This is a genomic window from Vibrio sp. V12_P9A6T4, assembly GCF_963874835.1.
Lineage (GTDB): Bacteria > Pseudomonadota > Gammaproteobacteria > Enterobacterales > Vibrionaceae > Vibrio > Vibrio anguillarum.
Genome location: NZ_CAWNJO010000040.1, coordinates 1 through 57,671, shown reverse-complemented (window position 1 = coordinate 57,671; position 57,671 = coordinate 1). Strand labels below are relative to the sequence as shown.

The window sequence follows — 57,671 nt, the reverse complement described above, 5'->3', positions numbered from 1 at the left end:
GCGCGTTTGCGTGCGTAGCCTAGCGCTCCGTTCCAATGCATCGGGAAAAGTAGCAACAAGGTTGTGGCTTGCGCGGACATTGAATCTTGCAGATCGAATATTTGAAACACAACGAAAGAGAGTGTGGCAATGGTTGCGCCCATGAGCGCTTCATGACGCATACGGTGTGACTCTTTGGCCACGCTTGCATGAGCGGGAGGTTGCCTTTTCTGTGCGTCGGGAATACAGAATGTCACCAGATAAGCGACCATTACCGAAAGCAAATTCGCGATAAAGTTGCTGGTAATCAGATCGTTAAGATCAGTTGTGGGGTAGCTTGCAAAGTGCAGCATGATGCTCAAGCTCAATACGCTGTTCGCTCCAAATAAGAATAAGCTGCCTTTCGACATACAAGCAAATTTGTAGAGAAACAGTACAAAAGCCATCATCGTCATCAGTGCCGGATGAGCGCCAAACAGCCCCCCGAGAATGGCTACTTCTAAGCCACAAACGACGGCGGAAGCAAGCAGTTGCTTTGCGGCGTGCGCATTCATGACGGGCACCATGCCCAGTAACAGCATCGGTGTTACGGTAAAAAATACCCCGTAGTTCCAACCCAGTAGTTTACAAAAGGTAAAACCAAGCGTCGCACCTGTTGCTATTCTGACGCATTGGCGAAAGTCATTTTCAGATAATGGATGATCCCAAAGTCGCATTTTTTACTCCGCTTAATAGACGTAGTGCAGAGTGCTCAGAAACTGAATTTGCATTTTTGCCAGCCAAGCAAACGGGCCACTTTCTGGTAGCAACTGTACCGTCGCACGAGCACCGGAAGGCAATGTTGACATCGTTTCATCGAGCGAAAGGTGCACACGCATGCGTTGTGCATCACGCACCCAGCGATTAGATTCTGTTGGAGTGGCTAAACGCCCATTCGCATCAAACTGACCAGTGCTTACCCCAGCATCCAGGCTACGAATACGCGCGGTAAAGACTTCGCCGGGTTTGCTATCAAAAGCAACTAGGGCGAGGCTATTGTCTGGGAAATGGCGTAAGCTTTTTTCTCTAAAATCAGCAATCACGTCTACATCCGTCGCTACCAACGCAACTAACGGCGTACCTGCTGCGGCGTAGGTGCCCGTTTCAAGCTGTAAGTTGGTAATGACACCATCTTGCTCTGCTAGCGTTTGTGTGTAGGCAAGGTTTAGCTTGGCCTGCGCCAATTGGTTCAAAGCGGCGCGAATGCTGACGTTACTCTCGTCACTATTACCTCGACTGACGTGCAATTCTTGCAGGTGAGCTTGCGCTGCAACCAAATTGGCTTTCGCGGCGGTAGCGCCACTTTGTGCATCGTCTTTAAGTTGTTGAGAAGTCCCATTGCGTGCAAACAGAGTGTTTAATCGGTTAGCTTCGCGCAACTTTTGATCGGCAACGATACGGCTTGCCGTGACATTAGCTTCTGCGGCTGCAATCGATGCATCCAATTGAGCGTTACCTTGTACCGCACGTTCATAATTGAGTTGGGCCTGCTCTACCGCCAGTTGATAGGGTTGTGGGTCGATGGTGAAAAGTACTTCACCCTTGTGTACGGTTTGATTATTAGTGACAAAAACATCACTGATTTGACCATTAACTCGGGGAGATATTTTGGTCACAGTCCGCGTTGCCATGGCTTGCGGTGTTAAAGGCATAGCCAAATCGGCCACCAAAAAATAGGCAAAGAGCGCCACAAAAGCGACGATGGAATATTTGATCCAAAGTGCAAATTTTTGATCAGGTGTCATAAGTAATTATTGTTCCTTTGAAGGTGTTGCTATCGGTTTGCTGAGCGTATCTAGAGCGTTGTGTGAGATTTGTTCGAGCGTAAGAGTCAGTTGGTGCAATTGTTGATCGTCAATATTACCCAGTAAGTTTTGGCGAACTTGCAAAATACGGGTTTCCATCTGCTTGATAAGAGCACGCCCGTTACTCGTCAAACTGACGATTCGAGCGCGCTTATCGTTGTGACAGCAGTGACGTTCGATCAGCGATTGTTCTTCGAGCTGCTTTAAAGTTCGCATTAAAGAAGCCAGTTCTATTTCTAACGCTTCGGCTAAGGTTTTTTGACTGACGTTGTCACCGAGACGCTGTAATTTCCACAATGCGGTCCAACGAGGATGGGTAAGGCCCAAGGGTGAGAGTTCTCGGTCCGCCACCATTTTCCATAAGCGTGAGAGACGAGCAAACTGCTCAGCGAGTGATAATTCTTTCAGGGTGTGCGTATTTTCAATCATAACGAGTCACATATTACTTAGCGTGCTAAGTAATATAATTTAGTTAGCGCGCTAAGTAAATAGCTAATGACGAAGGCTGACATTTTCATACAAACTCAGGACAGCACCCCTCAATGAAACACTGTACATTATTTTCAATGAGCGACTCCCCAATGTTTGAGGCTGTCCTAGCTGCTGAAATTCTGGTCCATACTATGATAATTGAAAATAAACTCGACTACCTGTTTAGCCTGTCTGAACTCTCCGAAACGATTTACCCCAATACCAAAGGCTGGTCTAAAATCAGGAAGAATATCCGTTTTTGTTTATGGGGAGTGACCAATGCCTATGCTCTAAAAAGTATGCTGAGGCTGTTTTCGTGCTCCGAGTTAGCGGAGGTATTGAAGCAATGTCCACAGTTTTTGGAAAAACCATTAAAACCTTATCTCTGCGTCAATTGGTCTGCCAAAGAGCGTACATGGCACATTAATCAACATTTTATCTACTTAGTTGAACAGTTTGGCTTTAATGCTGCGAAGTTTTTCTCAGAATCAGGCTTCTCTATTTTTGATTTTTACGACAAAAATGGGGCGAGTTATTCATTAAGCCTGTGCAGTGGAGAGATAAGAGAAGGTTCGTTGGGGCTGCAACTGACGGATGAAAAAGGGCAGAAAATTTACTCGATCAGTTTCAATGTTTCTGATCAAGGGCGCAGTATTTACATTGGTTCACTACAAGGTCCAAGCAGTGGTGTGACCGATCGTAATCAAATCATTAAAGATTTGACGCGCACGACTCACGGTTTAAGAACCAAAGCACTGATGGTTGAAATGATCATGACGCTAGCGCGTATTTTAGGGGTTGAGAACCTGTATGCGATTTCTAACCGCGGCCATATGTATCAAGCGTTGCGTTATATTGGCTCAAAGCGCAAATCAGTAAGCTTTGATTACGATGAACTGTGGACAGAGTACGAAGCAGAGAAAATGAGCAAATATTTGTACCGTTTGCCAACCACGCCAAACCGCAAAGGTGTTGAGACGCTAAATCGCAATAAACGCCGTCTATATACTAAACGTTATGAGTGGTTAGCCGAGGTGGAAACAGCCATGTCGGGCCGTATTGAACAGTTGAAACTTATGCCCAAGCATTTCGTGGTTTGATGGATCCACAAAATTAGAGGCTGATGTTATGGTTCAAAACGTCACTGTAGGCAACGCTTCAAACTCAGGTTTCGCAAAATAGTAGCCTTGCATGAGTTCAATGCCGAGTCGTTTTAGCCATAACATTTCTTGTTGAGTTTCAATACCTTCAGCGAGTGGACAAATCCCTAGCTCAATGAGCATTGCGACAGTATGACGGACGATTGCTTGCTTTGTGATGTCTTGATCGATATTACGCAGCAGTGACATATCTAATTTTACTATTTTAGTTTGGAAGTTAACCAATAGCCCAAGCCCGGCGTAGCCTGCACCGAAATCATCAATCGCGGTAGTAAATCCTAGGTTGGAGTAATAAGCGACGATCCGTTTTATGTGCGCTGTGTCTACGATTTTTTCCACCTCAGTAAATTCAAACATGATCCGTTCTGTCGGGAAACCGAACTGCTTTGCTGCCTCTAATGTGGTGCGGATACAACGTTCTGGTTGGTAAACGGCATTAGGTAAAAAATTAATGCTCAAAATACCTGACAGTTTTAGTTTAGCCGCGAGTTTAATCGCTTTGATTCGACAAAGTTGGTCAAAGCGGTATCGGTTATCATCACTGACTTGTTCAATGATGGAGTAAGCCGATTCATTATTCAGACCTCGTACGAGTGCTTCGTAGCCAAAGATGGTGTTATCTGCAACGTTAACTATGGGTTGGAAAGCCATGGTGAAGTCAAAAGGCAAGCTTTGTTTTTCTGAGCATTGCTGGCAAATACGTTGGTCCATATGGACTTGCTGTTGTTGCATAATCACTCACTGATATTTAATCGAATAGCATGATTATAGTTACTTGCAGCGTGCTCACCAAATTGCATAAATCAAAACGTGACCAGTAAACCGACGAACTACAGCTCTTCAATATGGTGTAGATAGTATTGAGCTTGAGCTAAGATTGCTTGTTGAGTGGCGTTTTCTGTGTTGTCCCAATTTTTATAAATCATGCCTATCCTTGGATTTTTGGCTAACCGTTCACGATGAATGAGCATGAACTGCCAATATAAACTATTGAATGGACATGAATTTAGACCACTACGGCTCTTTACTTGGTAGTGACAATCTTTGCAGTAATCACTCATTTTATTGATGTAAGAGCCGCTTGCGGCATAAGGCTTGGTGGCAACAATTCCTCCATCAGCAAACAGAGCCATACCTCGGGTATTGGGCATTTCTACCCATTGCAATGCATCAATATAAATACCTAAGTACCAGTCATCCACCTCATCCGGCTCGCAACCTGATAGGAGTGCAAAATTACCCGTGATCATCAAACGTTGGATATGATGTGCGTAGGAAAACTCCAGTGATTGAGTTACGGCTTGTTTAACACAATGCATACGAGTATCCCCTGTCCAATAATAGTGAGGAAGAGGTCGTTGAGCGTCAAGGGCGTTGTGCTTGGCGTATTGGGGCATGTTCGCCCAATAAATGCCTCGAATGTACTCACGCCAGCCCAAAATTTGCCTAATGAATCCTTCGATTTGTGCTAAATCCATCGTATTGTCATTCTCAAATCGCATGAGTGCACTTTGAATGACTTCTGCAGGCGATAGTAGTTTGCAGTTGAGTGCAAAAGAGAGCCGGCTATGGTAGAGGCTCCAACGATGTGGGCTCTTTGCCGTCATTGCATCTTGAAAGCGACCAAACAGCGGCAAGCCGTACTGACAAAAGTGGGCCAATAATGACAGCGCTTGTGAGCGGTTAATCGGCCATAACAATGAAGGAGTATACAGGCCGAAAACGTGAATATTATGGTGCTGTAAACGGTTATAAATTGCACTGACATCGTTTTGAAAGCTAAGTGGTTTGGGTAGGTTTTCTATGTCTTGCGCGCTGAGCTTATTGCGATTTTGGTGATCAAAATTCCAACGCCCACCCAAAGGCGTTTGATGATCATCTTGCAGAAGAATACCGAATCGCTTACGCATTTTGCGATAAAACGGCTCCATAATAGTGGTTTTGTTGGTGTTAAAATGCTGAGTGATCTCGTCAAAAGGCAATAAAAAGTGTTCAGTATCAAAACAAGTCACTTGTGTATGAGAGAGGTTTAGCTCCTGCAACTGTTGCCAAACTCGGTATTCATCAGGTCGCTGATAGTGAAAGTATTCTGCGTTGATCTGATGACACAGATCGCTAATCAATGGTGGTAGCTGCAAATAATCGGCAGTTTCATCAAGGGTCAAGTAGAGAACCTGGTGTCCCTCACTTTGCAATAATTCGGCAAAAGCTTCCATCGCGGCAAAAAAGGCGCAGATTTTTTGAATGTGATGTTTTACATAGCCTGTTTCTTGTTTAAGTTCAGCTATCACGTACAGTACGGAGTCATCCGTTTTGTTAAACCAAGAGTGCTTGATGTTGAGCTGATCGCCTAGGATCAAGCGTAAGGTTTTGTACGTTTGCATGCTGTATACCGTTGAGATTGGTTATCGAACATCTTCTACGTTCCAATCAAAAAATCGATCATTGTTGCCGAATAACAAGCGGTGTCTTTCTGTTGCGCTTTGAGAGCCAATTAAGAACAAACAAGAGCGATAACGTGAATGTGAGTAGGCTAACATCAATTGAGCGGCTTTATTGCCGAAGGATGAATGATCATTTCCTCTAAACCGCCGCCGTTATGTACTTGAGTAAACCCTTGCTCGAGTAAATAGGCCATGGCTTGGCCCGATCGATTGCCGCTGCGGCAGTAAACCACAATCGGTTGTTGTTTATCGATGTGAGAAAAAGCACTGCTAACAGTATCAAGTGGGTAGTTTAGCGCACCTTCAATATGGCCAGCTGCAAATTCTGCTGCGGTTCGAACATCGACTAAAAGCGCGCCATTTTCAATCCATTGCCATGCTATCGTTGAGCGCTCCGATGCCAATGCATCTGAGGTATTGGAGATCAGGCCTACACACAATAACGCTTTGGTCATCAGTGACTTTAACATGTTAGTTTCCTTCTTTTGGCTTAAAAATTAGCCTTCAAATGTGAATGGCGTTAATCAAGAGATTTCTTAAATCTCAAAGACGCGACGATAATCCCACCGACGGTAAAGCTCAACATCCATAACGCATCTTGCCATAGATCCATGAGGTTAGCACCGCGCAACACAATCCCGCGGATCATGCGCATAAAGTGGGTCGCGGGCAACGCTTCAGAAATCCACTGCGCTGCTACTGGCATGCCTTCGTAGGGAAACATAAATCCAGAAAGTAAAATCGAAGGCAGTAAGATAAAAACAGTCATTTGCATGGCTTGCAGTTGAGTGGAAGCAATGGTTGAAATCACCAAACCTAAGGTCAAACTGGCGGCGATAAACAGCAGCGTACCGAAGAGAATTTGGCTGATCGCACCATTAATGGGCACGTCAAAAATAAAATGCCCTAAGCCCAAGATGATGAAGACCTGAATTAATCCGACAAAAATATAGGGTACAATTTTGGCGACCATAAGCTCAATAGAGTGAATTGGCGTTGTGATCAGCAGTTCTAAATTGCCGCGCTCTTTTTCTCGCACAATCGCGGCACTGGTGAAGAGGATCATCGTCATGGTTAAAATGACCCCCAGTAAACCGGGTACGATATTGACCGCAGAGCGGCGAGTGGGGTTATAAAACAGCGTGACTTCAAAGGTTTTGACGGTAGCTGGACGAATGTCAAAATCAAAATCGGTCAGCGGCATGGATTGCAGACCTAAAATGGAGGCACTGATCATCGTATCGGAGCCATCAACAATCCACTGGCCTAACACGCGATTTTGCACCGCGCGCTGGGTGAGATCTTTTGGCAGGATCAGCGCTGCTCTCACGTTACCTTGTTCAATTGCATGTTCAGCTTGCTCTGCTGTGGCAAAAGTGTGTTTGACGCTCACAACTTGTGTGGCTTTGACTGACTCCACAATTAACCGTCCGAGGGTACTTTCACTTTGATCAACGATGGCGATCGGAATATTGCGTACGTCAGTATTGATGGCAAAGCCAAACAGCAACAACTGGATCAGTGGGATCATCACTACCATGCCAAACGTAATTCTGTCTCGCGAGAGTTGGCGTATCTCTTTCACCATCACCGCTTTCATTCGAAACAGTGCTTTCATTGACGCCCCTTGCCAGTCACAGTGACAAAGACATCTTCCAAACTTGGGCGAGCTAGATTCATCTCAGCTTCAGCCAGTTCAGGGAAGGTTGTTTTTAGCCACGCGATAGGTTGTGTGACTTGTTGATGAATAAGGATCCGCAAGCGGATGCCAAGTTGTGCAGCAGAGCGAACCTCCGCCCGAGCCATGACTTTTTCTTTTAATTGGCGCAAATTATGGGCTCGGACTTCGACAATGTTAACGCCCATCGTGTTCATTAAGGTTTCTGGCTCACCATCTGCACGAATTAAACCCGATTCCATGATGGCTAAACGGTGGCAGCGTTCCGCTTCATCCATGTAGTGAGTGGTGATCAAAATGGTGGTGCCTTGGTCTGAAAGATCGAACAATTGTTCCCAAAATTCCCGTCTATTTTCAGGATCGACCGCCGACGTTGGTTCATCCAAAAACAGCAGTTCAGGTTTATGCATCGTGGCTGCTGCTAGTGACAAGCGCTGCTTTTGGCCGCCACTCATCCCACTTACGCGTTGTTTTCGGCGCTGATCAAGCCCATAAGTGCACAACTGTTCATTGAGTCGTTGTGCCAATGCTTTGCGCGGCATACCAAAAATTTGTCCAATAAATTGTAGGTTTTCCTCGACGGTTAAATCATCGTATAACGAAAATTTTTGTGTCATATAACCAATTTTTAGGCGCAATTGCTCGGATTGTTTTGGGATCGCTAACCCCAGCACATCAACACTGCCAGAGGTAGGGCTTAATAAACCCGTGAGTACGCGAATTGTGGTCGATTTGCCACAACCATTTGGGCCGAGAAAACCGTAAATGGTTCCTTTGGGGACACTCAGATTGATGCCTTCAATCGCAGTGAAATCACCAAATTTTTTGACCACATTACGGGCGTGAATGGCGAGTTCAGTCACTATTTTTGCCTCGCTAAATCGACTTGCGCCGGAATGCCAGAAGGGAGCGATTGCGCGGATCCGGGCAGATCCACTTCGGCTAGATACATTAAGCGGGCGCGTTCATTTTCGGTCAGTGCGTAGTAAGGCGTGAAAGAGGGTTCCGTTGCCACCCAACGCACAGTGCCTTGCAGCGGCTCTTTTATACCGTCGATATGCACTGGAAACTGTGCGCCCGGCACGACCGCTAAACGATGTGGTGCGGGAACGTAGACACGAGCATAAGGGATGCGGCTGGCTTGGATGATAGCGACAATGCCGTTGTTTGGGACGCGCTCACCCAAGTTGTATGGGAGGTTATCCAAAATTCCATCGCGTGTGGCGACAATGGTTAACTCGTCGAGCTTTTGCTGTTGCAGTGAGATGTCGGCTTTGGCGGCGGTCAGCGCCGCTTGCGCTTGTTCGATATCTTCAGGGCGAGTGCCAGCGGTGAGCTTAGCAAACTCTTCTTTTGCAGAATCGAGTTCGGCGCGAGCGGCATCACGCGTGGCGGTGGCGCTGTCTTTTTCTGATTGGCTGAGGAGCTTTTTACCGACCAGTTCTTCCACACGTTTGAAGTTTTGCAACGCCTCTGTCAGTGTGGCTTGCGCGCGATTGACTTTGGCTTGTGCGGCCGCCGTGTCTTCTTGGCGTTCACCATTGCTCAGTTTGAGCAAATACGCTTGCGCTTTGGTCGCCTCTGCGAGTGCATGGGCCAGCACCGCCTGCTGATTTCTGGTATCCAGTCGAACCAATACTTCGCCAGCATGCACTGCGCTGCCTTCCGCGACAGGAAGCGCGCGAATGATCTCATTGGCGGTGGCGGAAAAAGTGATGCGGTCTCGCTCTAAAGTGCCCAATGCTTGCGCGCTATTTTCCGGCGAGCAAGCATTGAGAGTTGACAGTAAAAGAGAGATAAAGGCAATGCGATGTTTCATGCTCATGGCGAGAGGCTCGGTTAACTTATTGTCTTCATACTAGAAGTTTACCGCCAGCGCCTCAAGCTACATGGTTCATCAAAAGTAGAGGATGTGATTAGCCCCACTTTAATATCGGCCATTGTTGGGGCTGCGCGTATTGGATGAGGCGCGTGCATGGGTTGACCAAATAGGTGAAATCGGCGTGTAGACACAAAGGTAAATCATTGATCGAGTCAGTGAAAAAATGCACTTGACCCACGTATTGTGGGCGCTCAGCTAGCCATTCGTTTAAGCGAGTGACTTTACCGTCTCGGTAGGTGGGTGTTCCCAAAATATGCGTGGTGTAATGGTTGTTCTCTATGACCATATCGATACCCATCGCCTCTGCAACGCCGATTTTACGGGCGACAGCTTTAACCAAAAAACTGACCGACGCCGAAATAATGAGCATTTGGATACGCTCATCCGTTAACTGTTTAATGAGTGCTTTGGCTTGAGGAAATAGCCTAGGTACGATGCGTGTAGCGACACAATCGTCCGCCAAGCGCTGGACTTGCTCTGTGGGCAGGGTGAGCAAAGGTTGCATCGCAAAATCGAGGTAATCTTCCATGTCCATTTCACCGCTGGCATAGCGTGACATGATCAGCCTATCCTGCGCGACAAAATCAGGGTCGCTCGCTATGCCCTTATCGGCCAAATATTCGCTCCAAATCATTGCGCAGTCGCCGTCAATCAATGTGTCGTCCATATCAAAAACGTATAGAGGTGTCGGCATCTATTTAGGCTCTCACAGGTTGTATTTCGTTAAGGTTAAACAGTAATTCTAGCTGACTGCCAGTGGCAAATAATCGCTCTGATGAACGATTGAGTAAATCGACCGTGAGCTCGCAGCCTCGCACATCCACATGGTAGCGAATGACATTACCCAGTAATTGGTGATGCTTGATGGTGCCATGTTGCGGCGCAGAAACATGGGCACCATAGCTCCGCCCAGCTTCTTTGACGTAGATGGATTCGGGGCGAATAGCCACTTTCCAAGCCGTGTCTATGTTAAACAACTGCTTGGCGGTGGCCGCCTCTACTAAATTGTAATGGCCCATAAAACCAGCCACAAACTCATTGGCTGGCTGAGTATAAATGCTTTCTGGGGAGCCTTGCTGAACGATTTCACCTTGGTGCATTAAAAAAATACGATCAGAGAGAATCATCGCCTCTTCTTGATCATGGGTTACAAATACGGTGGTGAGATTGAGCTCTTTTTGAATATCACGGATCTGCTGGCGCAAGTGTTTGCGAATTTTGGCATCCAGTGCTGAAAGGGGCTCATCAAGTAGCAAAATACGCGGTTTGACCACTAAGGCGCGAGCTAAAGCGACGCGTTGGCGCTGTCCACCCGAGAGCTGGTTGGGATAGTGTTTTTCTTTCCCTATCAGCGAAACCAGTTCGACCACTTTTTGCACTTCACGCGCGATGTAAGCTCTGTCTTGCCCTTGCATTTTGAGGCCAAAGGCGATGTTTTCAGCCACCGTCATATTCGGAAACAGAGCGTAGGATTGAAACACCATGCCAATGCCGCGTTGCTGTGGTGTTTGGTTAGTGATGTTTTCACCGTTGACCCAAATTTCGCCGTCATCGACGGGATTTAAGCCAGCCAAACTGCGCAATAAGGTCGATTTCCCGCAGCCGCTCGGACCAAGTAGCGTGACAAATTCCCCTTGCTCAATGGAAAATTCAATCCCTTCAAAAACGGTATTGTTGCCAAAACGTTTGGTGAGGTTGTCGACGTGGACGTAATCAGAACGAGAGGTTGTGTGGGTCGTGGAATTCATTGAGTGGATCCTCGGCTAAAACGACTGGCGAGCCAAGTCAGTAAAAAGATAAATAGGAAGTAAGTCATCACTAACGCGGAGGTGAAGTGACCACTAGTCTGACGCATGTTGTAGAGATAAATCTGCAAGGTTTCATAGCGCGTGCCGACCAGAATGTTCGCAAATACAAACTCGCCAAGTAGAAAAGAGAAGGATAGAAATAGCGAAGCCATCAACCCTTTTCTAATGTTTGGCAGTACGATCAGTAAAAAAGCACGGCTGGTGCTTGCGCCGAGCAGGTGCGCGGCATCCATGAGATCGTGTAGATGGATCGCCTCAAAACTGTTGGCAATTGCACGGTACATAAACGGCAGCGCAATGGTGAAATAAGTGCCAATCAAAATCCAAGGTGTACCCACAATTGGAAATTGGCTATCGGCGTACAGTTGCAGTAATCCAACTGAAGAGACCACAGGCGGTACCGCAAAAGGGATTAAAATCAGCAGGTTCATCACTTTATCGAGACGAGGGAAATAGTAAAACACCACGAAGATCGCCGGAATAATCAAAACCGCGCTGAGTGCCAGAGAAGCGATGCCAATCAGCAATGAGCGGCCAAATGCATCGAGAAAGCGAGGGTCGGTCAGCAGTTTGAGATACCAGTCAAAGGTGAAGCCATCGGGTAAAATCGTTGCGCCCCAGCGTGAAGAAAAGGAATAAACCAAGGTGGCCAAAATGGGCAGCAACATCACTCCCACGATGGAATAGACCACACTTTTATGAAAGGTGATTTTATCAAGGGTAGGATTAGCGTTTTGCATGGGTGTTCCTTGCGCTATAGCTTTTCGCAATTAGCCACTGATTGATCACAGTAATGAAGGCTAAAATTAGCATCAATACTACGGAAATGGCGGCGGCTAAATTGGGCTCTAAGAACAGATCTCCCGCCACTAAACTGGCAATGCGTACCGTAATGACGTTGTAGTTGCCGGATGTGAGTGCGTAGACGCTGGCATACGCGCCCATCGCATTGGCGATTAGGATAATCAAGGTGCCGAGTAGGGCTGGTGAAAGCACAGGCAAGGCGATTTTCTGCCAATATTGCCATCCGTTGGCACCCAGAGTAGATGCCGCCGCTTGCCAGTCATCACTGAGTGCATCAAATGCAGGGTAGAGCAGCAGCACGCCAAGAGGGATCTGAAAGTAGATATACATCGCCAGCAGTCCCCATTTGCCGTACAGGTTGAACTCTTCAATCAAACCGTATTGCTTTAGCAGCAAAGTCAGTGCGCCGTTGACCCCAAGAATAATAATGAAAGCGAATGCCAAAGGGACGCCCGCAAAATTACTGCTCATATTGGTAAAGGCGATCACACCATCGCGCAGCTTGCCATCGACTCGGCGTAAAGAGGCGACCAACATTGCCGCAATCGCAAGGCCCGCGACGCTGGACCATATGGCGAGCCACAAACTGTTGCCTAACCCTTGCAAAATAAAGGATGAGCTGAAAATTTCGCGATAATGGTCTAGTGACCATTGATCGTCGGAGATAAAGCTGTTGAACAAAACCCACAGCATGGGGGCGAGCTGAAATAAGTAGAAAAACAGCGCAAAAGGAGTAAGCCATAACGCAGGTTTGAGTTTGCGTGCCCAGTGCGTTGATTGGCTCAGCACGGCGCTAGGCTTGCTAATTACTTGGCTACTGATCATGCTAAGCACTCCGCAGAAAAGGGCTTATTGTGATCAAGATTAAGCAGTTGGCAGCACAGGCCGCAGAGCTCAGTTTGTTTGATCTCACAAGCTTGGTGCGAAAATTGATCGCCCAATACAAACAGCGGGACGTTGCGCTCTTCGGTTAATCTTCCGCCGTGTGACTTGTCATTGTTCATGCCGTGATCGCTGGTCACCATCACTTGGTAACCATCGTTTAGCCAGCTTTCTAAAAAGTGAGATAACAGCGCATCGGCCATGCGTGCACTATTACGATACTGTCCTGAATCAAGGCCAAACTTATGCCCAGCATCATCGATATTCATTGGATGGATCAGTAAAAAATCAGGCTGATGAGTACGACGTAAGTGTTCGGCGTCTAAAAACAGTGCTTCATCGGGATAGTGATCCCAGTGATAAAAACAGCCATGCTGAATATTGAGTGTTTTATCACAGGTAAAACGATCGCGCGTTGCATCAAAAGGCGCGCGGTTATAGAGCTCGCTGACCCAATGATACGCCGCTGCGGCTGTTGTCAGCCCTTGCTCTTTTGCCAAACTGAAGATGGATTGATGATGTGAAAGGCGCACAATGTGGTTATGAACAATGCCGCTTTCGACAGGCTTTACGCCAGTGAGTAGACATTCATACAAAGGACGCGATAACGAAGGTAATTCACATTGTAGGGAGTATAAGGTTGCTCTTTGCTGCTCAATTAAGCCGTTTAAGTAGCCCATGCAATCACGGGCTACGGAATAATTGAGTCCATCAAGAACAACAAGGATCACCTTATTGTTCATGGTTGCCTCTTACTGCTGGTGGATAATGACATTTTCTTGCCATTGACGTGGCAATTGGCGAGCTGATTTTTCCCAAGCATTAAAGTCGCTAATTGGGCTCACGTTCTGGTATTGATCGTTAGCAATCAATTTGCTTTGTACCGCAGCAGGCAGTGCAACGTTGCTGCGGATCGGGCGAGCATAGCCTTGTGCAAGGTTGATCTGGCCTTGATCGCTAAAGATGTATTCACGTGCTAGCTTGGCCGCGTTTGGGTTTTTGGCGTATTTATTGATGATGGTGGTGTAGCCGGAAATCACAGAACCATCTTGCGGAATGTTAACGCTAAAGCGGTTACGGTCAATTTGGTCACGGTAACTTAGGGCGTTGAAATCCCACAATACGGCCACTTCAACTTCACCTTTTTCTAGGTTAGCGATACTTGGGTCTGTAAATGATAAGCGACCTTGCTTGGCGAGTTTGGCAAAAAATTCGATTGCCGGATCGAGGTTCTTTTCACTGCCACCATGAGCAAAAGCAGCGGCTAGTACGGCATTATTTGCTTGCGCGGCAACACCGACATTACCAATACTGATTTTGTAATCGCCTTTGAGCAAATCGTTCCACGTTTTTGGCGCATTCTTGACTAGATTATTGTTCGAGATAAATGAAATGGTGCCCGTATAAGCCAGAGCCCAGTGGCCATCTTTATCTTTGGCCCAGTCAGGGATGTCATTCCAAGTGCTCGGTTTGTACGCTTGAGTTACGCCTTTTTTCACCGCCACACGAGCAAATGCAAAGCCAACATCACCGATATCGGCGGTCGCATTTTTCTTTTCGGCTTCAAACTTGGCAATTTCTTGCGCTGAGCTCATATCCGTATCTTGGTGTTTTAGGCCATAAATCTTACCTAAATCGCTCCACGTGTCTTGCCAGTTAGCCCAACTGCCGGGCATACCAACACTGTACACTCGGCCTTCTTGTTTCGCTGCGTTGATCAAAGATTGTAAATCAGCCTCTTTAGCAAAAGCCGAAGTTGAAAGAGTCAGCGCAAGTGCTGTGGCAGCCGCTGCGCGGGTAAATAAGGTTTTCATTGTCGCTATCCTTCTGGACTAGGTCAGTAAGTTCGATTTTTATCCTAGGGAAGAACTGTGACGTTTTCGGTGTAGTTATTTGACATTTTTGATGATTTTCTATTGCACTTTTATTTCAAATTCAATCAATTAGCCTGTCATAAATCTGTTATCTGCCTTAAGTAGCCTAAAAGACGTTTATTCACTTTGTATAATATTGGACTAGGTCACGCATGAGATTTCGCAGCGCTTTGCCAGTGGCAAATGCTCCTTTAGAAAAGACCCAACTTGGTAACATTAAAGGCACCCTTCGTGAGCAAATTTGCAGTGGGATGCTGAGCGACAGACAAAAACTGCCATCTGAACGTGAATTGAGTGAATTGTTTAATACAACGCGCATTACAATTAAAGACGCTTTGGTTTCACTGGAAACCGAAGGGTTGATTTACCGAGAAGAGCGGCGTGGCTGGTTTGTCTCTCCGGCGCGAATTCATTATAACCCGCTATCGCGTTGCCACTTCCACCAGATGATCCGCGAGCAGCACCGAATCGCAGAAACTAAGCTAGTTGCGGTACGCAGCGTGATGGCTTCTCGTGAGTATGCAAGAGCGATGGATATTGACCGAATTACGCCCATTCATATTATTGAACGGTTGCGCTCGATTGACGGGCGAGCGGTACTGTTTGTCGAAAACTGCCTGATTGCGCAGTGGTTTCCAAAGATATTAGAGGAAAATTTAACCGCTTCGTTAACGCATCTCTATCAGCAAAAATACGGTTACATCACCACGCGTTCTCGTTTTGAAGTAATCCCTACGGCTGCACCTCTTCATGTGGCAAAAGCGCTTAACTTAGCTGCTGGCCAATCTGTAATGAAAATTTGTCGAGTTAATTACAAACAAGATGGCGAGATCATGGACTGTGAATTTGAGTACTGGCGGCCAGATTCAGTCCTGATCCGTATCGACAGTTGTGATGGAGAATGAATAGCTTTAGACTCGGCGCAACCTTTTTCACCCTGCTAGTCGTTTATGAATTTTTCTAAGCTTAACTTAAGCGCCCCTTTGATGACTGCGCTGCCTGCGTCGCGACACACGGCGACCAAAATCCAACAATTGGCTATTCCAGCCGTACTTTCTGGGCAAGATGTGCTTGCCTTCGCGCAGACGGGCAGTGGTAAAACGTTAGCTTATGGTTTGCCTTTACTGCAACGGATTGAAGTTAATACTCTTGAAATTCAATCCGTTGTCATTGTTCCTACCCGTGAATTAGCACAACAAGTCAGCCAAGAGCTGAGTACCGTGGCAAGCAAAATGGGTATTAGCTTATGCACTTTATGCGGGGGAGTGGCCCAAGAAGAGCAGCTTGCGCAGTTGGCCAAATTACCGCATTTAATCGTCGCGACACCGGGCCGCTTGCTTGATTTACTCACACAGCAACTGATCTCATTGGAGTCGATGCACTGTGTGGTGTTAGATGAAGCTGACAGACTGTTAGAGATGGGGTTTTGGCCGGATGTACAACGCCTGCTCAGTTTTATGCCCCAAACCAAACAAACGTTGTTGTTTTCCGCCACACTCGCCGCCGATCTCGAACAGGTGGCATTGGCCGTGTTAAATAACCCGGTAAAGATAGAGGCGAATCAAGCCAATCAAGTGGTGGAAGAAATTGAAGAGCAGCTCTACCTTGTGAATAAGGGCAGTAAAGCACAAGCATTAATTGCTCTGATTAAGCAGCGTGCTGGGCAGCAAGTATTAGTATTCATTAGCGCCCGTGATAGTGCTGACGCGGTCGCGAAAAAATTACTCAAAGCGGGTATTCGTGCGGCAGCTTTGCATGGTGAAAAAGATCAAGTTATTCGCGAGCAAACGTTAGCCGATTTCAAAGCGAATCAAGTGGATGTACTGGTGGCCACCGATTTACTGGCGCGTGGTATTCACATTGACGCGCTGCCAGTGGTGATCAATTTTGATTTACCGCCTAGTGCGCCAGTTTATATTCACCGCGTTGGCCGCACAGCGCGTGCTGGTCAAGGTGGTGTGGCGATTTCACTGGTCTGCCATGGTGAAAGCCAAGCGCTGGAGGCTATCCGCAGCTTAACGCAGCGCGCTTTACCTCTGCAGGCGTTGACCGATTTTCCAGTGACAGACCAACCTACTAGCGGTGAACCGAAGCGCAAACCGCGCGATAAGCAAGCCAACCGCCGCAGTGCTCAAAAGCGCAGCGTGAAGCAGTTTCAACAGAAAACAAGCCATTAAGTAGCTCAATATACGCATGCTATTGTGCGTTTTGATGGAGTAAGGAAACTAAGTGACTCAGGAAATTTATGCATTTATCACGATTGAAATGGCATATTAATCGAGTTTATGTGTAAATTTTCAGCAGCTTATTGTGAACAACCTATCATTATTGGATTAAATCAAGAAAATGCAGTATTCAGTTTCATGAGATTATATTCACAATTTTAGAATCATTTCTAGGATAAATATTCTTTAATCCACGTTATTAACACGATTTTGGATAATTAGTCGTTAATCAATCATTATCAATATAAGCGATGACTTTCTAGTCAAATAATATTTTAATGTATGTCACATTTACTGAAATTTTTTTAACTTACCATTTCGCCACTTTGATTGTTTTATCAAAAACACTTATTAAATATAAATACGTATTTCTACTAATAATAGGATAAATTTCGATATGGCTGCCGATATTGTAAAGGTTTCAAGAAACACAGAAAATGCACCTATATGTGCTGTCTCTACACAAACTGTCGCTTTTTCTCATTATAATAATATTTCAGCACAACTACCGATAGATCCTAAAACAGGTGAAATTGTTATTGGTTGTATAAATGACCAAACAAAGCAATGTCTGAATAATATACAGTCTATCGTAGAAAGTATTGGTCACGTTATGGATGATGTGGTCAAAATTAATATTTTTGTAAAGAATATTTCAGATATTGATGCCATCAAAAAAGTATACCCCACTTTTTTTCAGGGGCCGCTTCCTACAGTGACCATAGCGGCGGTTGCGGCTTTACCTGTCAGTGATGCTTTAGTGCAAATTGATGCTCTTATTTCAAACGGTGAAGGCACTGCTCCACAAGCGCCTTGTGAGCTCATCAAAGTGTCAAGGAATACTGAGCATGCACCTCAAGGTCTATACTCTCAAACCGCGGCCTTCTCTCATTATAATAACCTCTCGGCTCAATTGCCGATTGAACCCAAAACGGGAGAAATAGTACAAGGTGGTATTAAAGAACAGAGTCAACAGTGTTTGAATAATATTAATGCTATCTTAGAAAGTATTGGTCATACGATGGCTGATATCGTTAAAACAACGATATTTCTTAAAAATATATCTGATGCAGAAGCCATCAATGAAGTCTGTGGGCAATTTTTCCCAAGTTATGTGCCTGCGCGAAGCCTAGTTAGTGTTGCTGACTTGCCTATGAATGCATTGGTGCAAATTGATGTTGTTGTGTCACATGGTGATGGTACACCGCCACAGCTTCCTGAAGATACTCGCTTACTTGTGATTGAAGCAAATAATACCGTGAATGCACCTGAAGTCGACTATTCCCACTCTGTTGCTTTTTCTCATTATAATCATATTTCAGGTCAGTTACCTTTATCTCCAAAAAATAATGAAGTTGTTGCTGGTGGAATAAAAGAACAAGTTAAGCAGTGTTTAGAAAATATAAAGAATATTGTAGAGAGTGTTGAGCATGTTATGGATGATATTGTTAAAGTCAATATTCAAATAAAAAATATGGATGACATTAATATTGTCAATGAAGTTTACACAACCTTCTTTAACCATGAGCTACCTGCGAGAACCGTGATTGGTGTTTCAGAGCTGCCTATGGATGCGTTAATACAAATTGATGCTGTAGTTTCTAATTGTGAAGGTACACCACCTAAATATTAACGAATATTTCTTATTGACTAAAGAAGGGGGTATCAATGATACCCCCTTGTTACTTGTTAGCTATCTGTAATTGCAATACCAATATCACGCTGTTTAGTTATGGCAATCGAAATCAAACAGGCGGCGTATGAAAAACCGATCAATTACTGTTTTTTAGGGCCGTTAAAACGTGATGTAGTGAGGGGACCACTTGGTGTCCAAGCGCCAAAACCTCTTCACTGGGTTCGACGAGATCAGGAATTTGGTAGGTGATCATATTCGCACTCACGGCGGATCGCACGCCGTTATTAGAATCTTCAAAGGCTAAGCATTGGGTCGGTTCAGCGCCAAGACGTTGCGCAGCGAGTAGATAAATCTCAGGATCGGGTTTGCCATGTGTCACTTCACAACCGGTTGTGAACGAGTCAAAATATTGCTCAAGGCCTGAAAGGCGCAGCTTAATTTGTGCCACGTCTTTTTGGGTTGATGTTGCGACAGCAGTAGGAACACGATTGGCTTTTAACCATTGTAATAACTCGATAACCCCTTCTTTCACTGGGATCGCCTGGTGTTTCACCACGGCATCGTAACGTTTACGCCACTCCGTATGTAATACCGGATAGTCTAATTCTGGCCCGTAGCCTGCGCGCAGTGCTTGTTCAATGCCTGCCGCATTGCGACCAATAGCCGAGAGATAAACCTCTTTTAAAAATGGGACGCCAACTGCGTGGCAAGCTTGTTCGAATATCGTAAGGCAGACACGTTCCGTGTCGAGTAACAGTCCATCCATATCAAAAATGGCAGCTTGAAATTTCATAAGTACAACTTTAGGCGAGTGAAATGGAGTGGGCTATTTTCACATAAGTCGACCTATGGAGGCGATCTTTTTCCTGCACTTTTTCTTTTTCTCATACTTCAATAAAATCAGCCAATTATAAGCGCTAGTTTGTTAGCAATGAGTTATGCTTAATGTGAAAACCTTGTTGCGAGAAGAGGGGGGAAGCAATTTGAATAGTGCATTTGTACAACAGTGGATGCCGGGTTTACACCAACTGAAAGACTATGAAACTCGCTGGTTGATGGATGACGTACGTGCGGCGCTTTCTGTGGTTGCGGTTGCACTGCCTGTCGCGATAGCGTACGCGCAGCTCACTGGAGTAAGCGCGATTGTCGGCTTATATTCCTGCGTATTGCCGATGTTGGTTTACGCGATTTTTGGCACGTCTAGGCAGTTGATCTTAGGCCCAGACGCGGCAACTTGCGCAGTGATTGCGGCGGTAGTGACACCGCTGGCGATGGGCGATCCTCTCAAACACTGGCAGTTGGTCATGACAATGACGGCAATGACTGGTGTATGGTGTTTGCTGGCCAGTCGTTTCAAACTCGGTATTTTAGCCGATTTTCTCTCTCGCCCTATTTTACTTGGGTTGTTAAACGGTGTTGCTCTGACCATTATCGTGGGTCAATTTGCTAAAGTGTTTGGGCTGAAATATGAGCAGCAATATCTACTAGAGCGTATCGTGGAAGCGCCATCCTTACTGATTGATTTGCATTGGCAAACCTTATTGATAAGTGCGCTGACAGTGGTGGTTTATTTTCTGTGTAAGCGTGTCAGGCCCAATTGGCCAGCAGCGATGTTGGCTATCATCGCTGCTGCATTTTGGGTGTGGTTTTTTGGCGCTGAACATCTTGGCGTTAAAGTCGTTGGTTTAATCCAAGGTGGGTTACCGATATTCCAAACCCCTCTATTTGATCTAGGGGTGAGCCGTGAATTAGTCATGCCCGCTTTGAACTTAGCGATGGTGAGCTTTGTCAGTATGATGCTCACTGCGCGCAGTTTTGCGGCAAAAAATGGTTACGATATTGACGCCGACAAAGAGTTTCGCGCGCTTGGCTTAGCTAATATCGCTTCTGCATTTTCACAAGGTTTTGCCATCAGTGGGGCGGATTCACGTACGGCGGTGAATGACGCTAATGGTGGAAAATCGCAATTAGTTTCGATTATTGCAGCGATTGTGATTGGATTTGTCGCGATTGTGGCGTATCAGCCACTGCAATACATTCCGATTGCTGCATTGGGAGTTGTGTTGATTATCGCGTCTATCTCGTTGTTGGATCTGAAAGGGATTTGGAGTTTACACAAGCGTGATAAAGACGCCTTCTATTTGGCAAGCTTAACCTTCATCGCTGTATTGGTCATTGGCGTTATCCCAGGCATCACTCTTGCGGTATTACTGGGTCTGTTCCAGTTCTTACGCACCGTGATGCGGCCAAGTGATCAAACATTGGGTTTGGATGATAAAGGCACGATTCGCACGATTGATACGTCAGCGAAGGCGAAACCAATACCGGGTTTGGTGATTTATCGTTTCAACTCTCCGCTGACTTATTTCAATGCGCCTTACTTTAAACGTCGTATTTTATTTCACACTGAATCGGCGGGCATGAGTGTGGGGTGTGTGATTATTGATGCGGTGTCGAGTTTTACCCATTTAGATTTAAGCGTCATGGCGATGTTATCGGACGTGCAAAGCATTCTGAAAAAGCGAGGCATTCGTTTAGTGCTAGCGGGGCGTAAACGCAGTTTGAGAAAATGGTGTGAGATCGCTGGAATTTCAACGGGTGATGGCGGCGTGGTGATTCGTGCGGACATGTATTTAGCCATTAAGCTAAGTGGATGTTACCAACACGCTGTAGAAGAAGGGCAAGTTCCGCCAGTACAAAAAGAGCCGCAAAAGGATATTGAAGGTGAAATTGCGGCTGCTATTTAAAATGAGGTTGGCTCTCGTTAATAATATTGGTTCTCGTTAATAAAAGATAAAGAGCTCTTGAGTATCGAAAAGATGTAAGAAATCCCATTCAATCATGATGCTTTCCTTTTTATGTGATGAGAGCGAGTGCTCGGCCTTTTGCTAAACGGTTAGTGCCTGTTTGGATAATCATAGGTGAGCGTTATGCATTAGGCAAAATGGTACGGGTTATTAATCTAATATAGGTAGCCTATGGGCATGGTGGTTTTCGACGCTAGGCGTAGCGTGTCGGCAGGTAAACAGTTCGCTGTACTTGAGCGGCCAGTTTTCGATGAAACTGCAACATTGCACCTTCACTGCATGGTTGCCAAGTTAAGGCCTTGCCGACCACACCGTGATGCTGGAAGGCGTTGAGCCGAATGCTGACGTTCGCAGGCAACTGGTTAATCAGATGCGCCACTTCGGTAATTTCAGTCTCTAAATCACTTTTGTCCGGTATATGTAGCAGTCGCACTTCGTGCAGTTTATTCCGTTTAGAGAGGTGGAAAATAGTGCGTATCACTCTATGGTTACTGCGTCCGGTTAGCCACCGATGCGTCTCCTCTTGCCAGGTTTTTAAATCGATCATTGCGCCATCCAAATAGGGCGAGATTTTGTCCCATCCCGATTCGGATAGTGAGCCATTACTATCAATAAAACAGCTGAGGTGTTTCAATTCTTCATCGTGTTTGATGGCTTTGAAAAGAGCGATGATAAACGGAAGTTGTAGGGTTGCTTCCCCACCTGAAATGGTAATACCGGCTAAGAAATAATGATTTCGGCGGATAAGTTCCACGAGTTGTTCAACACTGTAGTGATGAATTTTGGGGTTTGATTGGTGCATGCAGTGCTCAATGCAGCGATCGCAGTGAGTGCATTTATCTGCTAGCCATTCGACTTGCTGGTCAGCATTGAGGCGCAGTGCTTGCGATGGGCAGGTTGGCACACAATCACCGCAATGGTGACAGTGACGAATCGTATGTGGGTTATGGCAAGACAAGCAATTGAAGTTGCAACCTTGCATAAAAATGACCAGTCGGTTGCCCGGGCCATCAACGCAGGAGAAAGTCAGCACTCGGCTGACTTTTGCTCGGAGCGGCTGTTTTTCACTCACCATTAGCTTGGCTGACCATTAGCTTGGCTGACCATTAGCTTGGCTGATAAGCAGGTTGTATTTCATGGCTAACCACGCGTGCTTTTCGCTTGAGCACGGCGGTGTTTTTGGCCGCTTCTGCCCCAAGAAACGTGGTGTTGGTGCGTGATCCGCGCTGCTCAAATTGCGCTATTTCAGACAGTTTCACCATGTAACCCGTAATGCGAACTAAATCGTTCGAAGCCACGTTTGCCGTAAATTCGCGATAGCCCGAGTGGAGGGCTCCTTTACATAGGTTGAACATCGCCTCTGGGTTGGCCTTTATGGTTTCATCCAGAGTTAAAATATCGCTGATACCAGAGGTGTAATATTGATGATGTCCAGCCGTTGCTTGTACATATTCAATCGGGTTGGGTTCGGTGCCATAAGGGATGCGCACGCCCGGAGTGACATCAAGATCAAGGCTAATACCACCTTGCGCGTGCAGTAAAGCACGGTCGTTGAAGCCATATTTGACTGGTGAGTTTTGTACAATGTCGGCCAGCTTGGCGGAAATGGCGATGCCTAATTGGTTGGCGATATCATCATGGCCATAACGAGCGTTACTCTGCTCCTTTTCCAGTAATAGATTAACGGCTTCAGCCATGCCATAAATGCCAAACATCGGTGCGAAACGGGATTCTTCAATCAACCCTTCTTGAGTCAGAAAACCTTCAAAAAAATGAGATTGTTGGTGCAGATGAGCAGCTCGAACATCCATCAGCTCAATCATATATTGGCTGTAAGTGGGTAGAATCTGATCTAAAAATGTTTGGCGGTCACTGGCTTTTTTCGCGGCCTCTTTTAAATTCATTCTGACTAAAGTATTGCAGCCTCCCGCTAAAGGAAGTGAGTTGTAGCAACTGACGATACCAAAACCTTGCTCGCCATAGGCGGTGGCATGAATCGGATAGTTGGCGATGTGCGGTTTACTGCATTGACAGATATTATCGGTCGCTTGTCGCAGTAAATCGTCAGGAGTGATAGAAGGGTCATACATGAAGGTAAGGTTGGGAGCGATCTGTTTCAGTTCAGCATCGACACGTAAAATAGTACGACAAATAATATTGTCGCTCGGGCCGATGTTGGCGTGCATGAAAGCATCGGGCAGAGTGCGATCAAGCATGATCCAAAACAGCTTCAGTTTTTGATAAATCGACGCTTCGCTCAGTTCGCCCACATAGGGCAATAACACGCTATCTAATTGCCCCAAATAGACAGGAATAGAAGTCACTGAAGGCACGTGATGGTACAAAATGGTCAACATATTGAGTGCTTCATCAAAATTACTGGCAGGCGAAAGCTCTAAATACTCACTGCCTTGTGCTAAAAATTTTGCGTAGTCAGGCAACACGTAACGTGGTTTAAAAGGGGCATGGCCCTCAAACATATCGCAGATAATGCCTTGTTCCATTGCACGAGCTAACTCAGGAGAGAGTTTCAGATAGGGCAAGCTTGCTTCGGCCTCTAGCGCAAGGAAGTGCGACTTTTGTTTAGGCGAGAGGTGTGCGTCAGTGACGATGGCTTGGAAGCGTTGCTGTGTATCGAGTGGATGGCTCATGAATTAAACCCTTATATTATTGTGGTTTAATCCTAATGTGCTTGGTTACTTTTCACTATTGATAATACATCAAGTAGTCATTTCCATAATGGAAATTAAAACGCCACTTCGTTATCGTCGAAGTGGCGTCATCAGGAACCTAAGGTTAGGCGTATTGCGCTTCGATTTGGTTCGATTTTAGATAAGCAGGGTGAGTGGCGAGCTGCTTTAAGTAACGTTCAATATTCGGGAAGTGAGTAATCGCTCCGTTGGTCAGCAATATTTCAGCAATGAATGACATCATGAAATCAGCGCCAGTGAGTTGGTCGGCCACTAAGTAGCGTTTACCCGCTAAACACTGGTCAAAATAACTCATCACTTTGGCCGTTTCGCTTTCTGCATAGCCACCAAGGAAATTGGTTTGGCAGCCATCTTTGGCAACAAACATCTTTAATAGCAGCGGCAATATGGCAGAGCTTTCCGCAAAGTGGAGCCATTGCTGGTATTGCACATATTCCACGCTGCCACGCTGAGGCGCAAAGTGTTGGCCGTATTTTTCTATCAAGTAATCGGTAATGGCGCCAGATTCAGCAATCACCAAGCCATTGTCTTCAATCACAGGTGACTTACCTAGCGGATGCACGCTTTTTAGCTCCGGCGGTGCTAGAAAGGTCACGCTATCACGTTGATATGGAACCACTTGATACTCAACCCCTAACTCTTCAAGTAACCAGATAATGCGCTTAGAGCGTGATTTATTAAGGTGATGAAGTTTGATCATTGTGCTGTCCTTATTAAAGTGGTTGGTTGATTTGGATAACCAGTTTGCCAAAGTTTTTGCCTTCCAATAGACCAATAAAGGCTTGTGGTGCGTTTTCTAAACCGTCAATCAGTTGCTCGCGGTATTTCACTTTCCCTTCACTTAGCCATTGAGTCATGTCAGTAGCAAATTCGTTATAGCGATGGCCGTAGTCATCAAAAATAATGAAACCTTGCATGCGAATACGTTTGGTAAGTAAGGTGCCCATCAGCATAGAGAGACGATCAGGTCCTTCAGGCAGCGACGTTGCATTGTATTGAGAAATCAAGCCACACAGCGGAACTCGCGCTGCTGTGTTAAGCAGAGGTAAAACCGCATCAAAGACTTTGCCACCGACATTTTCGTAGTAAACGTCAATCCCTTGAGCACATGTTTTAGCCAATTGCTCTGCAAAATCGTCAGCTTTGTGATCAATACATTCATCAAAACCTAATACTTCTTTAGCGTAACGACATTTTTCCTCACCGCCAGCAATGCCGACCACGCGGCAGCCTTTGATTTTAGCAATTTGACCAACCGTTGCCCCTACTGGGCCAGTGGCGGCGGCGACTACCACAGTTTCACCTTGCTTCGGTTGGCCGATGTCTAGCAAACCCATATAAGCGGTAAAACCGGGCATTCCCATGATGCCTAGTGCGTATGAGGGTGAGGTTGGATTTTTACCGAGTTTAAGTAAACCTTCGCCATTAGAAATAGCGTAATCCTGCCATCCGGTATAAGCGAGTACCCACTCACCTTGCTCAAATTTTGGGTGGTTTGATACTTCCACTTGACACACGCTCCCGCCTACCATGACATCATCAATTGCGACAGGATCGGCGTACGATTTAGCGTCACTCATGCGGCCGCGCATGTAGGGGTCAAGTGAAAGATAAACACTACGCAGCAGCACTTCACCAGCGGCAGGTGTTGGTTTAGGCGCATGTTCTAAGCGAAAGTTAGCAGGCGTTGGTGCACCGACAGGGCGTGAAGCGAGTACAATGCGGCGGTTAGTTTGTTCAGTCATTGGAGAGTCCTTTATTATTTTAAATTAGACCAGTCGTCTAGTCTGGATTTCAAAAAAACCGCTATCGAAATAGCGGGGTAAATCTTAACTAGGGCACTGGCCTTGCAAAATGTGTTCGGTGCTCGTAAGCGCTTGTGCAAGCCCTTGGTTATCTTGACGCAGTTTACTGAGCAAACTTGCGCCGAGCCAAAGGTTATAAAGCAATTCTGCGGTTTGCTGGCTGTGTTGTACGTGAATGGAGCCGTCGTCGATCCCTTGCTGGATACATTTTCCGACCGCCTCAATAATGCTATCTGCACCTTTAAGTAAAGCAATACGCATCGCATCAGACAAGTCTGAAACTTCAGCGCTTAATTTCACCACCAAGCAGCGCTGTGCGTTACATAAGCCATTGCTCTGCTCATACCAACATTGCCAATAATGCATCAAGTGTTGATAGGCGTTTCCTTCTTCTTGGTCAAAAAGGGCATTAATCCGTACTAAATAGTGCTGAAAATAGTCCGTAATCAGTGCCTCGCCAAATTGCTCTTTTGACTTAAAGTAGTGATAGAAAGAGCCTTTGGGCACATCAGCGGTTTTTAATAATTCAGACAAGCCTACACTGGTGAAGCCTTTGGTTACGACCAGTTGGTAACCGACCTCAAGGATGTGTTGGCGAGTATCATGGGTTTTTGTATTCATGGACGGCACTATAATTTAAATTAGACCAGTCGTCTAGTTTTGTTTGCCCATATTGTATTTGTGCTACTGGCTATGGTTGTTGAATAACAGAAATGGACACTTCCTCCTTGAAGTGTCGCACTATTATTTATCTTTTAATGAGTTACTTATCTTTTAATGAGTGAGAGATGAGACTATTTTTCTGTCTTTAGCGTATCCGATGGCCAAATGAGGTTTTGCCCATTGCTGAGTTCAGCTTGAATACTCAAGGCTGGAACTATTTCCTTATCCTCTTTTTTATATGGCTGCGTAGAGAAATTGGCGGTAATTTTACTGCCATCACCAAAGGTTGTTTGTTGTACCATCCCTTGTTCATCAAGCCATTTAAAATCGACTAAAGGTTGGTTCCACACGACTTCATGGATTGGTGTAAACCCTTGTTGATAGCGGCGTAATTCGTTGACTCGAGCGCTGTTAGGCGTCGCTTCATCACGGCTAAGGTGAATCATCGCTGGGGTGTTATACAGCATGGCGATTAAATCTCGCTCCGCTTGCACGTTGGAAAACTTCAAACTATCGCTGTGCCAGTGGTGACTGTTGATCACCTCATCATGGAACACGGTTTGATAGAGAGGAATACGGTATTGCGGTGCAAATAACAGTGTTTTGTACGGCTCTTTGACTTGCGCGGGTTTGAAGAAAAAATCGGGCTTATTGTCTGGAAACCATGCCCCAAGAAAATAAGGCGATTGACGGTTAGTTTTCATATCCGGATCTGTCCAGCCAAATCCTACCGTTTCTAAACCATGAGCAAAGGCGAGCCCTTGTGTCGTCAGGCTGTTACCATCTTCAGAGCCGAGAACCACATTCTGTTCATTGGCTATCCAGCGCATGCGTTGATTAAATGCCTCCAGCATCGCGCTTTCTTTCATTCCTTGGCCCTCTTGGTATGAGTAATCTTCACGTGCCATTCCGGTCCCATCCACATCAAGAAACAGGCTGTTAAAGCGGCCATATTTTAAAATCGCCTCAATGCGTTGCTGCGCAAATCCTAATTGGCATGCAGGGTTAAGGTAAAAGCCGTTGCCACGAAATCCTTTCTGTTGCTTACCGTCGGCGTTTTCTATCGCACATTGCTCACGCATCGAATCCGGTAGCTGCGCGGTAAGCCAACCATCGTTGATGCCTTTTGCAATGGCGGTATTGTAGGAGTCGTACACCCCAACTAAGTAGCCAGCTTGTTTTGCTTGGTCAACCACTTGTGGCTGGTAAAAGGCGGGCATCCAATTATCCAAACCTAACCATAAGTGTTGCAAACCAGCTGAGCTGAGTGCGTCGATCATGGAAGTCGATAGCCCCTGTCCCCAAGTGCTGGCATCACGTAGAAACGGTAGTTTCTGCTCTGCGAGCCATGCTTTTCGTGCCTGAGCGGCTTGATACTGGCTGGCGATCCCAGCCTCGTTATTTGAGGGCGACTCTTTGATCCAAGAGTTCAGCCCATTATTCACCTCTTCAATCAGCAAACGTTTATGATAGCGGCTTAAGAAATCTTTGCCCTTGATGAGCGGTTTGAGTTCTTTGAGTGCTTCGTTTGATGCTGTCCACTGCGGCTGCTCAAAATACCAAGCTTTCAATGCCCAGAAGTCGCTAACATCTTGCTCAGAGAGTAAGTCTCTACCAAACAGATAGACATGGCTTGCGCCGATAAGCTGTTTTATGGCTGGGTTTTGCTGCGCTTTTTGTTCGAGCGTTTGTGATAGCCCATTCTCTTTTCGCCACTGACGGTAGCGTTTGGCACCATCTAGTGGTGAGTTGCCAAGGGAGATTTCCACCTCAAAAGGCTCATCTTTGTTGAGCACAGTGAAAGCGTGCGTGGCTTGCATGTCCAGCTTGTTTTGCTTGGCGCTAAAATTGAGTTTGTTGTTGGTGGCGGTATTGAGTTGGTAGCTCACATACTGCTCATTGCCAGCTTCCACACTCCAAAATGGCATTTTGAGATCTTGCGTGGTATTGCTGGCAGAGCGTTCCGCTATGAGGTAGTTCACCCACTGTGGGTTATCAGTTGGAATGCGCATTCCTTCACTAAAAGGAAGAATGAGCGTTTTGCTTTGCTGATCCGGCAGTTCAAACCACTGCACGGTTAACGGTTTAGCACGAGAGATTTTACTTTCGGCGCTCGCGGTAATCGACAGCTTCAATGTTTGTTGTAAATTGGCCTCGACCTTTAACTGGCTAGGAACAAGCAGCCAAGAGGCGTGATGTTGATTATCTTGTTGCAGTTGGCTGACTTGCTGTGGCTGGCCGTTAACGGTTAGCTGGCCTTGGTTAATGGTTAGCTGGGCATTTTGCTGCCAATCAATAGCAAAATTTTGTGGCTCTATTTGCACGGTTTGGTTTTGATTATGCAGTGTAATTGACGCCGGTTGTGATTGGCTAGCCAACGCCAAAAGTGGCGTACAAGTGATCAATAAAGAACAAAGTGGTTTATACATGGTTTGTCATTTCCAGTGTGTCTCGGTGTGTTGATTACATAAGAAATCGACAAATCAATTGTCACCCTGATGTCTTCATTGAGCCTGATTTGGCAGAGTCAAACGTTGTACATATTCCACTTTGATTGCTCCTTGATATTCGACAGTTTTGATCAGAGTACTGAGCCATTTAGCCGAGCTGGGGGATGAGCTTGGTTTGTCCAATAATTGCTGAGTATTACTCATAGCTACCATATCTTGCTGCTTGATTAACTGAAATTGGTCGTCAAACCATTGCCAAGCAAGGCTTGTTGGGGGGCAGTTTGTCAATACTGTGGGGGACTCAAGTGCTAGTGGGTAGCCACCGTTGGGAGAGGCGGATTGCAACCATGTGGAGCCAAAAGGCATGGTAAGAACTAACCAATAGTGTTGTTTGTCGAGTGTCAGTCGATAAACGCCATCTTGCGGAGCAAAGAGCAGTTCTGGGCTTTCTAATTCTATGTAAGGGGCTGATGACGTTACTTGGCTCTGTGAGATGAGCAAGCCATTGTCAGGGCCAAGAAGTTCAACCTGGCTAGGCAGCTCTGCTCCTTCCATTGATAATTTGAACTGGTAACCTTGCTGCATCACGTTGGTTTTTTTTTGTATCGAGACTTTGATCAGCGCCGCATTTGGTACCACATCGCTTAAGAGCTGTTGGCCACATTGGGTTTGTTCAATAATGGCATGCTTGACGCTTGCCCAGTGTGGCGTGGCAATGGTTTGGTTATTGAGTGCGAGGACCAACTCTTGCCAGGCAAGCTGTGGCTGATGGTTCGCTAAAGCGCGATAGGTTGATTGCAGTGGTGTTGCCATAAACCAATCATCACTCACGGCGTGGCTTGGACTAACGACGAACAGTGCAAACAGCCAAAGGTTACGCATTGGACACCTCGACTAAACGATACCCAACGCCACGAACGGTTTCGATATTGAGTGAGGGTAACTGCTGCCTTAGCTGTAAAACATGGTTATCGACGGTCCGAGTTGAGGGAAAGGCTTGGTAGCCCCACACTTTATTGAGTAGTTCATCACGGTGAAAAACACGTCCTTGATTTTGAACCAGCAGCAGTAATAGCTGAAACTGTTTCGGTTTTAGCGTCATCAACTGCTCACCTAAGGTAACGCTGCGCTTTGAGAGATCAATGGCAATGTCAGCGTAGGAAAGCAAGCTTTCTCCTAATGGTCGCAGTTGCGCTTGAATTCGCGCCAGTAATTCTTGTTGCGAAAATGGCTTGGTGACGTAGTCTTTCGCCCCCGCCATCAGACCTGCTATTTTTTGCTCAACCTCGATTTTAGCCGTCAGGATGATCACTGGCACGGCTTTGGTCATTAGCCATTGAGGCAGATGATCCAAGCTGTCTCCTTGAGCCAGTTGTCTATCTAAAATCACCAAATCGGCGCGAAACCATGCTTTTTTGACTTGTGAGAGCTGCTGTACCCACAAACAATCAAAACCTTGCTGTAGCAAGTAATCATGCAAACCTTGCCCGAGTAGAGGATCATCTTCGACCAATAACAGTGTGTTCATAATGGTAATTCCAATTGGCAGCGAGTGGGGTGGGCTTTACACGTCAGTTTGCCGCCCATTTTAAGCATCAAATGGCTCACAAGACGGAGCCCAATCCCCATATTGGAAGCCGTGCGAGAACGGGAAAATAGCCGTTTTAGACGAGAGGGAAACTCGCCTTCATCGCTAACGCAAAGCCGCAGTTGAGTGTCAGTCACGCTGGCCGTTATTGAGATTGTCCCTTGACCATGTTGCTTGGCATTACGGATCAAGTTATCCAAACAGATCCCAAGCCAGTAATACGGCAGTGTGAGCTCGATATCTTGTGTCAGTTCATAGCTGAGTTCGTGTTTCGCTACGCAGTGATCTAACCAATCTGAGAGATAAGCGGTTTGACATTGAAACGGCTCATTTGGGTCGCTACTCAAAAATCCTTTACTGGTCTGAGCAAGCTGAGCTAAACGTTGGTGATCGGCCAGTAAGCGGCCGAATGTATCTTGGGCCAGCTCTGGGAGAGTATCAAATTGCTGGCGAAACTGCTCAACGGTCAAGCCAAGACTTGTGATAGGGGTGCGTAGTTCATGCGTCAGCAACTGTAAAATAAAGCGTTTTTCTTTGGCTTGTTGGCGGCGTAACCAGAGCGTCCTACTCAGCGTTGCTGCGAGCAACAGCAGTAATATGACCGATAACCACAGTGAGATATTGGGTTTTTCTTGGCTAGAGACACACAGATTACTGTAGCGTAATTGGCAACTTTGAGTAGCCGCTGTGATGGCCGACAATACCAATTGCTGATCGAGCGCGACTTTTTTCCATTGCAATGCGCTCAGTACGCGAATACCGAAATCGCCACTGATCCATAGCCGTTGTTGACGGTCAATATAAGCGCGATAACCGCTGACCAAGGCATCTCGCCCTGCTGTTTCTAAATCGGTAAAAAAGGTGTACAGCGGGTGCTGAGGGTTAGAGAGAGTCGTGTAGGGCTGTAGCTCGGCGTTTTGCTCGGCCGTTATGTTATGAGTAGAAAAAGCTAAGTATCGCTCTGCGTAGCTCCCGCCTGCAGGATGCAGAAACGGAGCAGTCTTAAACCAACGGATGGGCAATTCATCGCCTTGGCATAAAGCGAGTTCAAACGACGCTGCTTTTTGCAATTCAGGGCGTGATGCCAAGGTTTTTGATAAACCGGGCGACAGTGCGCACTGTGAGGCTATCGCTTTGAGCTCGGTTATGGTTTGCCATGAATAACGGGAAAAATCAGGATAGGCGCTGGCGCTGAGCAGAAGATCGACAGGGTATGAGTTAATGCTTTGCAATGGCAAGGCTCGTGCAGCCGATAGCGATTCGGCTTGGCGTAGAAAATGCTGCCAACGATCTTGCAGCGTTTGCTCTTGCCCGTGTGCTAGGTTTGATTGTCCTAGCACTGCGGTGAGTGTGATCAAAAGGTACAGCAGCCGTGTTCTCAACGTTAAGCACTTAGAAAAAGGTTCGCATTCACGAAATTATAGCTGTGCTAAGTCAGGATTTGTCACCTCAATGTCACTAAAGCGGAATGTCGATCAAAACTCGGCATCCACCGTGAATGTCATCCTTTGCTTGGTATAAGGATGATCAAAGCTCAGCGACTCAGCATGTAGATGTAAACGCGCTCCTTTCGTGCCATAAAGATCGTCGCCAACGATGGGCAGGTTGAGTCCTTCCACATGAGCGCAATGCACGCGCAATTGGTGGGTTCGTCCTGTTTTGGGGTAGAGGTAGACTTTACTGAATCCATCTCGGCATTCAATTAATTGCCAGTGAGTGTCAGCGGGTTTGCCATGTTCAAAACAGACCAATTGACGCGGCCTGTCATCTAAATCGCCCCGCAGCGGTAAGCGAATGTCACCATGCGATTGCTGTAATTCACCAGCGAGTAAGGCAAGATAGCGTTTTTCAACGCCGCGAGTAATAAATTGCTTCTGCAGGCTTTTATTGGCTCGGCGGGTGAGAGCAAACACCAATAAACCTGAAGTAGACATATCGAGGCGGTGGATCACAAAAAGCCCTTCATCTGAGCTAAACGTTTGTTGCAAACGAGTATAAACAGAGTCCTGAATGTTGACTCCGGGAACGGATAGAAACTCGGCAGGTTTGTTGACGACAACAATGGCTTCATCCTGATAGATGATGTCGATCTCTTTGCCTTGCGCTGGGTTATGCAATAGCGGGTTATCATCGAGCTTCAGCCCATCAAGCATGTGAGCCAAAATCGGTTGGCACTTGTTTTGACAAGCAGGATAGAATTTCTTGTGTTGACGAATTTCAGATTTTGGTGACGCTCCCCACCAGAATTCGGCGAGTGAAATCGGTGTCATCTGATGTTGAAACGCGTAGTGCAGCAATTTTGGTGCGGCGCATTCTCCAGACCCTGCTGGTGGAACAGGGTTAGCCGTAAGACGGAAAATCTCCCCCAGAGATTTTTCAGTGCCGTATTGATTGAGAAATCGATAGTGAGAAAAAAGTCGTTGCTGCAACGCATTAGAGAGATTTTTACGCTGCTCTTTTAACGCATCAATTTGTTCTTGAAATGCGTCTATTTGCGCTTGTAGTTCGTTGAGGTTGACGTCCCACTTGCGCTTTAATTGTTTGAGGGACGTTTTTTCAGCCACACTTTGTTTGGCGAGACAATCCAAGGTTTCGCGCAATTGTTGGGCATCATTTGATTGCTCGGCAAGGATGCGTTGCTGTTTACGCTGTTCACGACCTTGAATCATCAGCTGGCGATGCGCTTCTAATTCATCTTGCGCCTGCTGTTGGGCCGTGGTCCATTGCTGCTGAAGTAGCGCACGCTGTGGATCGCACTCCAATTGTTCAACTTGCTGATTAATTTGATTGATCGGCACGCTGCCTTCCAAGAAAAAACCATCGTTAGTGAGCATGTCAAATATAGGCGGCACAAAATGCGGCAGCAGGTTTTGCTCAGCTAACTTCCCCGAGAATGCAGACAGGTACCCTAGCTCTCCACTTTGTTTACGCACCACTAAAACACCAAACATTTTCCCGATAGCTTCCGGATGCTGGTTTAGCACGCCGTGATTATCGAGCCCAAAATTATGTTGCCAATTCTGCTGGTTCAGCAGGTGTTGTTGCAGCTGGCTTGCCGCTAATTCGCAAAGCGGATGCGGCTCGTAACAAAATGGGAAAGTAAAGCGCTCAGGCAGAGAGTAGCCTTCAATAGGTTTTTTAAAGGCAGTAAAACAGGGCGCTGGTGTTGGCATTTTCTCTGGCTCGCAGTGGATGGTGGTGGAGAACGCAGAATTGTACTGATTTGACCTAGAAATGCCAGTTTCTGGTTGAACGGCGATGATGATACGATTAATTAATGTAACTAGCTTATTAATATCATTAATATAGCTTAGTGAATCCCAAAGAAATAAGTTAACAGTGTCGATTTAACCTGATGCTATGCGTTTATTTAAAACATATAGAATGATTGGAGGATTAATTCATTTTATTTCTATGCAAAACAATGTCAGCTTTATGTTAGTTTTTTGTCATTAATTCTATTTGTAGTGATTGGTTCCTGATTCTATTTAATTTAATGAGTGTATTGTTTTTAATTTTGATGGGTAAAGGCTGAGTATTGATTATCATATAGGCAATATTATGCCCGCTCGGGCAATTTGTTGCTCGGTTGGGCAATTTTTTGCCCGCTCGGGCTGTGGGGCTTTATTCTTAAGTAAGCGTAATTGAAGGGAATGATTTTTGCTTACGTGTTTATGGATAAATGGTTAGTCAGTTAAGGAAATATAATGAGTCAGAGTATTGTAGTGGGTAATATGGAAACGGTTCATGATGGATTTCTGCCAACGTCTATCATTGTGTGTTCCGCAAGCGTCAAGTTTGGAAGTCGCGTCAATGTGGATTAATAAAACATATGCCATTTTAGCGCTCTCCTTATTTCCTTCGATGGTGTTACATGCTGAGCAAGAAACGTCTGCAGCAGAAGTGTATGAAGTAGGAAATATGTCTCCGGAAAAAGCGTTTGCTACCGGACGACTGCTTCGAGCGCAATACAAAAATATGGAATCGCGACCATACCTCCAGTACGCGGCAGACAACGACAATTCGGATGCCGCCTTTCTCTACGCGATGGAGCTTTCGAACTACAAAACGACCATTAGAACGCCTCCTGAAGCGCGTGAATATCTGCTTAAAGCCGCAGAATTAGGCAATCGTCGCGCCATGAAACATCTTTATACTGATGCCAAGTGGTTAAGAGATCGCGATGTGCAGTATTGGAAAAGCCAGTATTACGATAGTTTGATTCGTTTAGGACGAGATGATCCTGCACAAGCCACTTACGAGCTTGCCCAGTTTTACAAAGGTATGGATAACGAGATGTATAGCTACTATCTCGATAAAGCGGTCAGTTTTAATCATCCACGAGCATTGATGGATAAAGCAAAGCAAGTTCAAGCGGGTGGAGGCCTGTTTTTAATGCCTGGAGAAAGGGAGACCAAGGTGAGAGAGCTCTATCTCGCGGCTGCGAAGACAAACTATATCCCTGCGATGAGACGCTACATCGGTATTTTAGAGAGCAAAGGCCGTTTTGAAGATGCCTATCAATGGCGACTGATGGCGTTAGAGCAAGGTGATATTACCTCTTTGGCAACGGTAGTTAAGATTCTGCTCGGCGATAGCGCATCCTATCATTTTGTGACTCCCGATCGGATCAAAGCGCAAGCCTATTTAGATTTATATCTCTCTGCTGCTGGTACTGAACGTATGCAGTCGCTCTACTCAATATTGGAATTAGAGGAAGAAAGCCTTGCTGGTAAGATGAGTGAGGAAGAAAAAGCACAAGCTAATGGCATATTTGTTAACTATAAGAATAGTCTGAATTTTTATTATCATGATGTCTTTTGGGATATTAATTAGTTAAATTATACAGTATTAGAAACGGCATATTTTTTTGGGTGAAGATCATGTTTTTGTGATTTTTTATATTTAAAATGCTCCTATATGAATAGAATGTGCCGAGAATTTTAAATCCCCATGAAAATATCGATAAATCTGATGGGGTAGTTTAGGGAAGAATTTAATAGCTAATGCTAATTAATGGGATTTATTGTTTAAATGCTCATTAAAATCTACCAGATAATAAATATTAAGAGACTTGAGTTCTATTAGAACTTAAGTCCAATAGATTTAACTTTAATTTTTACAACGTTATGTAACCCTCGGCCTGAGTAAGTGGTAACTAAGTTTAGCTACGCTCTTGTCCGTAATTTTGACAATGATTGGCATAGGTATTGGAGACGTAATATGTCTAAAGAAGGAAGTGTAGCTCCTAAAGAGCGGATTAATATTAAGTATATTCCAGCAACGGGAGATGCACAGGCTGAAGTTGAGTTACCGCTAAAAACTCTGGTGGTAGGTGATTTTAAAGGCCATACCGAAGAGACCCCACTTGAAGAGAGACAAACCGTTTCAGTGGACAAGAACAACTTTGAAGCGGTTATGCGTGAAAGCGATTTGAAACTGACCACTACAGTGCGCAATAAACTGAGTGGCGATGAAAATGCTGAGCTTCCTGTTGAGCTTAGTTTCAAATCTCTTGCTGACTTCGAACCGGATTCAGTGGCAGCACAAGTTCCAGAATTAAATAAATTGGTTGAGCTACGCCAAGCTCTTGTGGCCTTAAAAGGTCCTTTGGGCAATATTCCCGCGTTTAGAGAGCGTCTACAAGAGCTACTAAATTCGGAAGAATCGCGTGAAAAACTTCTATCTGAGCTCAGCCTAGTGAGCGGCAAAGAAGAAGAGCCTCAAGCATAAGGCTTGATCAACCCAACTTTTTATTTAATCAAATTTAGGAACGAAATTGATGTCTACTACTGAAGCCGTCTTAGAGAGACAAAGTGCCACCCAAGGCAGTTTACTTGATGAAATCATGGCACAAACGCGCATTGCACCGACTGAAGAAGGGTATGATGTTGCGAAGAAAGGGGTTGCTGCGTTTATTGAGAATCTCATCGGTTCGAATCAAACGGAAGAGCCGGTTAACAAATCACTCGTTGATCAAATGCTGGTTGAGCTTGATAAGAAAATCAGTGCTCAAATGGATGAGATTTTGCACGAAGAGCGTTTCCAGCAGATGGAATCGTCATGGCGTGGTTTGAAACTGTTTATTGACCGTACCGATTTTCGTGAAAACAACAAGGTTGATTTGTTGCATGTAACGAAAGGCGAGTTGCTTGAAGACTTTGAATTTGCACCAGAAACGACGCAATCCGGTCTTTATAAGCACGTTTATTCTTCTGGTTATGGCCAATTTGGTGGTGAGCCGACTGGCGCTATCATCGGTAACTTTGCTTTCACGCCATCAACCCCTGACATGAAGCTACTGCAATACATGGGTGCACTTGGTGCGATGGCCCATGCTCCATTCATTTCTAGTGTAGGCCCTGAGTTTTTTGGTATCGATTCTTTTGAAGAGCTACCAAATATCAAGGATCTTAAGTCAACATTTGAAAGCCCTAAATACACTAAATGGCGTTCTCTACGTGAATCAGAAGATGCGCGTTACCTTGGCTTGACTGCGCCTCGTTTCTTATTGCGCGTACCTTATGATCCAACAGAAAACCCAATTAAATCATTTAATTATGTGGAAAGTGTCAGCGCTTCACACGAACACTATCTATGGGGTAACACCGCGTTTGCTTTCGCTACTCGTTTAACCGATAGCTTTGCCAAGTACCGTTGGTGTCCAAACATCATTGGCCCACAAAGTGGCGGTGCGGTTGAAGATCTGCCAGTACACGTGTTTGAATCGATGGGTGCACTGCAAAGTAAGATCCCAACTGAAGTGTTGGTGACTGACCGTAAAGAGTTTGAATTAGCAGAAGAAGGTTTCATTGCTTTAACCATGCGTAAAGGCAGTGATAACGCCGCATTCTTCTCTGCAAACTCGATCCAAAAGCCAAAAATATTCCCGAATACCAAAGAAGGCAAAGAAGCAGAAACCAACTACAAGTTGGGTACGCAACTGCCATATATGATGATCATCAATCGCCTTGCACACTACGTCAAAGTGCTGCAGCGTGAGCAAATTGGTGCTTGGAAAGAGCGTCAAGATCTTGAACGCGAGCTTAATGGCTGGATCAAACAGTACGTGGCTGACCAAGAAAATCCACCAGCAGACGTACGTAGCCGTCGTCCTCTTCGTGCTGCAAAAATCGAAGTCATGGATGTTGAAGGTGAACCAGGTTGGTATCAGGTCTCTCTCTCTGTTCGTCCTCACTTTAAGTACATGGGCGCGAACTTTGAATTGTCATTGGTTGGTCGATTAGATCAAGCATAACCATGACTTATATTGCACCTGAAGAGAGTGCATTTGGTGTCGGCTTCTTTGAACGTTTAGAAGCTGGCACCAAGCCTATGTCTTTGACCCAAGGGCCAAATGCATGGGATGTGCTCCAATCAATCAAACGCAATGTTTCCAATATTTTGAATACTCGCATGGGTGAGGCACAAAGTGCTCCAACGTTAGGTTTAGTGGATTTTAACGATGCAACGTTAGAAACCTTAGACTTATCGCTGCGGATTAAGCTTGCGATACAAAGCTGCTTAGATGTGTATGAGCCCCGTTTACGAAATATTGTGATTCGATCCGAGTCGGACGTGTTTAGCCCTTTGATGCTGCGCTTCCATATTGTGGCCGAAATAAACAGTGATGCGTTACATGAGAAAGTGCAGTTCAACCTGCTACTGGATCAAAACCGAAAGTACCGAGTGTATTAGAAAATTATGGCTCAAGATAAGTACTTCAGAGAAGAGCTTGCTTTCCTTAAAGAACAAGGAAAGCATTTCACTGAAATTCATCCTCAACTCTCTCGCTTTTTACACGGTAAAACGACGGATCCTGATGTCGAACGTTTATTGGAAGGCTTCGCCTTTCTCACCGCTCGCTTGCGCGAAAAAGTTGAAGATGAATTTCCTGAGCTAACGCACTCCATCATCAACATGCTATGGCCAAACTACTTACGTCCTGTGCCAAGCATGAGTATTGTCTCGTTCACACCGGATAAAAGTGTCAGTGATAAGCAGCAAATTGCTCGTGGCACTCAGCTCGATAGCAAGCCTGTTTTCGGCACCAAATGTCACTTTAGAACCTGTCGTGACGTGCAGATTTACCCACTGAAATGTACTGACGTCACTGCGCAACATACTAGAGAAGCGACCATCATCGAAGTGTCGCTTAATATGTTGGGTGAGATAAGCGTCGGTGATGCGCATCTTGATGATCTGCGCTTTTACTTAGGTGGTGATAAATACAGCTCACAAATGCTCTATCTATGGCTCAACCACTACCTCGATAAGATTTCTGTTGAAGTCGCGGGGGTAGAATTTACGCTGCCGCGCAATAGCTTCCAAACGGTCGGATTTGATAGCGAGCAGTCACTTTTGCCCTATCCTTCCAATGTGTATGAAGGTTATCGCGTTTTGCAGGAATACTTGTCGTTTCCTGAAGCATTTCACTTTGTTGACATTACCCGTCTGGCTAGCGTAGTGCCGAAATCAGTGCATGGTGCGTTCAAACTGAAAATCAGTTTTTCGAAAACCTTGCCAGCGGACGTTCGAGTGCGTCAGGATAATTTCCAGCTGTACTGCACCCCTGTCATTAATTTGTTTGAACATGATGCCGATCCGATCGATTTAACGGGCAAGCGTTCAGAGTATCGCATTATTCCCTCTAGTCGTTACCCTTCTCACTATGAAGTGTTCAGCGTTGACGGCGTGTTCGGTTGGCAAGACAAAACTCAAGCCAGCCAACGAATTCGGGGTGAAAAACGTGTCTATTCAGCGTTTGAAAGTTTTCAGCATGAAGTTGAGCGGGTTCGAAATCGTGAAGCGCTCTACTACCGTACACGAGTGAGAGACAGTATCCGTGGCGATGGATTTGATAATTTCATCTCTTTCATTCGCGGAGATGAAACGCAATCCATGCATATCGATGAAGCCATCTCGCTCAAACTCACCTGCACCAATCGCTTATTACCGCTCGAACTCGGTGTCGGTGACATTTGTGAGCCGACAGACAGCTCGCCCCCCTTTGCCACTTTCAGCAATATTACCGTGCCTTCACAATCTCTGCGCCCAGTACTGGATGGCAGTCTATTGTGGGTATTGATTTCTAACTTATCGCTGAATTATTTATCGCTGCTGTCCAAAGATGCCTTAAGCAGTGTGTTGCGAGCTTACGATTTCAGAGCCTTGGTGGATCGCCAAGCGGAGCGTGTTGCGCGTTTGCGTCTTGAAGGGATCCAAAAAATTGAGTCGCAACCCGTGGATAAAATATTGCGCGGTTTGCCAGTGCGAGGGCTGCAATCGACGATTCATATTGATCAAAACTGTTTTGGTTCAGAAGGGGAGCTTTACCTCTTTGGCACCGTGCTTAGCCACTTTTTTGCCCTCTATGCCAGCATCAATTCGTTTCATGAGCTGATCGTTATTAACGCGTCCAATCAAGAGAAGTACACATGGGGAACACAGACAGGAATGCAGCCATTGATCTAGAGATGGCTGCGGCGGCTGTGCCGGAGCCTCTACTGGGTTTACCAAGCGATGTACGAACGTACAACTTCTACCAGTTGGTGGAACTGCTGCAAAAACTTAATGCGTTTAATCCTGAATCAGAAGATTGGGAGCGGACATGCCAGTTGGTATTCAGTGCCAACCCCAGTTTAGGTTTTGCACCAGCGGACGTAACCGATTTACGTGAGTTCGCGGATGAGCGCCTGATCCTACAAACCAATTTTTTTGGATTAACTGGGGCACAGTCACCGTTGCCTGGTTTTATTTTGCAGCAATTGGTCGAAGAAGATCCCGGTGGTTTCAAGCGGCCCTTTTTAGATTTTTTCAATAACCGGTTGATTAACCTTGTATATCGCGTATGGCGAAAGTATCGCTATTACGTCCGTTTTCAAGCGGGTGCGCAGGATCAATTTTCATCACAGCTGTTTGCTTTAGTCGGTTTGGGTGATGCGGACTTGCGCGGCGAAACACCGATAAATTGGTGCAAGATGCTGGCTTATGCGGGCACTTTGGCTGGCCGAAGTCGTTCACCGCAAGTGGTGTCTGGCATCATCGCGCACTGTTTTGATCTGCAAGAAGTCAGTATTCGCCAGTGGGTTCGACGCAAAGTCCGGATAGAGCCTTATCAGCAGTTTTGCTTAGGTAAGCAGAATGGTGAGCTTGGGATCAACAGCATGTTGGGTGAATCAGTGATGGACTGTAACGGTAAGTTTGTTATCTGTATCAAAAACTTAACTCGAGAACGATTTGCCGATTTTTTGCCATCAGGCAAAGAACATCAACCGCTGTGTAAGTTGGTGGAGTTTATTTTACGAGAGCAGATGGCTTACGACCTTGAGCTGACCATGCACGAGAGCGAGGCTCCGGTGATGAGTTTATGCCATGACAGTGGTGTGGCTTTGGGTTGGTCATCATTTTTAGGGCGCGATTTGGCGGACAAAAGCGTGCTTATACAAGTAAGGCAATAGCGATATGCAGAAGAAGCAAATGCTTTCAATGGTAGTGACGAATGTGCAACTACTGGAATCAGGATTATCCGCACAAGCGATGTTTAATGTGCAAGGCGGTGTGATTGGCTCTGCAAGTGATGCGCATTGGCAGCTTCGTGACGGTAAAGGGAAAATTCAAAATCATCACTGTGCCATCCGTGTGATTGATGGTGCGTTTTGCATTCAAGATCTGGTTGGTAATACCTATGTTAATGGTTCCCATAAGCCGTTAGGGCAAGGTGCTTCGGCTAAGTTGGAGCATAAAGATGAAGTGGCCATTGGACCTTACCAAATTCGTGTCATTTTTGGTCAAGTGGGTGAAGATGATTCTCTGATTAATGGCTCTTTGGATCAGCTGTTTGCTAAAGAGGGGCTCGATCTACTCAAAGATGGTCCATTGGATGATATTAGCCGCGACGAGGATGAACCAGAGCCGAGTTCAATGGACCCTATCGCCGCTTTAGATGATTTATTGCAAGGCATTAAACAAGAAGAGTCGTTGCTTGAAGAGACGGAAAAACCACTCGCACAAGCACAACATTCATTAGTGCCAGAATACGATAGCCAGCAGTCGCAACTGCAGTTTACGCCTCAAGCTGACAGCGAGTATGAGATGACGTCATCGATTCGATTAAAGAAAATTCTCGGTTTTGGCAAAACCTCCACCGATTTACCACCTATTCCGGCTGTTGAGCACCATGAGACTGCGCAACCACCGACTCATTTGAACATTAACAACAGCATTTACAACGTACCTGAGGGCTTAGCGATGGACGATAAAGTATTAGATCTACTTGAGGAAGAAGTGGCGAGAAGCTACCACCCTCACTCCGAGCAACACAACAGCTCGTCAAACAATGCATCACACTTATTGACCGGCCCTATGCTCACCGGGCTAGGTGTTGACGTTGGCAATAGCCACGATATGGCGAAAATGCACATGCTTTCAGAAGAGCTTGGGCAATCGTTGCAAGCTTGTGTGCAAGGTTTGCTTGAGCTTCACCAGCAAGTGAGTGAAGGGCGTTTTGGTATGATGAATCGTAACTTGCAACCGATTGAAGATAACCCACTTCGCTTGGGGCTATCATACGAAGAAACCATTCGTACTCTGTATGATGCTGATAAAAGTGTGGTGCACTTGTCTGCCCCAGCGGCGATTGCCGAAAGCCTAAAAAATGTGCGCGACCATAACGAAGCAATGCAGCACGCCACTAGCGAAGCCCTAAATCAGATTCTTAATGCCTTTTCTCCTCAAGTGCTACTGCGCCGTTTCCAACATTACAAGCGCAATAGTGATGCACAGAATCACTCTTCAGATGCTTGGGCGTGGGAGATGTATTGCCACTACTACCAAGAGCTCACTTCTAATCGCCAAAAAGGATTTGAGAAACTGTTTTGGGAAATTTTCGAGCAGTCTTACGACAAGAAAATTCGTGAAAAACAGCTGGAGCTATAACGGTGAACAAGCGGTCTTTTGTCCTGCTGATGCTACTGACGGTATTAACCGCCTGTAGCTCATCAGAAAAGTATGAGCCAGCCACACAGCCGACCAAGGTAACGTTCAGTCTCGTTAGTGATGAAGGTACTAACCCTAATATTTGGGGTGAAGCGTCGCCGATAGAGGTTCAAGTGTTTGAGCTGAAAGATGATTCGATGTTTATGTCTGCCGATTATGACCAAGTAAAGGCAGACTACAAAAAAGCGTTACGCAGCAATTTTATCGCCAATTACGATTATGTAATGACACCAGGCCAGTTTAAGTTTGTGAACGCGTTCGAGATTGATGAAGGCACGAACTACATTGGGGTCATGGCGCATTTTGCTGAACCTGAGCTGAGTGAATGGAAAAAGGCCGTCAAAGTGCTTAACAAAGGTAGGGAATACCATCTTTTGATGTATTTCAAAGACTACGATGTAAAACTGGAAAGGGTGGAGTAACAAGATGTTTGCGCGTAATCGTGTCATTTGGAATGAAGGTCTATTCATTAAACCGCAGCATTTCCAGCAGCAGCAACGCTATTTTGAATATCATATTGATGAACGCATCTCATCAGTCAGTGGCTACCTTTACGGAGTATCAGAGTTATCACTTAACCCTGAATATCTCTCTTTTGGCCGTATCGCGATCGAACGTGCGGTCGGCATTATGCCTGATGGAACCGTTTTCCGTATTCCTCAGGAAGATGTGCTGCCCGATGCGCTTGAGATTGCCGATGCTTCGCTTGCAAACCAGTTGGTCTATTTAGCGGTGCCGCTTCGCAGTGAATCGTTAATGGAGATTAACTGGCCTGAAGAGCGTGGAACCGGGCGTTACTTAAGCAATCGTTTAGAAGTGCGCGATGTGCATACCGTGCGCGGTGACACCACGACGCTAGATGTCTCACCTGTTCGTGTGCAGTTGATGCTTGAAAAAGAAGACAGAAGCTCTTACGCCTCAATTGCGATCGCTCGTATTTTAGAAAAACGTCCTGATGGCAGTGTCGTACTCGATCCGGACTTTATTCCGTGCCATCTTAATGTTGCGAGCAATGCGGCTTTGCACCGTTTTATTAACGAAATCTCTGGGTTAATGCGCGAACGTGCCAAAAACATTGCTCAACGTATCAGTTCTCCCTCTCAAGGCGGGGTCGCGGATGTGTCTGACTTTATGTTGTTGCAAGCCCTGAATCGCTTACAACCCCAGATGCAACACTTGGCAGAGCTACGCAGTTTGCACCCGGAACGTTTATTTGAGTGCCTGTCATGCGTATGTGGAGAATTGGCTACATTTACCGATGAAAGTCGTTTACCACCGAGCATCCCGAGCTACAACCATGAAATGCCGACCCACTCTTTTGGGCCGCTGATCCGCAACTTAAGACAGAGCCTAAGTATCGTACTTGAGCCTAGAGCGGTCTCGATTCAGTTGGATAAACGTAAGTACGGCCTGATGGTTGCCCCAATCCACGACCCTCAACTAGTTGAAAGCGCAGAATTCATCATCGCGGTGAAAGCACGCATGCCATTAGATGAACTGCGTCGTCTCTTTACTCAGCAGACCAAAGTATCGTCAGTGGAGAAAATCCGCGAGCTCATTTCACTGCAATTACCGGGCATTCCAATTACACCGTTACCAGTGGCACCAAGGCAGTTGCCTTACCACGCCGGTTATACCTATTACCAATTGGATAAAACCAGCTCAGCATGGTCGATGTTAGGTCGCTCAAGTGGTTTTGCTTTCCATGTCGCGGGTGCGTTTGAAGATCTTGACCTGCAATTCTGGGCGATTAGGAGCTGATGATGGCCATTGATAAAAAAAACACCCAATACAGCGGTCTGCTTTTTGACAGCGTCGAGCAGATCAACCACGACCAAGATTACTGGTTTCAACTGCGTGGTGATAACCCTAATGTTTTGATTGATGCTGCTACCCCTCTGTTTGGTTTGTCGCTGCGGGTACGCAGCTTGTCAGAGTGCGACAACATTGAGCAGATCTACAAACAGACGGTGGAAGAGATTAAAGCGATTGAAATCGAGCTTGCCGAGCAAGGGTTTGAGCATGCGATTTTGATGGCTTATCGCTACATTCTGTGCGCGTTTTTGGATGAAGCCGTCATGGGAACCGAGTGGGGTGCATCCAGTGTGTGGGCTGAACATTCTATGCTGTCTCGTTTCCACAGTGAGACTTGGGGCGGCGAAAAAGTGTTTACCATCTTAAGTCGCTTGGAAGGTGAACCTAAACGTTATCGCGCGTTGCTAGAGTTTATCTATCAATGCCTAGTGTTAGGTTTTGAAGGTAAATACCGTGTGATGGAAAGCGGCCACAACGAGCGTGAAAAGGTGATCAGTCGTTTACATGACACCGTCAGTTCGTTGGATGAAAACGAGCCGAAAGAACTGACCTCCGCCACGGACCATGTGGTGAAATCAAAATATAAGTTAAGCAGGCAGTTACCGGTTTGGTCAGTGCTGCTTGGTTTTGTCATTATTTGGGTCGGTGTGTTTTTAGGCTATTCCTATTTACTGCACAGCCAATCGGCAGACGTATTAAACCAATTGAACCAAATACTCTAATTATAAAAGGCTAGGTGATTGTAGTGATCCGTATTGAATTACCCACATTAATTTCAAAACTCAATGAACAGAGTAAGCTAGCCCTAGAGCAAGCCGCTTCATTATGTATTGAACGTCAGCACCCAGAAGTGACCTATGAGCATTTCCTGCATGTGCTGTTAGAGAACCCACTTTCGGATGTGCGTGTGATAGCTAAGCACGCTAACTTAGATGTGGAAACCGTAAAACAAGCCATCAGTGCCAGTTACGCTCGTGAGCAAGTGTTAGATACCTATCCAGCATTCTCGCCACTGTTGGTTGAGCTATTGCAGGAAGCTTGGTTGCTTTCTACCACTGAGCTGAATCAGAATCAGCTTCGTTCAGGTGTGGTGTTTTTAGCCGCGTTGATGCGCGCTGATCGTTACCTACCACTTAAACTAATCCGTCTTTTTGAACACATCAACAAAGAGAGCCTAAACAAAGGGTTTGATACGCTGTTGCAAGACTCTTCCGAGTCGGCGGTTGAAAAAAGCAAAGCGGGTTCTCAAGCTCCTGCTGCGCTGGATGCAGTGTCATCTTCGCCACTGCATAAATACTGCACCAATGTCACGGCGCAAGCGCGTAACGGCGAACTAGACCCTGTTCTGTGTCGTGAAAACGAACTCAACTTGATGATCGACATTTTGTGTCGTCGTCGTAAAAACAACCCTATCGTTGTGGGAGATGCTGGTGTCGGTAAAAGCGCCATGATTGAAGGACTTGCATTGCGCGTCGTTGCGGGCAATGTGCCGACACAGCTGCAAAATGTAGAGTTGTGCTCACTCGATCTCGGCTTGTTGCAAGCGGGTGCTTCAGTCAAAGGTGAATTTGAAAAACGTCTTAAAGGCGTGATTGACGCGATCAAAACCTCGCCTAAACCGATCATTTTGTTTATCGATGAAGCGCATACCTTAATTGGTTCTGGCAACCAAGAGGGTGGTAGTGATGCGGCCAACTTGCTCAAGCCGGCTCTTGCGCGAGGCGAGCTCAGTACTGTCGCAGCCACCACATGGAAAGAGTACAAAAAGTATTTTGAAAAAGATCCTGCGCTGACTCGTCGTTTCCAGTTAGTGAAATTAGAAGAGCCGAGCATCAGCCAAGCAGTAGATATTCTGCGCGGCTTGAATCGTGTCTACGAAAAAGCCCATAACGTATTGATTACTGATGATGCATTGAAAGCCGCCGCCGAGCTTTCAGCGCGTTACATTTCAGGTAGACAACTGCCGGATAAAGCGATTGATGTGTTGGATACTGCTTGCGCGCGTATTGCAATTAATATCACCACACCGCCGAAGCGCTTAGCGCAACTAGAGACCGCTTGCCATCAACGTCAACTTGAAATTGATATGCTTGAGCGTGCTCAATATTTAGGTCAAGTGGTTGATTCGCATCGCTTGGATGAGCTATGTAGCCAAGAAATGGCCGATGAAGCTGAAAAAGCGGCCTTGACTCAAAGCTGGCAAGAGCAAAAAGCGATCATTGAGCGCATTATTACCCTACGCGATCAGCTCTTAGATGGCTCTGAGGATCATGGCGAGCAGACCCAAGTTGAGCGTGATGAGTTACTTGTTCAATTGCAGGCGCAATATCGAGCGTTAGAAGAGATCCCTCATAATGATCGCCTCATGCATCCACAAGTCGATGCTCAGCAAATAGCGGAAGTAATTGCGGACTGGACGGGCGTGCCCGTTGACCAAATGAACAGCGATGAGCTGCATAAAATCACCCACCTAACGGCTATTTTAGGTGAGGCAATCAAAGGGCAAGATACTGCGATTGAGCGTGTTCACCGTAACTTATTAACGGCGCGCGCGGATTTGCGCCGTCCGGGGCGTCCAAAAGGTTCCTTCCTACTCGTGGGTCCAAGTGGTGTTGGTAAAACCGAAACTGTGGTGCAACTGGCGCAACAACTTTATGGTGGTAAACAATTTTTAACCACTATCAACATGTCGGAATATCAAGAAAAGCATACCGTTTCACGTTTGATTGGTTCGCCCCCGGGTTATGTTGGTTATGGTGAGGGCGGTATTCTTACCGAAGCGATTCGTAAAATGCCGTACTCTGTGGTGCTGTTAGACGAAGTTGAAAAAGCACACCCAGAAGTGCTTAATATTTTCTACCAAGCCTTTGATAAAGGTGAGTTAGCCGATGGTGAAGGTCGAGTGATCGACTGCCAAAACATCGTCTTCTTCCTCACCTCGAATTTAGGTTACCAAACCATAGTCGATTACGCGCAGCAGCCTCAGTTGCTTGATGAGCAGCTTTACCCAGAACTTGCGGCTTTCTTCAAACCCGCCTTACTGGCTCGTATGGAGATTATTCCGTATCTACCGCTCAGCAAAGACGTGCTAGAGCAGATTGTTCGTGGCAAGTTAACCCGCCTTGAGCAGCTCTTTAAACAGCGTTATGCCGCTGACGTGGTGATTGAAGATAGCTTGATCGAAGAGATCTTAAGCCGTGCCACGCGCTCTGAAAATGGGGCTCGTATGCTGGAAGCGATCATCGAAGGTCAATTACTACCACCGATTTCATTAGCTTTGTTAAATAAATTGGCTGATAAACAACCAGTGCAACGCATCTATTTAGCGGCGGAAGAGGGTGAGTTTATTGGAGAGGTTGAGTGATCATGAGTCACTGGTTAGCTTACGCAACCGAGCTTGTTGTCGCGAGAAAGCCTAGCCAATTGGCCGCATTGTTTGTAGAAACGCTGCGCCGAGAGCTAAGGCTCGATACTTGCTTGTTACTGGTTCCCAGTTCAGACGGCCGTACCTTAGTGCCACAGAATAACCCGCTGAATTTAAGCTGGTCGGTCACCGATTTTGATTGTCCGTTTGCCCATGTATTGCAATCGGCCAAATCGATGCACTTAACCGCTGATGAATTGGTCTTTTGGCAATCGAATCGCCTGTTTAGTCAACTCACTAGCCGGGTTGGCATGTTAGATAGCGTGGTTGTACACCCGTTACCGAATGGGGATACACAAGTTCAGTCTATTTTGCTATTGATTGGTGAAACCCATACCTTGGAAGGCCTATTTGAGCAGCCAGATTTTATCAAGTATGTGGATGTTTTTTGCCATCAGTGGTCGTTGCTTAATGAGATGCAACGGGAAGAACAAAATCGACAAAGCTTATCGGAATCCTTGTCTGACGTTCAGCGTGACAACGCTCGTCGTTCATTAATTGCGAGCCTCTCTGAAACCTTAATCGGTAACAGTTTGGCGATGAAAAAATTAAGAGAGCAGATCATCAACGCCGCGCCATCACAGCTTTCAGTGATGGTGCAAGGTGAAACAGGGACAGGTAAAGAGTTGGTCGCGCAAGCGGTGCACCAACTCTCGCCCCGTAAACAAGCGCCATTTGTTGCTATTAACTGCGCGGCTATCCCTGAAAACTTATTGGAAAGTGAACTGTTCGGCTACTGCAAAGGGGCGTTTTCCGGCGCGGATAGCGATAAACAAGGGTTGATTGCGCAAGCCGATGGCGGAACCCTGTTTTTGGATGAAATCGGTGATATGCCCTTGAGCCTGCAAGCCAAATTACTGCGGGTATTGGAATCTCGATCTTTTCGGCCGATTGGCGGTAAAAACGAACAATCTTCTGATTTTCGTTTGGTTTCAGCAACGCATGTCAATCTCCTCGAACAAGTGCGTAATAAATCGTTTCGTCAGGATCTTTATTACCGCTTATTTCAGTACCCGATCACTTTGCCACGCCTTGCGGCAAGGATGGATGATATTGAACGGCTTAGCCAACATTTTGTACGCAGCTTTAATCAACAGCATGCAACCAACATTCGGGGTGTGCACTATAAAGCGATCGATTGCCTAAAACGTTATGACTTTCCCGGTAATGTGCGTGAACTCAAGCACCTTATTGAATTTGGTTGTGCGCAAACACTGGATGGCACACAGGTGGAGGAGTCCTGCTTTACACAACGTTTAGCATACACTAAAGCCGATCAGCAGCCAGAGACTGAACGACATGGGCATAAGGTCGCTAAAGCTGAGCCCGGTGTCAGTCGAGTGGTGGATGATTTAAAACAAGCGGTGAATGAATTTGAGTCTCGTATTATCCGTGAGCGCCTCCAATATTTTGCTGGTGACAGGGCCAAAGCGGCTCAAAGCCTCGGTATTCCCAAGCGGACCTTGGCCTATAAATGCCAAAAATTGGAGATTAAAACACCATGAATAAACGGTTGTTTAGGCTCACAGTTTGCCTCTCTATGACGCTGTATTTCCCCATGGCGAATGCGGAAAATGACGCTATAGCACAAGCAGAGCAATGCACGACGATAACATCTCGGTTAGAGCGATTGAGCTGTTTTGACCACCTGTTTAAAACGCCTTCTGACGTGGTGATGCCTCAAGCGGCAACGCCCAATGCGCCGCTATCTTGGCAACGCGCTTTTGATAGCATCAGCCAGTATCAAGACGGGGAAGCAAGTCACTTAACCGTTGAGGGCGACGATGATAAAGGGAATGCGTGGATTACTTTGGTTGCGTTAAATCAAAATACAAAGTTTGACGATAACGCTAAACCTGTGCTGCTGATGAGCTGTATCGACAATTTGAGTCGAGTGGAATTGGCGTTTCCTAGCGCGATTGATGATCCTCGCATCCAAGTGTCGATTGCTAATATGCAGGCACAATCTTGGCGTAGTGACGATTTAGGTTTGCTCTTTTCCTCAGGCAGAGGCATGCCAGCGATTGAGATGATGAAAGCGATGGCGCGAGAAAATCGCCTTGTGCTGCGTTCAAACTCTCCTTTTGTTGATGGATTGCAGTTTGATGCGAGCGAGCTTTCGCAATCATTAACGGCACTAAAAACACGCTGTGGTTGGTAAGGAGTTCCAATGGAGTTAACCGATTATCGCCGCTGTATTACTCAGCCTATTCAAGCCGATAACCCTGTGGGTGAGCGGCTGATTGATGATCCACTGTTTGATTTTGTTGAAGATCAAATGATGAAAGTGGGGTCACTCTCCCACGCTAGCGTGCAATGGGATGAAGTCGAACACAGTACGCTCAAACTGCTCAGCGAAAAAAGTAAAGATCTCAAATTATTGATCTACCTGTTGCAGTGTCTGCATAACCAAGTCACACCGCTACGTTTCACCACGTCGCTGCAGCTGCTGAGCGATTTCATGTCCCTTTACTGGGAAGATTGCTTCCCTGCGCCAGGCAAAAGAGGCAGTTTGCCACGTCGCAAATTCTTCAGCCAGATTGTGCAGCGGTTAGCCTTAGTCATCGACAAGTTAGATTTCGCACAATTTGATGGACCAGATCGTGATGAGTTAAACACCGCGATCGACGCGCTACAGCAAGCGACTACTCAAGCCGGACTGATGTCTGAAAGCGTTGAAAGTCTAGTGGCTAAAGTTCAAGCCCAACTGCGCCGTGCAACAGAACGTGAGCAAGCGACTCAACATGTGCAAGAGACTCCGGCGGTTGAACGTAAAACCACCACCCAGAGCGCCATCTCCGTCGACAGTTCAAGTGACAAAGCTACTAAGCAGACTTTACTAAAGGTAGCTGAGTTTTTGTCTGAACAAGAGTTCGGCATTGCCTTGGCAATACGAGTCAGGCGTTTTGCCGTGTGGTCAAGTATTACCTCATTACCTGAGCACGACGTCAGCGGTGAAACACTGTTACGGGCGATGGCGCAAGAACGAATCAAAGAGTATCACGACCAAATGCGTAGCCCAGATTTAGCCTTATGGCGCAAGGTAGAGCAGAGTTTGACCATGGCACCTTACTGGTTTGAAGGGCAGATGATGAGCTATCAAATCGCGCAAAGCTTAGGCCAAAAGGCGTGGAGTGAAGCCATTTTGAGTGAAAGCCAGCAGTTTGTGGCACGTCTACCTGCGCTGCTCGAGTTGAAATTCAAAGGAGGCGAGCCTTTTGTCAATGCGAGCGTAAAAGAGTGGCTACTCAGCCAGCAGCAAAGTAGCGCCCAAGGCCAAGTAGCAGGTGATTGGCAAGACAAACGCAAAGAGGCGTTTAGCTTAGCGAAAGAGGGAGGCATTGCGGTGGCGCTCTCTATGCTCAACGATGGTCTGGTCAGCGCCAGTGAGCCAAGGGATAAATTCTATTGGCGGTTATTATCGGCTGATTTGTTAAATAGCAATAATTTAGATGCGATGGCGAAAGAACAGTACCAAACGTTACATGCTCAGGTTAGCACCATGAGCGTTACCGATTGGGAACCCTCATTAGTTGAGCAATTAGAACAATACACAACGTCAGAGTAAACGAAGGACACAAACCCATGTGGAAATTTATTGTTGGGATCGCAAGAAAGTTAACACCGGGCATTGCCGCGGCGATGCCTATTTTGCTATTTAGCACATTCATTCTATTGAATGTTGCGATTTGGTGGGCAGGCCCTTGGCTAGAGATCGCGGGTAATAAGCCACTTGAATCGATAACCGCTCGCGCAGTGGCAAGTAGCTTGTTCACTTTAGGTGCATTGGCCGTTTGGGGTGTTTGGCAGTGGCGAAAATTGCAAGGTTTTAAAGCCGAGCAAAAGCGTGAAGATCAGCTTCGCCAAGATCCAATTAAAGCCTATGAAGAGCGCCAAGAGGTTGAGCTGAACCAAGTGATGATCAGCATGAAAGAGAACCTCAATAAACGTAATTATCTTTATGCGTTGCCATGGTATTTAGTGCTCGGTTTGGAAAATGCCGGTAAAACCAGCCTCATCAACCGCTCTGGGCAAAACTTTGTTTTTTCTTCGGTAATGCGAGCCTCGGGTCAAAAAAGTGAAAACCCGTATTCGTTTGATTGGTGGATTGGCGATGAATCGGTATTGATTGATCCAGATGGAGAGCTACTGACACAAGGTAACCATAGCAATGATAACGATGGTGCGATGGAGCGCCGTTTGTGGCTTCATTTTGTTAATTGGTTGGAGAGAACGCGTAGCCGTCGTCCACTCAACGGTATTGTTTTAGCGTTAGACGTTTCTCACTTAGCAACCGCAACTGCAACCGAGCGTAAAGCTTACGCCAATTTATTACGTGCTCGCTTACGTGAACTGATGGAGACGTTATCCACGCGTCTACCTGTCTATATTGCATTGACGAAATTGGATTTATTACACGGTTTTGAACCTTTCTTTAAACATTACTCGCGCAGTCAGCGTGAAGATGTGCTGGGCTTTACCTTTTCGCTTGACTCTATTGATGACTTAGATAATTGGCTCAACGAGTTTTCAAAAGACTACAGTCAGTTTGTTGAGCGCATTAATGATGTACTGCCGCATGCGGTTTCTGTACCTATGGATCTCGAAGAGCGCAATGCTATTTATAGTTTCACGCGTCAAATTTCTGGTTTAAAAGAGATCTTATTACAATTTTTCAACGATGCATTGGCCAGTGATCAGTTCTCTACTTCGGCTTTGGTGCGTGGCGCGTATTTCACTTCTGTGTATCAACAGGGCGTACCCACAAACGCATTTGATGATGCTGCTTCGCGTCGTTATGGGCTAGATCATGCCATTAATAAAGCACAGCAAGCCAAAAACTCAACGGTTTATTTCACACAAAAACTGTTTAATAACATCATCTATCCTGAAGCTGGGCTTGCCTCAGATAATTTTCGTGTTGCGAAGCAAAAACGGCGCTTGATTGGTTTGTCAGTAGTGGCTTGTTCTATTGCAACTGTGTTATTAGTCGGCACTTGGCATCGTTATTACCTTAGTAACGTGAAGCATTCTGATGCGGTGTTAGCGAAAGTAAACGAGTACAAAAACGAGTTCCCCTCTAATCTTTATTTAGCCTCTCAGCAAGATGTTCTCGTGCCGCTCAATAAAATTCGAGAGGCGACATTGGAGTTTGGCTTCTTCCGTGATAAACCACAGTACATTTCCGATTTTGGTTTGTACCAAGGCCACACGATTGGTCCAATGGTTGAAGCGACCTATTTGAATTTATTGGAAAACCGCTTTTTACCTCTACTAATGGCTGATGTCGTTGTGCAGCTTAACCAAGCCAAAACAGATGAAGAGAAACTGGCCGTGCTGCGTGTTTATCGCATGATGGTAGATAAAAGCGGCCGCTATAAGGATTATGTACTCGATTATTTCTCCAAATACTGGCAGCAAGAGTTCGCTGGGCAACGCGTGATCCAAGAAGAACTACTGGGGCATTTAGACTACGCCATGTTACACACGGATTTAGCGGGTGATCGCGCGCGCGGTGATCGCAATGCAGAGTCGGTGATGAAGCCTTATGATCAGGTGGTGGCGAAAGTGCAGTCTGATCTTGGTTCTATGCCTAACGATCAACGTGTTTACCGTAATTTGAAGTTGAATGCACAAACGGTTCTTGGCCCCTCGATCAATTTACGCAACTTGATTGGCCCCGTCTTTGATGTGGTTTTTGAAGAGCGAGTGGTCAACAGCAGCTCGCTGTATATTCCCCAAATGCTTACCAAAAAAGGGTTTGAAGATTACTTCATGCCGCAATCAGAATCCGTTTCTGAGCTGGCCTTGATCGACAGTTGGGTACTAGGGCAATCCAAATCGGCTCAATTTAGCGAAGCGGATAAGCATGACCTTCGTAACAAAATCCGCAGCTTGTATGTGGCGGACTACACCAATACCTGGCGTGCGGCTCTTAATGAAATCAGCGTTAAGTATTTTAGCGACATCAATGACGCGGTGTCAGTATTAGAAAACTTTACTGGCAACATTGAACCGATGCAGCGTTTGCTTCGCACTTTAGAAAGCAATACTCAAATGTATGCCAGCGTGCCTAAAGATGAAGCCGCGCAAAAAGAGCTGTTAAAAAATCCAAAATACAAAGTTGCTTCGCAGATTGATGCGCCCTTTGCTGAACTAAACGCTATGCTCAAGCCAGTCGGTGATAAGCCAGCGTACATCAATGAAGTGTTAGTGGCGGTGGAAGAGTTACAAAATTACCTCAAATCTATTCAAGAAGCGCCAGATGTTGGTATGGCTGCGCTTGATGCCACTAAAGCACGCGTAAAATTAGTGAACGCTGATCCAATTTACACGGTGAAACGTATTGCATCAGGTTTGCCTAAACCGCTCGATACTATGGTGTCTAAACTGGCGGATGAGAGTTGGTATGTTGTCAAACAAGAAGCGATTAAGCACCTTGAAGTTCGTTGGCATGATGATGTTTACAAAACCTTTGAAGAGAAATTAGCTGGGCGCTATCCATTTAATGAGTCATCCAACAAAGACAGTTCTCTTTCTGACTTTGAAGCGTTTTTTGCGCCCAACGGCACATTAGACAACTTCTACAACAACCAGCTAAGAATGTTTGTGGAAGAAAATATTGCGGTCAATGATGACGATAACGCGCAGTCGATTATTCGCAAAGACGTTCTAGAACAGCTCAAGCAGGCAAAGAAAATTCAGCAAGCTTTCTTTAACCGCAAAGGGGTCTTAGACGTTAGTTTCTCGGTTGAACCCTTACGCTTGAGCAACAACAAACGCCGCAGTGTGCTGAATGTTGATGGTCAATATCTCGCTTACAGTCACGGCCCAAGAGACAGTGTCGAGTTGATTTGGCCAAATACGCTGCGTGATTCTGCGATCTCTAAAGTAACGTTAGTGCCGACTAAAAATAATATGTCGCCACGAAGTATTAATATCCAAGGTCCGTGGGCATTTTTCCGCTTGCTTGAACAAGGTGATGTGGTGGGTGCTAGTTCCACGTCGGTTGACTTTAAGTTTGCAGTTGACGGTGGTGAGATGATTTATCGACTCAATTCAGAGGCAGATATTAACCCATTCACCGAGCGGTTATTTAAGTCATTCAAACTCTCGAAAACCCTTTACTAAAATAATAGTGAGGAGCGATTGGTCATCGCTCCTCAACTCACTTAGGACGCTGTAGTCATGTCCAATATTGTATTTATCGACCACGCTCGTTTTCATTTGATAGATGATGCTGCCGCTGTTCGTCACATTGATGCCTACCAAAAGGTGAGAGATGAGATCAATCGTCGTAACAACCCATTATCAGGTGGTCCAGACTGGGCTGTGGTGAAAGTTGCTTGTGAAACATTAGCAAAAGGCCCGGGGATTGACCTTTTGCTGTGCGGTTATTACACCGTAGCCTGTTTAAAAATGCAGGGCTTAGCGGGATATGCCAATGGTGTTGAACTGCTGTGCTGCTGCTTAAGTAATTTGCCAAAACCGGACGTAAAATCGGCGAAAATGCGCAAGGAAGTGCTCGATTGGGTTAATGCTCGTGTAGTGCGGGAGTTAAAAGGTCTGCGTCCGAATCATGAAGCACTGCGTGATTTATACCGTTGTGAGCGCTTTTGTGAGCGTATGCATGCCATTTTAGAGCTGCAACAGCCGGACTATTTGGTTGATTTCGAAGGAGTAGGTTTTGCTATTTTTGAACATATTGATCGTTTAGAAACGCAATATCATTCGCTGCTAAAGCGCCATACTCAAACGGAACAAGTTGAGCAGGTGCGTAATCAAAAGCGCTCACGTGTTACGCATGTGGCCGCTTTTATATCCGGTGTTCTTGGTGTTGTGATGGTGTATGGGGCCGTCACTTATTTGCCGTTTTTCAACTCAATATCTTATGCAACCAACCTAAGGTTACCTGCTTTACATACGCCAGATCAGATCAATGCGTTTCAACAGGCCAACTCGCCAGCCAAGCTTGAACGGTTGTCAAATGAGATTGTGCCATTGTACCGAGAGGAGATTGAGCAAAAAATGGCGCGCTCTTTTGAATCGGCTCGTGTTGAAGCCCAGCAAGTGTTGGATGCGTTATTACAACTTTATCCCCAAACCGAATCGGTGCTGGAGGTTGATCAAGCGTTTGCCGATGCTAAGCGTGAAGCTCTGCAACAAACTGAGCGCTTTATGGAGCGTTTTAGTGAAACGCGAACCAAGATGGCCAACATCGCGCTGCTCGCGCAAAAAGGAAAATTAACCGAACTGCAAAGACAAACCAAATCGCTGGAGGAGTTCGCTATTAGTCTGTCACCTATTTATGGGAGAACTGCATATGTCGAAGAGTTGCTCAAAAAAGGTGATGTTGTACAGGCTGAACAGGAGTTTATGATTCTGAAGCAGCGGCTTAATAATTTGAGCTGGAAAATGGCCGAGCTCGACAAGCAGTTTGAGCATTTGACTGTGACACATAATCAGGAAGCTCAGGCTCAATAAGCTGAGCAACAATTGGTTATTGAAGGGCAACTTTTTGCTCATATCAGGCAGTTTGTTGCCTTTGTCAATCGAGCTGTTTATAAGCTAATGAATATCAAAGAAAAATATCTGGCACTGCACTTGCTGTACTAGTGTCATTTTGCGATAAAAGAGTGGAAGGGAAAAAGATGGCAAGGTTAAGTTTTAGGCTCACCGTGGAGGGTTTGGCAGACGACACGTTAGTGGTGCATGAATACCAAGGTGTGGAATCGCTGTCTGATAGCACGCAAGCGGGCCTGCGCTGCTACGGTTTTCGCTATGAGATAAAACTGGCCAGTCGCCAATCTGGTTTAACGGCGTTGGAGCTGGTGGACAAAACCGCTCAGCTTGAGATGTTGCGTGATGGCCTTGTCGTGCAGCGCGTGCACGGCATTGTGCGCCAGTTCAGTAAAGGCGATATTGGCCATCATCACACCTTTTACTCACTGACCTTAGTTCCAGCATTAGAGCGGCTATCACTGCGCCAAAACAGCCGTATTTTCCAGCTCAAAACCGTTCCTGAAATCCTCTCCATCGTACTGCAAGAAATGGGCATTAACGACTACGCCTTCTCGCTGAAGCGTGAGTGTGCTCAGCGTGAATTCTGCGTGCAGTACCGTGAGACGGATATCGACTTCTTGCACCGCTTAGCCGCCGAAGAGGGCTTGGTGTATCACTTCATTCATGAAGAAGGGAAACACACCCTCTTTTTCAGTGACGACAGCCAAAGCCTGATAAAGCGAGAAACGCCTATCCCTTACAACGTCCTTGCGGGTGGCGTGATGGAGAGCCCTTATGTCTCGCAATTAACGCAACACAGCCAAACCGAAGTGAGCCACAGCGCGCTGCAAGATTACAGCTTTAAAAAGCCGAGCTACTCGTTTGCTCAGCAAGCGCAAGGGCGCGATATGGATTACCAGCAAGCGACCTACGAGCACTTTGATGCACCGGGTCGCTTTAAAGACGACGTCAGCGGCAAAGCCTTTAATCAAATTCGCTTAGAGTACCTACGACGAGAAGCGCGTACCGCGAGCGGAAAAAGTAACCACCCCGGTTTACAAGCGGGCACAAAGTTTGACTTACAAGAGCACCTTGACGACAGCGCGAACCGCGATTGGGTTGTAGTGCAAGTGCATCATCAGGGGCAGCAGCCACAAGCATTGGAAGAAGAGGGCGGCAGTGGCGCGACCACGTACAGCAACCAATTCACGCTCATTCCTGC

The 57,671-nt window shown here is 46.1% G+C and carries 48 protein-coding genes (1 of these 48 running past the window's edge); 22 read left to right on the top strand and 26 right to left on the bottom strand.

The window, feature by feature from the left end:
- The 3 genes in view from AACQ42_RS05380 to slyA are tightly spaced (at most 12 nt apart) and all read right to left on the bottom strand, a layout consistent with a single transcriptional unit that may run on beyond the window.
- Window positions 1-695 carry the 5' portion of a DUF2955 domain-containing protein gene (locus AACQ42_RS05380; RefSeq protein ID WP_094150507.1) on the bottom strand. It extends 340 nt beyond the left edge of the window, so 695 of the gene's 1,035 nt are visible here — the first part of the coding sequence; its start codon is at window positions 693-695; its stop codon lies beyond the left edge, outside the window.
- 12 nt (window positions 696-707) lie between these two features.
- Window positions 708-1,763 carry an HlyD family secretion protein gene (locus AACQ42_RS05375; RefSeq protein WP_094166096.1) on the bottom strand — a complete coding sequence of 352 codons (1,056 nt, stop codon included), beginning with the start codon at window positions 1,761-1,763 and terminating at the stop codon, window positions 708-710.
- Window positions 1,764-1,769: 6 nt separating this feature from the next.
- On the bottom strand, window positions 1,770-2,252 hold the full coding sequence (slyA, locus tag AACQ42_RS05370; RefSeq protein WP_019283056.1) for a transcriptional regulator SlyA: 483 nt from the start codon (window positions 2,250-2,252) through the stop codon (window positions 1,770-1,772).
- Between the two features lie 113 nt (window positions 2,253-2,365).
- On the opposite strand from slyA, the gene AACQ42_RS05365 reads away from it, so the two are divergent.
- A complete protein-coding gene (locus AACQ42_RS05365) occupies window positions 2,366-3,394 on the top strand; it encodes a VirK/YbjX family protein (protein ID WP_017046842.1) in 1,029 nt (342 codons plus the stop codon).
- A 33-nt stretch (window positions 3,395-3,427) separates the two neighbouring features.
- Here the strand turns inward: AACQ42_RS05365 and AACQ42_RS05360 are convergent, their stop codons facing one another.
- The 12 genes from AACQ42_RS05360 to AACQ42_RS05305 all read right to left on the bottom strand — a co-directional run bounded on the left by AACQ42_RS05360 (window position 3,428) and on the right by AACQ42_RS05305 (window position 14,766).
- The gene (locus AACQ42_RS05360; RefSeq protein WP_026027758.1) at window positions 3,428-4,186 is read right to left on the bottom strand and encodes an EAL domain-containing protein; all 759 of its coding nucleotides are present in this window, start codon (window positions 4,184-4,186) and stop codon (window positions 3,428-3,430) included.
- Between the two features lie 98 nt (window positions 4,187-4,284).
- Complete coding sequence (locus AACQ42_RS05355) at window positions 4,285-5,838, bottom strand: cryptochrome/photolyase family protein (RefSeq protein ID WP_094166095.1); 1,554 nt, start codon at window positions 5,836-5,838, stop codon at window positions 4,285-4,287.
- A 155-nt stretch (window positions 5,839-5,993) separates the two neighbouring features.
- The gene (locus AACQ42_RS05350) at window positions 5,994-6,368 is read right to left on the bottom strand and encodes a rhodanese-like domain-containing protein (RefSeq protein WP_017049317.1); all 375 of its coding nucleotides are present in this window, start codon (window positions 6,366-6,368) and stop codon (window positions 5,994-5,996) included.
- Between the two features lie 50 nt (window positions 6,369-6,418).
- On the bottom strand, window positions 6,419-7,516 hold the full coding sequence (locus AACQ42_RS05345) for an ABC transporter permease (protein ID WP_094166094.1): 1,098 nt from the start codon (window positions 7,514-7,516) through the stop codon (window positions 6,419-6,421).
- Window positions 7,513-8,439: an ABC transporter ATP-binding protein gene (locus AACQ42_RS05340; RefSeq protein ID WP_017044975.1), complete on the bottom strand. Its 927-nt coding sequence runs from the start codon at window positions 8,437-8,439 to the stop codon at window positions 7,513-7,515. Before AACQ42_RS05340 ends, AACQ42_RS05345 begins: the two co-directional genes overlap by 4 nt.
- Entirely contained in the window at window positions 8,439-9,401 is a 963-nt protein-coding gene (locus tag AACQ42_RS05335) for an HlyD family secretion protein (protein ID WP_094166093.1), read from the bottom strand. The genes AACQ42_RS05340 and AACQ42_RS05335 overlap by 1 nt, the downstream gene beginning before the upstream one ends.
- A gap of 91 nt (window positions 9,402-9,492) precedes the next feature.
- Entirely contained in the window at window positions 9,493-10,152 is a 660-nt protein-coding gene (locus tag AACQ42_RS05330; protein ID WP_017044976.1) for an HAD family hydrolase, read from the bottom strand.
- Window positions 10,153-10,156: 4 nt separating this feature from the next.
- The gene (locus AACQ42_RS05325) at window positions 10,157-11,206 is read right to left on the bottom strand and encodes an ABC transporter ATP-binding protein (protein WP_094166092.1); all 1,050 of its coding nucleotides are present in this window, start codon (window positions 11,204-11,206) and stop codon (window positions 10,157-10,159) included.
- Window positions 11,203-12,006 carry an ABC transporter permease gene (locus tag AACQ42_RS05320; protein WP_094166091.1) on the bottom strand — a complete coding sequence of 268 codons (804 nt, stop codon included), beginning with the start codon at window positions 12,004-12,006 and terminating at the stop codon, window positions 11,203-11,205. The genes AACQ42_RS05325 and AACQ42_RS05320 overlap by 4 nt, the downstream gene beginning before the upstream one ends.
- Window positions 11,993-12,892: an ABC transporter permease gene (locus AACQ42_RS05315; protein ID WP_026027756.1), complete on the bottom strand. Its 900-nt coding sequence runs from the start codon at window positions 12,890-12,892 to the stop codon at window positions 11,993-11,995. The genes AACQ42_RS05320 and AACQ42_RS05315 overlap by 14 nt, the downstream gene beginning before the upstream one ends.
- On the bottom strand, window positions 12,892-13,695 hold the full coding sequence (locus AACQ42_RS05310; RefSeq protein ID WP_017049310.1) for an alkaline phosphatase family protein: 804 nt from the start codon (window positions 13,693-13,695) through the stop codon (window positions 12,892-12,894). Before AACQ42_RS05310 ends, AACQ42_RS05315 begins: the two co-directional genes overlap by 1 nt.
- Before the next feature lie 9 nt (window positions 13,696-13,704).
- On the bottom strand, window positions 13,705-14,766 hold the full coding sequence (locus AACQ42_RS05305; RefSeq protein ID WP_094166090.1) for an ABC transporter substrate-binding protein: 1,062 nt from the start codon (window positions 14,764-14,766) through the stop codon (window positions 13,705-13,707).
- A 212-nt stretch (window positions 14,767-14,978) separates the two neighbouring features.
- Here AACQ42_RS05305 and AACQ42_RS05300 point away from each other — a divergent pair, with 212 nt between their 5' ends.
- The 3 genes from AACQ42_RS05300 (at window position 14,979) to AACQ42_RS05290 (ending at window position 18,684) form a co-directional block, all read left to right on the top strand.
- On the top strand, window positions 14,979-15,731 hold the full coding sequence (locus AACQ42_RS05300) for a UTRA domain-containing protein (protein WP_094125826.1): 753 nt from the start codon (window positions 14,979-14,981) through the stop codon (window positions 15,729-15,731).
- A gap of 45 nt (window positions 15,732-15,776) precedes the next feature.
- Window positions 15,777-17,003 (top strand): DEAD/DEAH box helicase, encoded by a 1,227-nt coding sequence (locus AACQ42_RS05295; protein ID WP_094166089.1) that lies wholly within the window; start codon window positions 15,777-15,779, stop codon window positions 17,001-17,003.
- Window positions 17,004-17,448: 445 nt separating this feature from the next.
- A complete protein-coding gene (locus AACQ42_RS05290) occupies window positions 17,449-18,684 on the top strand; it encodes a RidA family protein (protein WP_094166088.1) in 1,236 nt (411 codons plus the stop codon).
- A gap of 139 nt (window positions 18,685-18,823) precedes the next feature.
- Here AACQ42_RS05290 and AACQ42_RS05285 read toward each other — a convergent pair whose 3' ends face one another.
- Complete coding sequence (locus AACQ42_RS05285; RefSeq protein ID WP_017044984.1) at window positions 18,824-19,480, bottom strand: HAD family hydrolase; 657 nt, start codon at window positions 19,478-19,480, stop codon at window positions 18,824-18,826.
- A gap of 217 nt (window positions 19,481-19,697) precedes the next feature.
- On the opposite strand from AACQ42_RS05285, the gene AACQ42_RS05280 reads away from it, so the two are divergent.
- Window positions 19,698-21,434: a SulP family inorganic anion transporter gene (locus AACQ42_RS05280; RefSeq protein WP_050934249.1), complete on the top strand. Its 1,737-nt coding sequence runs from the start codon at window positions 19,698-19,700 to the stop codon at window positions 21,432-21,434.
- 253 nt (window positions 21,435-21,687) lie between these two features.
- Here AACQ42_RS05280 and AACQ42_RS05275 read toward each other — a convergent pair whose 3' ends face one another.
- From AACQ42_RS05275 to AACQ42_RS05230, 10 genes are all read right to left on the bottom strand, one after another.
- Window positions 21,688-22,569 (bottom strand): YjjW family glycine radical enzyme activase, encoded by an 882-nt coding sequence (locus AACQ42_RS05275; protein ID WP_094166087.1) that lies wholly within the window; start codon window positions 22,567-22,569, stop codon window positions 21,688-21,690.
- Between the two features lie 31 nt (window positions 22,570-22,600).
- Window positions 22,601-24,145 carry a YjjI family glycine radical enzyme gene (locus AACQ42_RS05270; RefSeq protein WP_094166086.1) on the bottom strand — a complete coding sequence of 515 codons (1,545 nt, stop codon included), beginning with the start codon at window positions 24,143-24,145 and terminating at the stop codon, window positions 22,601-22,603.
- Window positions 24,146-24,290: 145 nt separating this feature from the next.
- On the bottom strand, window positions 24,291-24,905 hold the full coding sequence (locus tag AACQ42_RS05265; protein ID WP_013868283.1) for a glutathione S-transferase family protein: 615 nt from the start codon (window positions 24,903-24,905) through the stop codon (window positions 24,291-24,293).
- A gap of 13 nt (window positions 24,906-24,918) precedes the next feature.
- Entirely contained in the window at window positions 24,919-25,950 is a 1,032-nt protein-coding gene (locus tag AACQ42_RS05260) for an NADP-dependent oxidoreductase (RefSeq protein ID WP_017046824.1), read from the bottom strand.
- A gap of 84 nt (window positions 25,951-26,034) precedes the next feature.
- Window positions 26,035-26,631 (bottom strand): TetR/AcrR family transcriptional regulator, encoded by a 597-nt coding sequence (locus AACQ42_RS05255; protein ID WP_038148298.1) that lies wholly within the window; start codon window positions 26,629-26,631, stop codon window positions 26,035-26,037.
- A gap of 173 nt (window positions 26,632-26,804) precedes the next feature.
- Complete coding sequence (locus tag AACQ42_RS05250; RefSeq protein ID WP_094166085.1) at window positions 26,805-29,102, bottom strand: glycoside hydrolase; 2,298 nt, start codon at window positions 29,100-29,102, stop codon at window positions 26,805-26,807.
- 75 nt (window positions 29,103-29,177) lie between these two features.
- A complete protein-coding gene (locus AACQ42_RS05245; protein ID WP_088733094.1) occupies window positions 29,178-30,005 on the bottom strand; it encodes a DUF2861 family protein in 828 nt (275 codons plus the stop codon).
- Entirely contained in the window at window positions 29,998-30,651 is a 654-nt protein-coding gene (locus tag AACQ42_RS05240; protein WP_017044992.1) for a response regulator transcription factor, read from the bottom strand. The genes AACQ42_RS05245 and AACQ42_RS05240 overlap by 8 nt, the downstream gene beginning before the upstream one ends.
- Window positions 30,648-32,093, bottom strand: coding sequence for an ATP-binding protein (locus tag AACQ42_RS05235; protein WP_094166084.1), 1,446 nt, complete (start codon window positions 32,091-32,093; stop codon window positions 30,648-30,650). The genes AACQ42_RS05240 and AACQ42_RS05235 overlap by 4 nt, the downstream gene beginning before the upstream one ends.
- A gap of 93 nt (window positions 32,094-32,186) precedes the next feature.
- Window positions 32,187-33,884 (bottom strand): RluA family pseudouridine synthase, encoded by a 1,698-nt coding sequence (locus tag AACQ42_RS05230; protein WP_094166083.1) that lies wholly within the window; start codon window positions 33,882-33,884, stop codon window positions 32,187-32,189.
- Between the two features lie 574 nt (window positions 33,885-34,458).
- On the opposite strand from AACQ42_RS05230, the gene AACQ42_RS05225 reads away from it, so the two are divergent.
- From AACQ42_RS05225 to tssI, 17 genes are all read left to right on the top strand, one after another.
- The gene (locus AACQ42_RS05225) at window positions 34,459-35,547 is read left to right on the top strand and encodes a hypothetical protein (RefSeq protein WP_094131750.1); all 1,089 of its coding nucleotides are present in this window, start codon (window positions 34,459-34,461) and stop codon (window positions 35,545-35,547) included.
- Window positions 35,548-35,934: 387 nt separating this feature from the next.
- On the top strand, window positions 35,935-36,444 hold the full coding sequence (gene tssB / locus AACQ42_RS05220) for a type VI secretion system contractile sheath small subunit (RefSeq protein ID WP_017043584.1): 510 nt from the start codon (window positions 35,935-35,937) through the stop codon (window positions 36,442-36,444).
- 49 nt (window positions 36,445-36,493) lie between these two features.
- Window positions 36,494-37,969: a type VI secretion system contractile sheath large subunit gene (tssC, locus tag AACQ42_RS05215; protein ID WP_026027753.1), complete on the top strand. Its 1,476-nt coding sequence runs from the start codon at window positions 36,494-36,496 to the stop codon at window positions 37,967-37,969.
- A gap of 2 nt (window positions 37,970-37,971) precedes the next feature.
- On the top strand, window positions 37,972-38,409 hold the full coding sequence (gene tssE, locus AACQ42_RS05210) for a type VI secretion system baseplate subunit TssE (protein WP_013868295.1): 438 nt from the start codon (window positions 37,972-37,974) through the stop codon (window positions 38,407-38,409).
- 6 nt (window positions 38,410-38,415) lie between these two features.
- Window positions 38,416-40,185, top strand: coding sequence for a type VI secretion system baseplate subunit TssF (tssF, locus tag AACQ42_RS05205; protein ID WP_019282041.1), 1,770 nt, complete (start codon window positions 38,416-38,418; stop codon window positions 40,183-40,185).
- Window positions 40,149-41,171 (top strand): type VI secretion system baseplate subunit TssG, encoded by a 1,023-nt coding sequence (gene tssG / locus AACQ42_RS05200; RefSeq protein WP_026028436.1) that lies wholly within the window; start codon window positions 40,149-40,151, stop codon window positions 41,169-41,171. The genes tssF and tssG overlap by 37 nt, the downstream gene beginning before the upstream one ends.
- A 4-nt stretch (window positions 41,172-41,175) precedes the next feature.
- Window positions 41,176-42,648 carry a type VI secretion system-associated FHA domain protein TagH gene (gene tagH, locus AACQ42_RS05195; RefSeq protein ID WP_094166082.1) on the top strand — a complete coding sequence of 491 codons (1,473 nt, stop codon included), beginning with the start codon at window positions 41,176-41,178 and terminating at the stop codon, window positions 42,646-42,648.
- A gap of 2 nt (window positions 42,649-42,650) precedes the next feature.
- Window positions 42,651-43,130, top strand: coding sequence for a type VI secretion system lipoprotein TssJ (tssJ, locus tag AACQ42_RS05190; protein ID WP_013868298.1), 480 nt, complete (start codon window positions 42,651-42,653; stop codon window positions 43,128-43,130).
- Window positions 43,131-43,134: 4 nt separating this feature from the next.
- The gene (tssK, locus tag AACQ42_RS05185; protein ID WP_017044997.1) at window positions 43,135-44,469 is read left to right on the top strand and encodes a type VI secretion system baseplate subunit TssK; all 1,335 of its coding nucleotides are present in this window, start codon (window positions 43,135-43,137) and stop codon (window positions 44,467-44,469) included.
- 2 nt (window positions 44,470-44,471) lie between these two features.
- Window positions 44,472-45,245: a type IVB secretion system protein IcmH/DotU gene (icmH, locus tag AACQ42_RS05180; protein WP_026027751.1), complete on the top strand. Its 774-nt coding sequence runs from the start codon at window positions 44,472-44,474 to the stop codon at window positions 45,243-45,245.
- A gap of 23 nt (window positions 45,246-45,268) precedes the next feature.
- Window positions 45,269-47,887 carry a type VI secretion system ATPase TssH gene (gene tssH / locus AACQ42_RS05175; RefSeq protein ID WP_094166081.1) on the top strand — a complete coding sequence of 873 codons (2,619 nt, stop codon included), beginning with the start codon at window positions 45,269-45,271 and terminating at the stop codon, window positions 47,885-47,887.
- Between the two features lie 2 nt (window positions 47,888-47,889).
- Window positions 47,890-49,452 carry a sigma-54 interaction domain-containing protein gene (locus AACQ42_RS05170; RefSeq protein WP_176429709.1) on the top strand — a complete coding sequence of 521 codons (1,563 nt, stop codon included), beginning with the start codon at window positions 47,890-47,892 and terminating at the stop codon, window positions 49,450-49,452.
- Window positions 49,449-50,108, top strand: a complete 660-nt coding sequence (gene vasI / locus AACQ42_RS05165) for a type VI secretion system-associated protein VasI (protein ID WP_013868303.1) — start codon at window positions 49,449-49,451, stop codon at window positions 50,106-50,108. Before AACQ42_RS05170 ends, vasI begins: the two co-directional genes overlap by 4 nt.
- 9 nt (window positions 50,109-50,117) lie before the next feature.
- Complete coding sequence (gene tssA / locus AACQ42_RS05160) at window positions 50,118-51,515, top strand: type VI secretion system protein TssA (protein ID WP_017046812.1); 1,398 nt, start codon at window positions 50,118-50,120, stop codon at window positions 51,513-51,515.
- A 17-nt stretch (window positions 51,516-51,532) separates the two neighbouring features.
- The gene (gene tssM / locus AACQ42_RS05155; RefSeq protein WP_094166079.1) at window positions 51,533-55,078 is read left to right on the top strand and encodes a type VI secretion system membrane subunit TssM; all 3,546 of its coding nucleotides are present in this window, start codon (window positions 51,533-51,535) and stop codon (window positions 55,076-55,078) included.
- 57 nt (window positions 55,079-55,135) lie between these two features.
- On the top strand, window positions 55,136-56,431 hold the full coding sequence (locus AACQ42_RS05150) for a type VI secretion system ImpA family N-terminal domain-containing protein (protein ID WP_094166078.1): 1,296 nt from the start codon (window positions 55,136-55,138) through the stop codon (window positions 56,429-56,431).
- A 167-nt stretch (window positions 56,432-56,598) separates the two neighbouring features.
- On the top strand, window positions 56,599-57,671 hold a 1,073-nt coding region (gene tssI / locus AACQ42_RS05145), incomplete at its 3' end, for a type VI secretion system tip protein TssI/VgrG (protein WP_141195663.1).

What these genes read in the sequence shown, in the direction of transcription:
- AACQ42_RS05375 (WP_094166096.1), bottom strand. Translation starts at nt 1,763, where the DNA reads ATGACACCTGATCAAAAATTTGCACTTTGGATCAAATATTCCATCGTC.
- slyA (WP_019283056.1), bottom strand. Translation starts at nt 2,252, where the DNA reads ATGATTGAAAATACGCACACCCTGAAAGAATTATCACTCGCTGAGCAG.
- AACQ42_RS05365 (WP_017046842.1), top strand. Translation starts at nt 2,366, where the DNA reads ATGAAACACTGTACATTATTTTCAATGAGCGACTCCCCAATGTTTGAG.
- AACQ42_RS05360 (WP_026027758.1), bottom strand. Translation starts at nt 4,186, where the DNA reads ATGCAACAACAGCAAGTCCATATGGACCAACGTATTTGCCAGCAATGC.
- AACQ42_RS05355 (WP_094166095.1), bottom strand. Translation starts at nt 5,838, where the DNA reads ATGCAAACGTACAAAACCTTACGCTTGATCCTAGGCGATCAGCTCAAC.
- AACQ42_RS05350 (WP_017049317.1), bottom strand. Translation starts at nt 6,368, where the DNA reads ATGTTAAAGTCACTGATGACCAAAGCGTTATTGTGTGTAGGCCTGATC.
- AACQ42_RS05345 (WP_094166094.1), bottom strand. Translation starts at nt 7,516, where the DNA reads ATGAAAGCACTGTTTCGAATGAAAGCGGTGATGGTGAAAGAGATACGC.
- AACQ42_RS05335 (WP_094166093.1), bottom strand. Translation starts at nt 9,401, where the DNA reads ATGAGCATGAAACATCGCATTGCCTTTATCTCTCTTTTACTGTCAACT.
- AACQ42_RS05330 (WP_017044976.1), bottom strand. Translation starts at nt 10,152, where the DNA reads ATGCCGACACCTCTATACGTTTTTGATATGGACGACACATTGATTGAC.
- AACQ42_RS05325 (WP_094166092.1), bottom strand. Translation starts at nt 11,206, where the DNA reads ATGAATTCCACGACCCACACAACCTCTCGTTCTGATTACGTCCACGTC.
- AACQ42_RS05320 (WP_094166091.1), bottom strand. Translation starts at nt 12,006, where the DNA reads ATGCAAAACGCTAATCCTACCCTTGATAAAATCACCTTTCATAAAAGT.
- AACQ42_RS05310 (WP_017049310.1), bottom strand. Translation starts at nt 13,695, where the DNA reads ATGAACAATAAGGTGATCCTTGTTGTTCTTGATGGACTCAATTATTCC.
- AACQ42_RS05305 (WP_094166090.1), bottom strand. Translation starts at nt 14,766, where the DNA reads ATGAAAACCTTATTTACCCGCGCAGCGGCTGCCACAGCACTTGCGCTG.
- AACQ42_RS05300 (WP_094125826.1), top strand. Translation starts at nt 14,979, where the DNA reads ATGAGATTTCGCAGCGCTTTGCCAGTGGCAAATGCTCCTTTAGAAAAG.
- AACQ42_RS05295 (WP_094166089.1), top strand. Translation starts at nt 15,777, where the DNA reads ATGAATTTTTCTAAGCTTAACTTAAGCGCCCCTTTGATGACTGCGCTG.
- AACQ42_RS05290 (WP_094166088.1), top strand. Translation starts at nt 17,449, where the DNA reads ATGGCTGCCGATATTGTAAAGGTTTCAAGAAACACAGAAAATGCACCT.
- AACQ42_RS05285 (WP_017044984.1), bottom strand. Translation starts at nt 19,480, where the DNA reads ATGAAATTTCAAGCTGCCATTTTTGATATGGATGGACTGTTACTCGAC.
- AACQ42_RS05280 (WP_050934249.1), top strand. Translation starts at nt 19,698, where the DNA reads ATGCCGGGTTTACACCAACTGAAAGACTATGAAACTCGCTGGTTGATG.
- AACQ42_RS05275 (WP_094166087.1), bottom strand. Translation starts at nt 22,569, where the DNA reads ATGGTGAGTGAAAAACAGCCGCTCCGAGCAAAAGTCAGCCGAGTGCTG.
- AACQ42_RS05270 (WP_094166086.1), bottom strand. Translation starts at nt 24,145, where the DNA reads ATGAGCCATCCACTCGATACACAGCAACGCTTCCAAGCCATCGTCACT.
- AACQ42_RS05265 (WP_013868283.1), bottom strand. Translation starts at nt 24,905, where the DNA reads ATGATCAAACTTCATCACCTTAATAAATCACGCTCTAAGCGCATTATC.
- AACQ42_RS05260 (WP_017046824.1), bottom strand. Translation starts at nt 25,950, where the DNA reads ATGACTGAACAAACTAACCGCCGCATTGTACTCGCTTCACGCCCTGTC.
- AACQ42_RS05255 (WP_038148298.1), bottom strand. Translation starts at nt 26,631, where the DNA reads ATGAATACAAAAACCCATGATACTCGCCAACACATCCTTGAGGTCGGT.
- AACQ42_RS05250 (WP_094166085.1), bottom strand. Translation starts at nt 29,102, where the DNA reads ATGTATAAACCACTTTGTTCTTTATTGATCACTTGTACGCCACTTTTG.
- AACQ42_RS05245 (WP_088733094.1), bottom strand. Translation starts at nt 30,005, where the DNA reads ATGCGTAACCTTTGGCTGTTTGCACTGTTCGTCGTTAGTCCAAGCCAC.
- AACQ42_RS05240 (WP_017044992.1), bottom strand. Translation starts at nt 30,651, where the DNA reads ATGAACACACTGTTATTGGTCGAAGATGATCCTCTACTCGGGCAAGGT.
- AACQ42_RS05230 (WP_094166083.1), bottom strand. Translation starts at nt 33,884, where the DNA reads ATGCCAACACCAGCGCCCTGTTTTACTGCCTTTAAAAAACCTATTGAA.
- AACQ42_RS05225 (WP_094131750.1), top strand. Translation starts at nt 34,459, where the DNA reads ATGATGGATTTCTGCCAACGTCTATCATTGTGTGTTCCGCAAGCGTCA.
- tssB (WP_017043584.1), top strand. Translation starts at nt 35,935, where the DNA reads ATGTCTAAAGAAGGAAGTGTAGCTCCTAAAGAGCGGATTAATATTAAG.
- tssC (WP_026027753.1), top strand. Translation starts at nt 36,494, where the DNA reads ATGTCTACTACTGAAGCCGTCTTAGAGAGACAAAGTGCCACCCAAGGC.
- tssE (WP_013868295.1), top strand. Translation starts at nt 37,972, where the DNA reads ATGACTTATATTGCACCTGAAGAGAGTGCATTTGGTGTCGGCTTCTTT.
- tssF (WP_019282041.1), top strand. Translation starts at nt 38,416, where the DNA reads ATGGCTCAAGATAAGTACTTCAGAGAAGAGCTTGCTTTCCTTAAAGAA.
- tssG (WP_026028436.1), top strand. Translation starts at nt 40,149, where the DNA reads ATGGGGAACACAGACAGGAATGCAGCCATTGATCTAGAGATGGCTGCG.
- tagH (WP_094166082.1), top strand. Translation starts at nt 41,176, where the DNA reads ATGCAGAAGAAGCAAATGCTTTCAATGGTAGTGACGAATGTGCAACTA.
- tssK (WP_017044997.1), top strand. Translation starts at nt 43,135, where the DNA reads ATGTTTGCGCGTAATCGTGTCATTTGGAATGAAGGTCTATTCATTAAA.
- icmH (WP_026027751.1), top strand. Translation starts at nt 44,472, where the DNA reads ATGGCCATTGATAAAAAAAACACCCAATACAGCGGTCTGCTTTTTGAC.
- AACQ42_RS05170 (WP_176429709.1), top strand. Translation starts at nt 47,890, where the DNA reads ATGAGTCACTGGTTAGCTTACGCAACCGAGCTTGTTGTCGCGAGAAAG.
- vasI (WP_013868303.1), top strand. Translation starts at nt 49,449, where the DNA reads ATGAATAAACGGTTGTTTAGGCTCACAGTTTGCCTCTCTATGACGCTG.
- tssA (WP_017046812.1), top strand. Translation starts at nt 50,118, where the DNA reads ATGGAGTTAACCGATTATCGCCGCTGTATTACTCAGCCTATTCAAGCC.
- tssM (WP_094166079.1), top strand. Translation starts at nt 51,533, where the DNA reads ATGTGGAAATTTATTGTTGGGATCGCAAGAAAGTTAACACCGGGCATT.
- AACQ42_RS05150 (WP_094166078.1), top strand. Translation starts at nt 55,136, where the DNA reads ATGTCCAATATTGTATTTATCGACCACGCTCGTTTTCATTTGATAGAT.